This window comes from Leptospira sanjuanensis, from assembly GCF_022267375.1.
Classification (GTDB): domain Bacteria; phylum Spirochaetota; class Leptospiria; order Leptospirales; family Leptospiraceae; genus Leptospira; species Leptospira sanjuanensis.
On record NZ_JAIZBH010000001.1, the window covers coordinates 2,787,501 to 2,832,500 of the forward strand.

General features: G+C 46.0%; 43 protein-coding genes and 1 pseudogene (2 of these 44 running past the window's edge). 19 read left to right on the forward strand and 25 right to left on the reverse strand.

Going from position 1 to position 45,000, the window contains the following annotated elements:
- The 4 genes and pseudogenes from LFX17_RS12475 to LFX17_RS21015 all read left to right on the forward strand — a co-directional run.
- On the forward strand, window positions 1-130 hold the final stretch of the coding sequence (locus LFX17_RS12475) for an APC family permease (protein ID WP_406600678.1). 1,322 nt of this gene lie to the left of the window's left edge; 130 of the gene's 1,452 nt are visible here — the last part of the coding sequence; the start codon falls outside the window, past its left edge; it ends in the stop codon at window positions 128-130.
- A 15-nt stretch (window positions 131-145) separates the two neighbouring features.
- The gene (locus LFX17_RS12480; protein ID WP_238730543.1) at window positions 146-523 is read left to right on the forward strand and encodes a hypothetical protein; all 378 of its coding nucleotides are present in this window, start codon (window positions 146-148) and stop codon (window positions 521-523) included.
- A gap of 54 nt (window positions 524-577) precedes the next feature.
- Window positions 578-958, forward strand: coding sequence for an acyl-CoA dehydrogenase family protein (locus tag LFX17_RS12485; RefSeq protein WP_238746935.1), 381 nt, complete (start codon window positions 578-580; stop codon window positions 956-958).
- 12 nt (window positions 959-970) lie between these two features.
- Window positions 971-1,747, forward strand: a pseudogene (locus LFX17_RS21015) (acyl-CoA dehydrogenase family protein); the annotation flags it as partial.
- Window positions 1,748-1,842: 95 nt separating this feature from the next.
- Here LFX17_RS21015 and LFX17_RS12495 read toward each other — a convergent pair.
- The gene (locus LFX17_RS12495) at window positions 1,843-3,030 is read right to left on the reverse strand and encodes a glycosyl hydrolase family 18 protein (protein ID WP_238731594.1); all 1,188 of its coding nucleotides are present in this window, start codon (window positions 3,028-3,030) and stop codon (window positions 1,843-1,845) included.
- Window positions 3,031-3,428: 398 nt separating this feature from the next.
- On the opposite strand from LFX17_RS12495, the gene LFX17_RS12500 reads away from it, so the two are divergent.
- Window positions 3,429-5,813 (forward strand): sensor histidine kinase, encoded by a 2,385-nt coding sequence (locus LFX17_RS12500; protein ID WP_238746936.1) that lies wholly within the window; start codon window positions 3,429-3,431, stop codon window positions 5,811-5,813.
- Window positions 5,814-5,888: 75 nt separating this feature from the next.
- On the opposite strand, the gene LFX17_RS12505 is transcribed toward LFX17_RS12500, so the two are convergent.
- Window positions 5,889-6,524, reverse strand: a complete 636-nt coding sequence (locus tag LFX17_RS12505; RefSeq protein WP_238730546.1) for a hypothetical protein — start codon at window positions 6,522-6,524, stop codon at window positions 5,889-5,891.
- Between the two features lie 125 nt (window positions 6,525-6,649).
- On the reverse strand, window positions 6,650-7,303 hold the full coding sequence (locus LFX17_RS12510) for a response regulator (protein ID WP_238747777.1): 654 nt from the start codon (window positions 7,301-7,303) through the stop codon (window positions 6,650-6,652).
- 157 nt (window positions 7,304-7,460) lie between these two features.
- On the opposite strand from LFX17_RS12510, the gene LFX17_RS12515 reads away from it, so the two are divergent.
- A complete protein-coding gene (locus tag LFX17_RS12515) occupies window positions 7,461-7,754 on the forward strand; it encodes a hypothetical protein (RefSeq protein ID WP_238746937.1) in 294 nt (97 codons plus the stop codon).
- A gap of 50 nt (window positions 7,755-7,804) precedes the next feature.
- Here the strand turns inward: LFX17_RS12515 and LFX17_RS12520 are convergent, their stop codons facing one another.
- Window positions 7,805-8,233 carry a hypothetical protein gene (locus LFX17_RS12520; protein WP_238746938.1) on the reverse strand — a complete coding sequence of 143 codons (429 nt, stop codon included), beginning with the start codon at window positions 8,231-8,233 and terminating at the stop codon, window positions 7,805-7,807.
- Window positions 8,234-8,506: 273 nt separating this feature from the next.
- Here LFX17_RS12520 and bcp point away from each other — a divergent pair, with 273 nt between their 5' ends.
- Window positions 8,507-8,986: a thioredoxin-dependent thiol peroxidase gene (bcp, locus tag LFX17_RS12525; protein WP_135569600.1), complete on the forward strand. Its 480-nt coding sequence runs from the start codon at window positions 8,507-8,509 to the stop codon at window positions 8,984-8,986.
- Window positions 8,983-10,470 carry a leucyl aminopeptidase family protein gene (locus LFX17_RS12530; protein ID WP_238730549.1) on the forward strand — a complete coding sequence of 496 codons (1,488 nt, stop codon included), beginning with the start codon at window positions 8,983-8,985 and terminating at the stop codon, window positions 10,468-10,470. The genes bcp and LFX17_RS12530 overlap by 4 nt, the downstream gene beginning before the upstream one ends.
- 78 nt (window positions 10,471-10,548) lie before the next feature.
- Here the strand turns inward: LFX17_RS12530 and LFX17_RS12535 are convergent, their stop codons facing one another.
- The 3 genes from LFX17_RS12535 to LFX17_RS12545 all read right to left on the reverse strand — a co-directional run bounded on the left by LFX17_RS12535 (window position 10,549) and on the right by LFX17_RS12545 (window position 13,974).
- Window positions 10,549-11,820, reverse strand: a complete 1,272-nt coding sequence (locus LFX17_RS12535; protein WP_238730550.1) for a response regulator — start codon at window positions 11,818-11,820, stop codon at window positions 10,549-10,551.
- Between the two features lie 362 nt (window positions 11,821-12,182).
- Window positions 12,183-13,034: a metal-dependent hydrolase gene (locus tag LFX17_RS12540; RefSeq protein ID WP_238746940.1), complete on the reverse strand. Its 852-nt coding sequence runs from the start codon at window positions 13,032-13,034 to the stop codon at window positions 12,183-12,185.
- Between the two features lie 265 nt (window positions 13,035-13,299).
- Complete coding sequence (locus tag LFX17_RS12545) at window positions 13,300-13,974, reverse strand: TetR family transcriptional regulator (RefSeq protein ID WP_238746943.1); 675 nt, start codon at window positions 13,972-13,974, stop codon at window positions 13,300-13,302.
- A gap of 177 nt (window positions 13,975-14,151) precedes the next feature.
- Between LFX17_RS12545 and LFX17_RS12550 the strand changes: the two genes are divergently transcribed.
- Window positions 14,152-14,985 (forward strand): SDR family oxidoreductase, encoded by an 834-nt coding sequence (locus LFX17_RS12550; RefSeq protein WP_238746945.1) that lies wholly within the window; start codon window positions 14,152-14,154, stop codon window positions 14,983-14,985.
- 21 nt (window positions 14,986-15,006) lie between these two features.
- Entirely contained in the window at window positions 15,007-16,134 is a 1,128-nt protein-coding gene (locus LFX17_RS12555) for an MBL fold metallo-hydrolase (protein WP_238730555.1), read from the forward strand.
- A gap of 117 nt (window positions 16,135-16,251) precedes the next feature.
- Here LFX17_RS12555 and LFX17_RS12560 read toward each other — a convergent pair whose 3' ends face one another.
- Window positions 16,252-16,923, reverse strand: coding sequence for a cysteine hydrolase family protein (locus LFX17_RS12560; RefSeq protein WP_238730556.1), 672 nt, complete (start codon window positions 16,921-16,923; stop codon window positions 16,252-16,254).
- A 136-nt stretch (window positions 16,924-17,059) separates the two neighbouring features.
- Between LFX17_RS12560 and LFX17_RS12565 the strand changes: the two genes are divergently transcribed.
- Both LFX17_RS12565 and LFX17_RS12570 read left to right on the forward strand, forming a co-directional pair.
- Window positions 17,060-17,917: a LysR family transcriptional regulator gene (locus LFX17_RS12565; protein WP_238746947.1), complete on the forward strand. Its 858-nt coding sequence runs from the start codon at window positions 17,060-17,062 to the stop codon at window positions 17,915-17,917.
- A gap of 176 nt (window positions 17,918-18,093) precedes the next feature.
- Window positions 18,094-18,747 carry a lytic transglycosylase domain-containing protein gene (locus LFX17_RS12570; protein WP_238746948.1) on the forward strand — a complete coding sequence of 218 codons (654 nt, stop codon included), beginning with the start codon at window positions 18,094-18,096 and terminating at the stop codon, window positions 18,745-18,747.
- A gap of 160 nt (window positions 18,748-18,907) precedes the next feature.
- On the opposite strand, the gene LFX17_RS12575 is transcribed toward LFX17_RS12570, so the two are convergent.
- Both LFX17_RS12575 and LFX17_RS12580 read right to left on the reverse strand, forming a co-directional pair.
- Window positions 18,908-19,852: a substrate-binding periplasmic protein gene (locus LFX17_RS12575; protein WP_238746950.1), complete on the reverse strand. Its 945-nt coding sequence runs from the start codon at window positions 19,850-19,852 to the stop codon at window positions 18,908-18,910.
- 116 nt (window positions 19,853-19,968) lie between these two features.
- Window positions 19,969-21,951 (reverse strand): acetoacetate--CoA ligase, encoded by a 1,983-nt coding sequence (locus LFX17_RS12580; RefSeq protein WP_238746952.1) that lies wholly within the window; start codon window positions 21,949-21,951, stop codon window positions 19,969-19,971.
- A 126-nt stretch (window positions 21,952-22,077) separates the two neighbouring features.
- Between LFX17_RS12580 and LFX17_RS12585 the strand changes: the two genes are divergently transcribed.
- A complete protein-coding gene (locus LFX17_RS12585; RefSeq protein ID WP_238730561.1) occupies window positions 22,078-22,482 on the forward strand; it encodes a hypothetical protein in 405 nt (134 codons plus the stop codon).
- 108 nt (window positions 22,483-22,590) lie between these two features.
- On the opposite strand, the gene LFX17_RS12590 is transcribed toward LFX17_RS12585, so the two are convergent.
- The 4 genes from LFX17_RS12590 to LFX17_RS12605 all read right to left on the reverse strand — a co-directional run bounded on the left by LFX17_RS12590 (window position 22,591) and on the right by LFX17_RS12605 (window position 24,373).
- Window positions 22,591-22,854, reverse strand: a complete 264-nt coding sequence (locus LFX17_RS12590) for a DUF2442 domain-containing protein (protein WP_238746954.1) — start codon at window positions 22,852-22,854, stop codon at window positions 22,591-22,593.
- Window positions 22,835-23,080, reverse strand: a complete 246-nt coding sequence (locus LFX17_RS12595; RefSeq protein WP_238746956.1) for a DUF4160 domain-containing protein — start codon at window positions 23,078-23,080, stop codon at window positions 22,835-22,837. Before LFX17_RS12595 ends, LFX17_RS12590 begins: the two co-directional genes overlap by 20 nt.
- A gap of 197 nt (window positions 23,081-23,277) precedes the next feature.
- Entirely contained in the window at window positions 23,278-23,748 is a 471-nt protein-coding gene (locus LFX17_RS12600; protein WP_238746958.1) for a hypothetical protein, read from the reverse strand.
- Window positions 23,749-23,968: 220 nt separating this feature from the next.
- Window positions 23,969-24,373: a 6-carboxytetrahydropterin synthase gene (locus tag LFX17_RS12605; protein ID WP_238746960.1), complete on the reverse strand. Its 405-nt coding sequence runs from the start codon at window positions 24,371-24,373 to the stop codon at window positions 23,969-23,971.
- 165 nt (window positions 24,374-24,538) lie between these two features.
- Between LFX17_RS12605 and LFX17_RS12610 the strand changes: the two genes are divergently transcribed.
- Together LFX17_RS12610 and LFX17_RS12615 are read left to right on the forward strand one after the other, a co-directional pair.
- Entirely contained in the window at window positions 24,539-24,766 is a 228-nt protein-coding gene (locus LFX17_RS12610; RefSeq protein WP_010574154.1) for a DUF1858 domain-containing protein, read from the forward strand.
- A 167-nt stretch (window positions 24,767-24,933) separates the two neighbouring features.
- The gene (locus LFX17_RS12615; protein WP_238746962.1) at window positions 24,934-25,692 is read left to right on the forward strand and encodes a hypothetical protein; all 759 of its coding nucleotides are present in this window, start codon (window positions 24,934-24,936) and stop codon (window positions 25,690-25,692) included.
- Here the strand turns inward: LFX17_RS12615 and LFX17_RS12620 are convergent.
- The 7 genes from LFX17_RS12620 to LFX17_RS12650 all read right to left on the reverse strand — a co-directional run bounded on the left by LFX17_RS12620 (window position 25,689) and on the right by LFX17_RS12650 (window position 33,595).
- Entirely contained in the window at window positions 25,689-26,510 is an 822-nt protein-coding gene (locus tag LFX17_RS12620) for a hypothetical protein (protein ID WP_238746963.1), read from the reverse strand. The genes LFX17_RS12615 and LFX17_RS12620 overlap by 4 nt on opposite strands.
- A gap of 38 nt (window positions 26,511-26,548) precedes the next feature.
- Window positions 26,549-27,355: a hypothetical protein gene (locus tag LFX17_RS12625; RefSeq protein ID WP_238746964.1), complete on the reverse strand. Its 807-nt coding sequence runs from the start codon at window positions 27,353-27,355 to the stop codon at window positions 26,549-26,551.
- 75 nt (window positions 27,356-27,430) lie between these two features.
- On the reverse strand, window positions 27,431-28,936 hold the full coding sequence (gene rodA / locus LFX17_RS12630) for a rod shape-determining protein RodA (protein WP_238730567.1): 1,506 nt from the start codon (window positions 28,934-28,936) through the stop codon (window positions 27,431-27,433).
- Window positions 28,923-30,875 (reverse strand): penicillin-binding protein 2, encoded by a 1,953-nt coding sequence (gene mrdA / locus LFX17_RS12635; RefSeq protein WP_238746965.1) that lies wholly within the window; start codon window positions 30,873-30,875, stop codon window positions 28,923-28,925. Before mrdA ends, rodA begins: the two co-directional genes overlap by 14 nt.
- Before the next feature lies 1 nt (window position 30,876).
- Window positions 30,877-31,389: a rod shape-determining protein MreD gene (gene mreD, locus LFX17_RS12640; RefSeq protein WP_238730569.1), complete on the reverse strand. Its 513-nt coding sequence runs from the start codon at window positions 31,387-31,389 to the stop codon at window positions 30,877-30,879.
- Window positions 31,386-32,492, reverse strand: coding sequence for a rod shape-determining protein MreC (mreC, locus tag LFX17_RS12645; RefSeq protein ID WP_238730570.1), 1,107 nt, complete (start codon window positions 32,490-32,492; stop codon window positions 31,386-31,388). Before mreC ends, mreD begins: the two co-directional genes overlap by 4 nt.
- 80 nt (window positions 32,493-32,572) lie before the next feature.
- A complete protein-coding gene (locus tag LFX17_RS12650; RefSeq protein WP_010574148.1) occupies window positions 32,573-33,595 on the reverse strand; it encodes a rod shape-determining protein in 1,023 nt (340 codons plus the stop codon).
- 192 nt (window positions 33,596-33,787) lie between these two features.
- Between LFX17_RS12650 and LFX17_RS12655 the strand changes: the two genes are divergently transcribed.
- From LFX17_RS12655 to LFX17_RS12665, 4 genes are all read left to right on the forward strand, one after another.
- Window positions 33,788-35,350, forward strand: a complete 1,563-nt coding sequence (locus LFX17_RS12655; protein WP_238746966.1) for a Ppx/GppA phosphatase family protein — start codon at window positions 33,788-33,790, stop codon at window positions 35,348-35,350.
- 69 nt (window positions 35,351-35,419) lie between these two features.
- On the forward strand, window positions 35,420-35,644 hold the full coding sequence (locus tag LFX17_RS21020) for a DUF1361 domain-containing protein (RefSeq protein ID WP_406600704.1): 225 nt from the start codon (window positions 35,420-35,422) through the stop codon (window positions 35,642-35,644).
- A 112-nt stretch (window positions 35,645-35,756) separates the two neighbouring features.
- On the forward strand, window positions 35,757-36,629 hold the full coding sequence (locus LFX17_RS12660) for a DUF4349 domain-containing protein (RefSeq protein ID WP_238746967.1): 873 nt from the start codon (window positions 35,757-35,759) through the stop codon (window positions 36,627-36,629).
- Between the two features lie 445 nt (window positions 36,630-37,074).
- Complete coding sequence (locus tag LFX17_RS12665; protein ID WP_238746969.1) at window positions 37,075-37,782, forward strand: DNA alkylation repair protein; 708 nt, start codon at window positions 37,075-37,077, stop codon at window positions 37,780-37,782.
- 73 nt (window positions 37,783-37,855) lie between these two features.
- Here the strand turns inward: LFX17_RS12665 and LFX17_RS12670 are convergent, their stop codons facing one another.
- The 4 genes from LFX17_RS12670 to LFX17_RS12685 form a co-directional block, all read right to left on the reverse strand.
- Window positions 37,856-38,956, reverse strand: a complete 1,101-nt coding sequence (locus tag LFX17_RS12670; protein WP_238746970.1) for a hypothetical protein — start codon at window positions 38,954-38,956, stop codon at window positions 37,856-37,858.
- Between the two features lie 230 nt (window positions 38,957-39,186).
- Window positions 39,187-40,608, reverse strand: a complete 1,422-nt coding sequence (locus LFX17_RS12675) for an MBOAT family O-acyltransferase (RefSeq protein ID WP_238746971.1) — start codon at window positions 40,606-40,608, stop codon at window positions 39,187-39,189.
- 6 nt (window positions 40,609-40,614) lie between these two features.
- Window positions 40,615-42,867 carry a GAF domain-containing protein gene (locus LFX17_RS12680; RefSeq protein WP_238746972.1) on the reverse strand — a complete coding sequence of 751 codons (2,253 nt, stop codon included), beginning with the start codon at window positions 42,865-42,867 and terminating at the stop codon, window positions 40,615-40,617.
- Between the two features lie 3 nt (window positions 42,868-42,870).
- Window positions 42,871-45,000, reverse strand: the 3' portion of a protein-coding gene (locus tag LFX17_RS12685; RefSeq protein WP_238746973.1) for a midas domain-containing protein. The gene runs 999 nt beyond the window's last position; 2,130 of the gene's 3,129 nt are visible here — the last part of the coding sequence; its start codon lies beyond the right edge, outside the window; it ends in the stop codon at window positions 42,871-42,873.

A 45,000-nucleotide genomic window follows, 5' to 3' on the forward strand; every position in this document is an offset into this window, starting at 1 on the left:
TTATTTTAAAGCGACACAGAATTCTTTACCTAAAGTTTCCATCCCTCTCGACTCCGAAGCTTCGGAACTTTTAGCAACCAGTCTGCTTCCGGAGAACGAACCTGTTCCCGTTGCCAGCGGAGAACCTTAAACCGCCGTTTTTTCTTTGAAAGCGAAGAATCGACTCATACTCCATTCTTATTCCGGAATTCTTTCGATTCTATTTTTAACCTGCCGAATTTTTCTCCCTTTGTTTACGATTCCCTTTCTTCCAGAAGATCTTTATCTTCTTTTGGGAAGAATCGGAATTTTTCTCGGACTTTTCGCGTTTCTCAGCGGATGCGGACTCGGCAAATATTCGTTCGTGCAAAATTCTGAATATACGGAAATTCACATCATTCTTCTTTTAGCGGGTTTGGCTCTTCAAATCCCGGCGATCTCGGAAAATCATACGAACTTCTATGCGAACCTTGCGTCTTGGTTCGGATTTCCGCTCTTGCTCGCGGGATGGATTTACGGCCGAAGAATTCGCCGTAAAAAATAAAACTTTTCTTTCTTCCAAGCGTATGAATAGTCGCCTTCAATTTGCGGAGGTTTTATGGACTTTACTTTATCCGAGGATGAACTTTTGTTCATCAATTCGTTTAACGATTTTTGTAAAAAGGAAATCGAACCCTTTGCGGAAGAAGCGGATCGCAAAAAAGAAATCCCAAGATCGCACTTTCATAAACTCGCACAGATCGGTTATATCGGTTTACCTCACGAGGAAGAATACGGAGGTCAAAACGCAGGAGCGTTCCGTTCCTTAATTGCTATGCAGATTTTGGGAAAGTCCTGCGGCTCGACGTTCTTTTCGGTGGGGGCTTCGGGAGGTCTTTTCGGCTTACCGATTCATCACTATGGAAACGAAGAACAAAAAAGATACTATCTTCCTTCGATCAACAACGGATCCAAAATCGGATCGTTAGGAATCACGTAACCCGATGCAGGTTCGGACGTTTCTTCCCTTCGAACGATTGCAAAAGAAGTTTCCAAAGGACGTTATCAGCTTTCCGGTCAAAAGACCTATATCACGAACGCTCCGATCGCGGATTATTGTTTGGTTCTTGCTAAGGTCCGGGATTTAAACGGAAAAGAAAAAGGGCTGACTCATTTTTTGGTGGATCTGAATTCGAAAGGGGTTCAACGATCAGCGCCTATGGAAAAGCTCGGACTCAAAGCTTCGCCTACCGGCGCGCTCTTTTTCGAAGACGTAGATGTTTCGTCTAACGATATTCTCGGAACTCTCGGCAAAGGATTCCGTCAAACGATGCAAACCTTCAACATGGAGAGAATTTCTCTGGCCGCTTGGTCGATCGGCTTAATGGAAGCGTGCTTGGAAGAATCCAAATCCTTTGCATCCACGAGAAAAAGTTTCGGCAAACCGATCGCGCAACATCAATCCGTCGCCAACCTACTCGCGGAAATTTATACGAAACTCGAAGCCTCCCGATGGTTCACATACAATGTCGCCTGGGAAATGGAACGGGCCGATCGATCGGGAAAAGGAAGCATGCATCTTTCGGGGAAATGCGCCTCTTGCAAATTATTCGCAACCACTTCCGCAAGAGAAGTCGCAAACTTAGCCGTTCAGATTCACGGAGGCGCGGGTTTTATGGACGAATACAAGGTTTCCAGACTTTACAGAGACGTTCGACTCGGCGAAATCGGCGGAGGAACAAGCGAAATCCAAAAACTCATCATCGCGGGAAGTATTCAAAAAAATTGATATTTCTTGCAGTCGAAATCAAGGAGCAGCCCGTCGATAAAGCCTCGGAATTCGATCTTTCCAATTTGAATCGGCGATTCAAGCGATGTCGCTTATCATTTCTTGGGATCGGAATTTTCGATCATCGTTTTCAAATACGAATGGATTTCCGGATCATTGTCCCGTATTAACTGCCAAAAGGAGAATCCGCGTATTTTATATTTTTTTAATAGATTCATCTTCGTTTCAAACGATCGACGATTCATATAAAATGCGACCCGATCGCAGCCTCCTAAACTGTACCAAAGCGAAGGATCGTCGTAGACACGGCCTTCGTGGCGATAAAGATACGGCCGAAGATAAATCCAATCCCCCGATTTTCGAGCATCCTTGAATATCTTGGAAATGTCAGTCGGCTCCTCGGATCTGGGGCTCCAGTTCGCTTTAATATATTGTGCACGCGAATAAAAAACCGCCTTGGAAGGAATATCGCAATTCAAAGGCCAATCGTATCCGTAGGTCGGAATCGCCATGTATAACTTTTCATTCGGAATCTTTTGAGTGGAATATTCTAATATTTTTTCGATCCACCAAGAAGGAGCTTGCGGCCCGGGTCCGGGAAAGGCGTTCTTTCTCGGATGAAGTTCATACGCCATAATCTTAATCTTGTCCGCGACTTTCCCCAAAAACTCGTAGTCGTGCGATAATTGTCCGCGGTAGGCTTCGTAAAAATCTACGGACATCTTCTTTCCGTTTTCTTTGCACAAATATTCGAAAGGCTCCTCCGCGAACGTTTTCGGATGAATCGCGACGGAAAGAAGTTTGTTTCTCTTTTTTAATTCTTGCGATAAAAGAGTTAAAAAGGTTTCGAAACTTTCCTTTTTATCGCAGGTCATGCCCTCGTAGTCGATATCGATTCCGTCGTAGTCGTATGTTTCGATTTCTTTTATAATTTGTCCGATATGATAATCGCGGATCTTCGTGTTTCCGTTCAATCCGATCGCATCCGAAACTTTCTCGAAGTCGTTTTCCCATCGAAATATGGTCGGTATGATTTTGGTTTTCGGAGAGATCGTTTTCAACGCCCAGATATAAACTTCCTGCGCTTTCGGATTCCATACGGATTTGACGTTACCGGTGTTGCTGCGGCCGCCTTCCAACGTATATAAAAAAGGATGTATCTCGTCGTAAAGGTGGACGTTTTGCGTCATCGCAACGATATCGGAGGACCAAGTCGATGCGAGAAAATCCCTTTCGTTTTTCAAGTTCGGATTTTCAGAATTGTTAAACGAAGTCCAATTCAATAAAAAACGGAATTCGCTGTATTTTTCGTTTAAGAATCGAAATCCGCCTTCCTTTGCGAAAAGATTCCCGTATAAGAGAACTCCGAACAAAATAGTCAGAATTGAAACGATAAATAGGAGTAATTTGGATTTCAAGGCGAGTTCTTATCGGACTTTAGATTTTCAACCAGAGTAAATCGGGATGACATTCTGAAAAGAGAATTCCTGGAAAATTGGGATCACCTTTTACGATTCGGAATCCGACGAGACCGGTCGTTTTCGAATTTTATCAAAATCTTTCTTTCAAAAACGAATTCCGCTTTTACGATAGGCCAATCTTTCGATTCAACAATTTTCTTCTTCGAGCTATCACCGTGTCGCCTAGGTTTTTGTTTCGTATTTCGACCGTTATTTGTTTTTTGGTTTCCCTATTCGCGACCTTTAGCTCCTGTTATGCGAACCCTCAAGATCCCTCGCTGCTTCCGAAAGCGAAACAAGGACGTTTAGATCTTACCCGCTGGAATTTCGAATCCGAAAAAACTCTTCCGTTAACCGGGGAATGGAAATTCTATTGGAAACAATTCATCGATCCGAATGCGCTGAAGACCGTTTCCAAGGGAAAGTTTATTTTTCTGGATGCGCCGGTCGTTTGGAACGGCGTCCTTTTTCACGGCGAGACGATTTCCAGCCACGGCTTTGCTTCGTACGAACTCGAAATTCTTCTCCCTAAAAATTTCTCGGAAACCGCCGTCTCGATCCCGGACGAAGGCACCGCTTACAATCTTTATGTGAACGGAAAACTCGTTGCGAACGCGGGAACCGTCGGAGACAAACCGGAATCTTCGCGGCCTCTTTACAAACCTCAAATCGTCGTTCTACCCGATTCGGAAAGTCTTCATATAGTATTACATATTTCTAATTTTCAGAATCGATGGGGAGGTTATTGGTTTCCGATTCGAATCGGAAATTTAAAGGAAATTCTCGGTGAAGCCCAGACCAAAAAAGGAATCAGCCTTGCGGTTTGTATCGCGGCGGTTCTTATGGCGGTTTTCAATCTCGTCCTCTTTATCTTTCGAAGAAAAGATCCAGCCCCTCTTCTTTTCGCGGCGCATTGTACTCTCATCTTAATCCGAGCCTTGACCACGGGAGAACGTCTAGGTCATCTCCTATTTCCGAACGTTCCGTGGGAGATATTAAACCGACTTGAATACTCTTCCATTTATTTGTCGGCTCCGGCTTTGTACACCTTTCTGCATCGTTTTTGTCCCACGAAATTTTGGGAAAGATTCGGTTTTCTTTTGATTCTTCCGTTTTTTTTCGGCACCTTTCTTGTTCTCTTTTTTCCGAATCAAATTTATACACTGACCCTCGATCCGGTTTTACTATATGCTTTTTTTGTAACGATCCCCGGTTGGTGTATCCTGCTTCTCTACGGAATCCGCAAAAAATTCGAAGGCGCGTGGATTCTGTTTCTGGGTTATATCGCGGTCATGTTCTGCACGTTGCACGACATCATCTATAGCATGGGTTTTCTGAACAGTTCCACTTACATGGTTCCTTACGGTCAACTCGCGCTTATCGCTTCGCACGCTGTGTTGATATCGAAACGATTTTCGAATTCCTTAACCCGTTCCGAAAATCTTTCGCATAAGATGAAAAGCCTCGTTTCTTCCACACGGGAAATTATGACGTCCGCCTCGTTCAACTCGGCGGCGCAAACGACTTTGAAAATTCTTTCCAAAAACATCGAGGAAATGAATCGAAGAAGTTCGTTCTTAAATTTGAAAACGAAATCGAAAAACGAAAAATCGGATTCTTCGCTTAACAAAAACGAGGGACTAAACATTTATTTTCCCGAACAGAATTCTTCGTTGTGGAAGCGGTATTCCCTGGATGAAAAAGACGATCTTGTGGTTCAAGACGTTTCCGGATTTATTTCCAAAGAGTCGTTGGAAATCGATCTCAAAACGTTGTATTCTCCCGCCGTCATCGGAGAAAGTTTTCTACTTCCTATCCAAAACAGCAAAGCGAGTTTCGTCGTTTTGGATCTTCCAATCGGAAACTTTTTAGGTTCCGATTCCGAAATGGACTGGGTGCAGGGAATCGCATACGCTTTGGCGCTTTCGATTCAAAACGTGATCCGACAGGATCGAGAAAAGCTCGCGATCATCGGAGAATTATCCGCGGAGATCGCGCACGACATAGGACATCACGTCATTCTCATCCAAAAGGTATTACGGAATTTGAATACAACCGAAGGAACGAAATCCGAATTCGATCTTTCGCGCGCTAAAAAAGAAACGGACGCTCTCGCCAACCTCTCCTTGGATATATTAGAATTTTCTAAAAAAGTAATCATTTTGGATCTGAAAGAAGTAAGCATCCGCGAATTCTTCCAGGGAATCAGGGAAGATTTGGAACTTTTTTTCGAAGGAAGCGGAATCCGTTTTTCGTGCGACATATCCGCGGATGGAACCGTTCGATTGGACCCCCTTCGGATCCAAAGATTGATCCTGAATCTCGCCAAAAATTCGCTCGAAGCCATCGACGATACGGGCAATTTTTCTCTTCGCGTCGAAAAGGAAGGAGCCGTCCTTTACATCGTTTTTAAAGACGACGGTCCCGGTCTCAGCGAAGATTTAAAAACCGGTTTCTACAATTCCATGGTGGAAACGAAAAAACCGTTAGGAAGCGGACTTGGTCTTTCCATCGTTCGAAAGATCGCACTCGCGCACGGCGGAGAGGTTTTGATCGATTCGAGTCCCGGAAAAGGCAGCAGATTCACCGTTCTGCTGCCGTGCTGATCCAAGATTCAATTTCGCTTAACAAAATGAACGAAAAGATTGCCGAAGAGTCGGTCTCTTCTTCTAATTCGATTCTTAATCGCAGATCGCCAAGGAACCCGTGTTTTCCGCAGTGGTCGGTTGACCGAACCCGAAATCGATCTTAGTTGCCCAGCCGTTCGAATCATACGTATATGTCATCGCACCGTCCGAGGAAGTAGCGGGCCTGCTCGCTCCCGCTGCGTATGTGTTGGTGATCGTTTGTCCACCGGAAGTCGTTTTAGGAAATCCGTACGGATCGTAATTGGAATAAGTCACGGTCGGCGAGGCGACGGCAGTCAATTGATTGGAGCTGTTGTAAGTGAAGGTGTTGGTGGTTGCTCCTTCCACTCTACTCGCCAAACCTCTTTGAACGTGTTGATTGGAGAACGACGGCGGATCGACCACGCCCAATTTCGCCGCGACGGCACTGGAATATGTACGAATCACAGTGTTTCCCGTGTTGGGAACGCAGGTATAAACTTTCCCAGCAACGGCGCAAGTATATGTGGTTGTCGCCGCGGAGTTTCCGTCCTTCACGACTACTGTCTGGGGAACGTTAAAACAGTTTCCGTTTGCTAATGCGACAAGAGCGGCGACCAAGGAAGTATTGTCGTCCGATTCATTCTTTTTACAATCCGCCGATAAGCACAAAAAGACAGCGAGATTCAAGGATACGATTAATTTCTTCATGCGAGAAGCTCCAAAATTTTCAAAAAGTTTTTTCCGAATCGAATCTGATTCTTAGGAGAGAGTATCATCGAACGGCGATTTTGTGAATTTCGGAAACTACGGAGAAAAAACCGTACGGTAAGTAGTTAGAAAAGACCGGAGGCTTTGAGCTGAACCAGAACTCTGCCGAGCTCGATGAGATTTTCCGTTTCCAATTTTTTAAAGATGGAGGCTCTATGTGTTTCGACGGTTCGAACGCTTAGGTTCAGTTCTTCCGCGATCTCGCGGTTCATCTTTCCGTCTGCGAGCAGGTTCAGAATTTCTTTTTCGCGTTTAGTCAAACGATTGATCAGATTTCCGATTTCTTGTGTGATTTCCGTTTCAGGTCTGAAATTTTTTACTTCTTCCGGAAATACTTTTCCGCCGTTTAGGATCGTTTTCATCGCGGAGAGGACCGCGGTCATGGATTCATTTTTTAGAATATATCCGTCCGCCCCGAGTGCGAAGGCTTTTTGAAGATAAGACCAGTCTCTGTGCATCGTTAGGAACAATATCTTCAAATCGGGAAATTTATTTTTGATCGTTTCCAGTTCCTGAATTCCATTCTCCTCCTGCAAAGAGATATCGCTGATCAGAAGATCGACCTTTAAAAAACTCATCCGTCGCAAAGCTTCCTTCAAAGAAGACGCGGAGCCGACAAAGTCGAACTCCGTATCGGCTTGAATCTCCGCTTGCAGCCCGGACCGTACGACGGGGTGATCGTCCACAAGAAAGATGGATTTTTTTTGCGCACGAACCATTCTGCCGCAGGTTAATACGACTCGAAACTTTGTAAATAGATTCTTTCGATGTTCGTATTCAAGCGACTTCGAAAAAATCAAGGCTCTCACGCATTGCAGAAAGGAATCGGCTTTTATAACTTGATTTCATTACGGTTAGGTTTTATCCATTGCAGCAATGAAACTTCTTTTCCGTTTTGCGCTGCCCGTCTTTACGCTTCTCGTTATGAACGCTTGCAAGATCTCTTATGGATTTCAGACGATCGGAATGCCGAAACCGGACCGTCATGATCGAACGGGAACTTTTATGGGTTACGATTACTTTGTCTGGGATTGCGTTCAAGGAAAACGAACCGTAGTTTATCGCTGGGAAAAGGAGATGCCTTTTTTGGATTTCGATCCGTATCACAAGGAAGAAGTTCCTTGCGGGAAGAATACCGAGTTCGAAACGAAGAACGGAATCGGAAAGTAAGGAAGGGAAAACGGCCGGAGTTACGGCCAGATTTCCGAGGGGACGGATTTTTAAACCTGGATTCCCCGTTTTTTAAGAATATCCAAAGCGGTTTGTCGTAACATAGGATGAATCTGAAACTGGGAAGCGTCCGGAAAACCGGAGGTGGACGGAACTCCGCCATTCTCCCCCACTCCCGGATCGGACGGTTCGGTCTTGAATTTGTCCGCGCCGATCCATTGGCTCAAGGCCCACATCATTCTTTGGAAAATCTCATCGATTCGTTTTTGATAACCGGCCTTTTTATAATAACCGTAGGCGAGCAAGGGCATCTTCTTCTCATACATGAAGTGATCCCCGAGACGGATGAGACCGTCCTTATAATCCGCCTTGATAAAAAGGTCTCTTGCCTTGCGAATATCGCCTTCGTTAAAAGCGCGGTTGCCTTCTCGGATCGTTTCGGCCCGTTCTCTGGAGTCCATACCAAAACTATCGGACATAGTTTCGGTTTTCGCAAGTGAAAAATCGGGGCGGCTCCTGCGCCCAAGCGCAGGACCGGGCTCGGCCGCGGCTCGCTCGCGCTCGGTCCTAACGGACCGCTTCGCGCCGCTCAGATCCCTGCCGCGACAAAATAGGCCGGAGTTCCGTCCACATTCGGTGCGACAATCGAAACTCGTAAGAGTTCCCACATTTCACCGGATTCTCAAACAAACCCGCGAAAAAGACTGACATCGGAGAAACCGAATAAAACATTATTTTCCAAGAGGTACTCCATGAGCGAACTCAAGGCCGGGTCCAAAGCCCCCGCTTTTACCGCACTCAATGAAAAAGGAGAAAAGGTAAAACTCTCCGAATTAGCCGGTTCGAAAGGAACCGTATTGTATTTTTATCCCAAGGACCAAACCCCGGGATGCACAACCGAAGCCTGCGATTTTAGAGACAATTTTTCCCGAATCAAAAAAACGGGGTTTAACGTCGTCGGCGTTTCGAAGGACAGCGTGAAATCGCATCAGAAATTCATTGAAAAGCAGGAACTAAACTTCACCCTCATCTCCGACGAGGACGGAAAGATTTGCGAGGACTACGGGGTCTGGCAATTGAAGAAGTTCATGGGAAGAGAATTTATGGGAATCGTGCGTACTACGTTCCTCATCGGAGCGGACGGAAAAATTCTCAAAATCTATCCTAAAGTCAGCGTAAAAGGCCACGTCGACGAAATCCTTTCCGACATCAAAACACTGGAGAAAAAATGAAACTGGATAAGAACAAAATCCAAAGCTCGATCGGAAAAAATCCTTCGAAAGCGTTTTATAAACTTCAGATTCTTTTAAAGGATCATTTTCCCGCGAATCTCAAAACGAAATTTTCTTTGCAAACCTCGTCCGGAATTTTCACCGGAGACAACGGACAAGTCTTCACTGACGAATCCGAAAAGATCATTTATCTAGGATTAGGCGATTCTTCCAAAGTAAAAGTGAGAGGAGTCGCCCAGAACTTTTTTCAATTCGGAGAAAAGCTGAAAAAATGGGACGGGGTCGGACTGGAAATTCATCTTCCGAAAGTTCTAACGACCGCGCTCCCCGCGGAACTGCTCGTATATCAGATCATCAATTCCTTGGAACAAGGTGCGTATGCGATCAACGTTCTCGCAAAAGAATATAAGGAGAATTCCAAAAAGATCGGAAACGTTTCCTTTGTTCTTCAGGACGCCGCAAAAATCAAAGAAGCCGAAAAAGGATTAAAACGCGGCAAAGTCGTCAGCCGATACGTCAACGGAGCTCGGTACATCGCCCATCTTCCGGCCAATCACTTTACGCCGGAAGAATTCGTTTCCCGTTCAAAAGAGATCGCAAAGGACAACGGACTCAAAATCACCGTATTCGACGAACCGCAGTTGAAAAAGGAAAAGATGGGAGGAATTCTTTCCGTCTGCGAAGGCTCGGACAAAAAAGCGAAAATGATTCTTTTGGAATATACTCCCGCAAAACCGAGCACGAAGAAAAAACTCGCGATCATCGGAAAAGGCCTCACCTTTGATTCCGGCGGGATCAGCATCAAACCCGCTCAGGATATGCACGAAATGAAATACGATATGTGCGGGGCGGCCGCGGTAATTCACGCCGTCGGAGCGATCGCCGAACTCGGATTAGGCGTTCCCGTCGTAGCGGCCATCGGAGTCGCGGAGAATATGCCGGACGCGGCGGCGATCAAGCCGGGAGACGTTTATACGGCTCACAACGGAATCACCGTGGAAGTGCAGAATACGGACGCGGAAGGGCGTTTGGTTTTAGGCGACGTTCTTTCCTATGTGGGAAAAAAATTCAAACCGGATTATATGCTGGATTTGGCGACCCTGACCGGAGCGATCATCATTTCTCTCGGACACGAGGCCGCAGGCGTGATGAGTAATTCCGAAACGCTGACGAACTTGCTTAAAGAAGCATCCGCTTCTTCGGATGAAAGAATCTGGGAAATGCCTCTTTGGGACGAATATTCCGAAGATCTTAAAAGCGACATCGCCGACATCCGAAACGTCGCCGGAAGAGCGGGCGGTTCTTTATCCGCGGCGAAATTCCTGGAACGATTCGTCGATCCCGGAATCGCTTGGGCTCACATCGACATCGCGGGCGCAGCTTGGAGAAAGAAGGGTTCGGGAACCCAGATCGGAAACGGCCCGACCGGTTACGGAGTTCGTCTGCTCGTAGATCTCGCGGAAAAAATCGGAAAGAAGAAATAAAAAACGCGGGGCTTCCCGCGTTTCAACAGCACGATAGAAATCGATTCTCCGATCGATGAAAAGAAAGAATCGATCGGATCAAAAAGTCGACAAGGTCAAAGCGGCCAGAATGACTTCTTCGGGACGTTCTCCCATCGAATGATCGGTAAGATTTTTGATTCCGAACGTTCCTCCGTGTTTTCTAATAACGATATCGGCTAACGTTAAACCCAAACCGGAAAAGACCTTTTCCGTTTTGACTTTTTCATCAATGAACTTTGCAAGACGATAAAATGGCTGTTTTACGAGATCCTCTTGTTCCTGCGAAATTCCGTCCATGTACGTTTCATCAAACTTATTCTTAACGTAAAGATTGAAAAGTCCGGCCTTTGCGGAGAAATAAACGTTGATCTTGCTCCCGGTTTCCGAATATTTCAGAGCGTTTACCAGAAGTTCGTGAAAAACGACGATAAACGAATCTAAATCGACTTTCACGGACAAATTGCGGGGAAGCAGTTTTCCGTTTCCGATTTTAAAGGTAAGCTTTCTTTCCGCGATATACTCGGATTCGTCCCGTTCGAAATTATAAAAACATTCGGATAATTTTTCGATCAATTCCGGGACCAAAATCGGTTCCGACTTAACTTCGATGTCCCGATTCAATAACGTCAAAGTCTCTTCGAGACGATTCGCGTTTTTTTCGATGTATTGCGCGTTCTCCGAAAGCATGGTCATCAATTCTTCCGAAATAGCGTATTTGGAATCCTTTTTTTCGGCGGAACTGCGGATCATTTTGACCAATGTGATCAAAGCGCCGATTCCCCCGCCGCTGAATAAAGCGTATTTAATATTGTTGAGTGTAGTCTTTGAAAGTTCGAGCAAAGAATCCAACTCCGTCAGTTTGGAACGCTTGTAAGAAGCCCAATCCAATTGTTCACGCAGACGAATGTCCGATTCCTGATCGAAGAGGCGTTCAAGTCTTCGATTATGAAGTTCTTGAGCGATCTCGTTCACCACCGCGCGATAGGAAGTAATATCGACCGGTTTAATGATATAATGGAAGACTCCGAGATTCATCGTATCGATAATCGTATGCGGTTCATCGTGACTCGTCATTACTACGAAAATGGAATCGGGCTGTTCCCGTTTTACCGTTTCCATAAACTTCTTTCCGTCCATCACAGGCATTTCCAAATCGACGAAGTACGCGTCGGGTTTAAATTCTTCTTTTTTTTCAAGAGCCTGCACTCCGTTCTGAACGCCGCAGTATTCAAGACCGATATGTTGAAACAAGTGTCCCAAATTCGCTCTTAAAAGATGATCATCTTCGACGATCATGATTTTAGGAAGAAGCAAAGTATCGTTACCCATTTAATTTATCCTAACCCTTTATAAGATGCGACTATCGTTTCAATGAAAAGGGGTTTAAGAGAACCGCACTCCTCGACCACACCCAAAAGTAAGACGGAAAAAGTTATATAAATCTTTTGGTTTAATCGATTTCGGAAAAAAAGGTGGGATTCGAAAAGCGATTCGGTTTAAAAAAGAAATTCGAAACAAAATGCATCACTCCGGTAATAATAAAAACGAATCGGGATCGAAATATACTCGTGCCTTCAGATTCTTTGAAAAATATATAACTAAGGTAATATCGAATTTGTGAACAAAGACAACTTCTCCGCTCACAAATTCATTTTAGAAATTTTATCTGCAAATTCTCGACATTCTTTTCTTTAGATTGTTGCCAACGCCGCATTTGCGAGATCGTAACCTCCGGTTTGCCTCGGATGAAAGTTCGGTTTCAGATAAAGAAAGAACGCGTGGGCCGTTTCTAAAAAGAGAATTTTCCCGAAAGGACGAGACGCTTTTAGATCTTGAAAATACTTTTTGAATCCCACTTCGGAATCTGTCAGAATAAACCAGTGCTGAAAAAACGCGACGTAACCCCAAAAAATCCAGGACGCTAAAAAGAATCCGAAGATGCGAAGCAGGTAGCTGTTCGATACGGTTTGAAGCACGTCATACGCCACCGACTTATGCTCGATCTCTTCGCAAGCGTGCCATAGAAGAAGTTCGCGCATTTCTCCGTAAGCCTTATCGTGAAATCCGTGTCTGAGCGTGATCTCGCCCATCGTCGCGGTGTAGTGTTCCATTCCCGCGGTCACGGAAAGTTTCAATTTCTTTCCGAAAAAAAATTCGAAAAACGGAAGCATCACTTGGAACGCACTCCATTCGAAAAATTTCACGAAACGACTGACTGGCTTCCCTTGTTTTGCAAGCACTTCCAAGACCTTTTCGTGTTCCTTTCCGTGCTGCACTTCTTGTCCGATAAACGCCTTGATCGCCGTTTGTAATTTCGGGTCGGTAACTTGATCCGCATAAGCCTTCACGCTTTTGATAAAGAATCGTTCTCCTTCCGGAAAAAGTATATGATACGAATTGATGATATGCGTGATGAAAGAATTCCCCGCAAAATAGTGATTGGGAAGATCGCCCATTCCTTCAAAATCCATCTTTCGGACGGTCGGTTGATTTGCGTCGATGGGTTTTAAGTTTCTCGTTTTCGTTTTGATTTCAAGGGTCATGATTTCACTCCTTCAAACTTATCTTTTTATGTTTGTAGCGATCACTATAGAATATTCTAAACCGAAGCTCGCGCCGATCTCTGAAAAACTCTGGCCGATTTCGAAATCAGCAGAAAAAATCACCCGTTTTTCGGGGAAAGTGGACGGAACTCCGGCCGAAATCCCGGATCACCGCGGAGTCCGCGTCTGAAAACGGCCGAAAGGATCACAAAGTGTAGGAACTCCCCGAAAAACTCCCCGTCTCCGGCAAAATTCCCAAGCGGTTTTACGACAAATTCTTCTGTAATCCCGCCAGCATGGAAACGATTCCGACTTCCAAAGTGTGAAAAAAATCGATTCGAAAAACGGTAAAATCGGGAGAAGAATTCAAAACTTTCGTAACGATCGGAGCCGGTTCCGCGTGGTGCCAAAGACCGGTGATCAGCGCGTGTAGGTAGGTGAGAAATAAAATCGCGTCCTCGTTCTTTTTGAATTTTAGAACCCGACAAAGTTCCGGGGCCGATTCGAGAACACTTTTGCGAACGGAATCTTTTAGACGAAAGGCGCTTTCATACACGATATTCTTTTCCAAAAGCGCCGACGCGATCGCCATCAATCGAACGGTTCTCTGATTTTCTTTTAACGAGTTGGTGATCCATTGCGCCAATTCCGACGCGGAAAGACCCGGATTTTTAGAACGAAGAAACGCCTGAAATGCCGCGAACCAAGCTTCGTAATCCATCCGATGAATTTCGAGAAAAAGTTCTTCCTTGGTTTTGAAATAAAGATACAACGTGCCCTTGGCCACGCCGGCCTTCTTCGCGATTTGATCCATGGAAATCTTTTCGAAGGAAGATTTGTTAAACAAGGAAATCGCGGCCTTGACCAAAAGATCCTTTTTGACCTTCTTATCGTCGTCTTTTACTGCGCGGCTTTTCATCGGATCGGGTTCTTGTTTCAAGGAAGAATTCGTGATCGATTCCCCTCTTTTCCAACAATCGGAGTTCCGTTTACAAACACAATCCTCTTTTCCCGAAAACCCCGTTCCGTTTTCCATTGACAATGACTTAAGGTCATTATAAATTGACCAAAAGTCATTTTTAAATGACCCACAGTCATCAAAAGGAGAAAAATAAGAATGAAACGCAAAACTGTTTTAATCACGGGAACTTCTTCCGGAATCGGAAAAGCGGCGGCAAAACATTTCCAAGCAAAAGGTTGGAACGTGATCGCGACGATGAGAAATCCGGAAAAAGAAACGGAACTGAGAAATCTTCCCAATCTTCTTTGCACAAAACTCGACGTCACCGACGGACAGAGCATCGACAAAGCGATCGCGGAAGGCATCAAAGCGTTCGGAGAAATCGACGTTCTAGTCAACAACGCGGGTTACGGGCTCGTCGGTCCGTTCGAAGGCGCAAGCAAAGAACAGATCCAAAGACAATTCGATACGAACGTGTTCGGCGCGATGGATGTGATTCGGAAAATTCTTCCCCACTTCCGCAAAAAAAGAAAAGGACTCATCATCAACGTCGCGTCGATGGGCGGAAGAATCACCTTCCCTCTTTATAGCCTTTATCATTCCACGAAATGGGCGCTCGAAGGTTTTACGGAATCACTTCAATACGAACTTCATCCGTTCGGAATCCGAGTTAAACTCATCGAACCGGGCGCGATCGCGACCGACTTTATCGGACGTTCCTCCGATTCCACTTCCGAACAAGCTCCGGAAGAATATAAACGATTCTCCGAAACGGTTTTCAAGAATATGGAAGACGCGATGATGACAAGCCGAAGCGAAGCGGTCGCAAAAACGATCTTTAAAGCCGCAAAAAGCTCTTCCAAACGTCTGCGTTACGTGGTCGGAATGGACGCGAAAACTCTTTTGGGATTGCGTAAATTTCTTTCCGACCGAGTCTTATTCGGGATGATGAAGTTCGCTTTACTTAGATCCGCAAAAGTCGCGGCTTAAGTTCGTCTTCAAGGAGAAAGTATGTACGGAAATCGGATTCAAAAAGTTTCATTCTTATCTTTGATCTTTCTGATCGCGATCGTCGTTTCGGTTCTTATGCAGACGGCTTGTCTGAGTTCCTTCGGCGGAACTCCCGAAGGCAAACGTCTGGAAAGAATGAAAACGTCGAAGATGTATCGGGACGGATTATTCGAAAACGATCCGTATGTGCCAATGCTCGTCGCCGGTTCTTACACCGAAATGCTCTGGAGACAATTGTTCGGAAGCGAACAAAGAATTCCTCCTGCGCCGATTCCCGTCGTTTATCCCGATCCGAAACAGTTTCCGGAGAATGCTTCGCCCGGTTTGAGAGCCATTTGGCTCGGACATGCGTCCGTTTTGGTTGAAATCGACGGAGTGAGAATTCTCACCGATCCCGTGTTTGCGGATAAGGTTTCCCCGTTCACAAGCTTCGGTCCGGAACGATTTTTTCCACCTCCGATCGCACTGGAGAATTTACCGAAGATCGACGCGGTCGTGATTTCCCACGATCACTACGATCATCTCGATATGAACACCGCCAAACGCCTAACGTCGAAAGGAACGAAGTATTTTATTCCGCTCGGAGTCGGCGCGCATCTCGAGCGCTGGGGAATTCCGGAAAGTCAAATCGTAGAACTGGATTGGTGGGAAAAAGGCAATGTCGGAAAAGTAGAGATCGTCTGTACGCCTGCGGTTCATTATTCGGGCAGAGGACTTTTTAACCGTAAGTCTACTCTTTGGTCTTCTTGGAGCGTGATCGGTCCCGAAAATAAATTCTTTCATAGCGGAGACACGGGTTATTCTCCTCATTTTGCGGAAATCGGAAAACGTCTCGGGCCGTTCGATCTGACTTCGATCAAGGTCGGAGCCTACGATTACACTTGGGAAGGAATTCACATGAATCCGGAAAAAGCCGTCCAAGCGCATCTGGATCTTAAATCGAAACGAATGCTTCCGGTTCATTGGGGAACGTTCAATCTTGCGATTCATTCCTGGGAAGAACCGATCCGCAGAACCGTCGACGCGGCAAAACCGCATTCCGTCGATCTGGTCACACCGAAACCCGGGGAAACCGTGGACGGAAGAACGGCCTTTTCTTCCGAAACCTGGTGGGATAAGGTTCGTTAAAGGAGAAATCGGCGAAAAACGGGATCATTGCAAATAATTATGATATTCTAATATTTCTTGATCTCGCTGCGAATTCCTATCCTTACGGCGTCCAAATCCGGTCTCGTTTTTTATCTTTCAGCGAATTTCGTTTTCCTCTTGAACCCATTCGGATGCGGTTTTGACCTTTGCAAAAATGTAACCGAGCGCGGATAAAAAAGAAGCGTGTACATCCGCGGCGGGAATTTTCCTTTTTTCAAAAGAGAGTTCGCGGGTTGCACAAGCGTCTCCGATCACGACAATCTCCCTAAATCCAAGATCGAAAGCCGCGCGCACCGTGGAATCGACAACCATGTGGGTCATCATTCCGTAGATCACAAGACGTTCGATTTTTCTCGATTTTAATTCTTTCTCTAAATTCGTATTCAAAAACGCGTTCACCGTATGTTTTACGAGCGTAACTTCTCCGTCGACGGGCGCGTTCGATTCCTCGAAGTTCACGCCGTCCGTTCCCGGAAAGAAAAACGTCGCACCCTTCCGAGTCGATACATGCTGCACGTGAAAAACGGGCCAATTCTTTTTCCGAAAAAAATCCAAAACGATTCTCCCTTGCAAAGCCGCCGCCTTCGCTCCCGACAGCTCGAATTTTCCTCCGGGAAAAAAATCGTTTTGTACATCCAAGATCAAAAGGGCCGTACGATCCCGATTCGTTTCGGAAGAATCCGATTTTTCTTTTCCTGCGATGCTCGCACAGGAAAAGATCCAGAAAAAAAGAATCGGAATCATTCCCGCTTTTTTGATGAAATCCATAACACCTCTCTTTCGAAACGTTTTCGAAAATTCGACGTTCCGTATAGAATGTATTATAAAGGATTCATGGTATTCTTAAAAATGATTTGTTTTAATATTTAAAATCACAAATACTGATGGAATGGAAATTTCGACTTTGAGAATCTTTCAGGAAATCGTTCGGCAGGGAAGCTTTACCCGAGCCGCCGAAAAACTTCACTACGTTCAGTCGAACGTGACGATGCGGATTCAGATTTTGGAACGGGAACTCGGAGACAAACTTTTTCAGAGAACCAAAACGGGCGTCACGCTTACTCCTAAGGGAAAGATACTTTCTGAATATGCAGAAAAAATAATATTTCTTTCCGACGAAGCACAAAAGGCGCTCTCCGGTTCCGGAGTACCCGAGGGTATGCTTCGGATCGGTTCCGGAGAGACCACCTCGTCCGTGCGTCTTCCTTCTTACATTACGAAATTTCATGCGAAATTTCCCAAGGTTCAACTTTCGATCGTTCCGGGGAATACGGGAGATCTGCTTCAAAGTATTCTCCGCAGAGAATTGGACGGTGCGTTTTTGTATGACGACTTTTCCCATCCCGAAACCGCCGCGTATCCAGTCTTTACGGAAACCCTCAAGGTCGTAGCTCCTAAAGGATTCAAAATGAAAAAGCCATTCGACTCGTTTCAGGAAAATCGATCGATCCTCGTTTTTAAACCGGGCTGCATTTTTCGAAATCGTCTGGAACGATGGCTCTTTGCCCAAAAGGCCGGACCGGTTCATGCGGTGGAATTGAATTCCATGGATGCAATTCTGTCCTGTGTCATGGCGGGAATGGGAATTTCCCTTTTGCCGGAATCGATCTTAAAATCGAGGAAATCGGAACGTTTCGTTCAGAGCGTCTCGATCCCAAAGGAATTCTCGCAAGTGAAAACCTACTTTGTGCTCCGTAAGGACGTTACACCGACCAGCGCTCTGAAAGAATTTCGGGATGGGCTGCTTTCTTCGACGGCCTGACCTCCCTTTACTCCGCCGTACTGGAGATTTTCCCGGAATAACGGCCGGAGTTCCGTCCACTTCTCCCTGTTCCAGGGTTCCCCGAACCCGGAAGAAATACCTTGACTCATAGTGCGCCGCCAAAAAACTGGTCATAGATTGTGCGTTGCACAAATTTGAATCTACGGAGGCATCCAGTGAATTTTCGCAAGATGACCCGATTTCGTTTCCGGTATTTACTTTGGTTGCTCTTACCTTTGAGCTTCCAACTGCTTCTCGCACCTCTTGCAGGTGCTCTCCATCAGAAAAAGATCGTCGTGGACGAAGAATCCATAGAATTAGAGGCCATTCAGGCTTATATTGCGGAGGTCCGACCTTCTCTCTCCGCTGAATCGCTCCAAAAACTCTCCCAAGTCATTCTTCAGGAATCCAGAAGGCTGGATTTAGAGTCCTGCACTTTTCGTTGTTCCGACACGGACAAGGTCAGCCTGCTCATCGGGTTGATCCACCTGGAATCCGAATTCAAGGCTACGGCCCGTTCTCCGAAAGACGCACGCGGCTTCATGCAAATCATGCCCGCGACTGCGAGCTGGCTTTCCAGAAAAGAAGGCTGGCGAATCGACCTAAACGATCTCCACAAACCCGAAGTCAACATTCATCTCGGAGTTTCCTATCTGAACTACCTTTTGGAATTGAGAAAAGGTGACACACCGAAAGCGCTTCTTTCTTATAACGCAGGCCCAGGCGCCGTGGATCGTTGGGGAGGAGTTCCCAAATACAACGAGATCATTCTTTCTAACCAGACGCGTTATCTCGAATTGAGAGAACAAATCTCGAACTCAGTTCCCTAAGTAATCGAGAACTCTTGCAAGCCTCGATTGGCTTGCAGGTGCTTCCGCGAACGGCAACGATCGCTTTGTCGGAAAAACTACGCGGCCGCCCCATCATAAAAGGACGTTTTTTTCAATATCTAAAAAATCCGAAAAGTGGAGGAACTCCGGCCGCTTTCCTTTACGGAACCCAATCCGATTTGTTAAAATACTTATCCTCCATTTCGCGCAAAACACCCGAACGATTCAGCTCCGAAAGAAAGAATTCAAAATTGCGAATCAATACGAGATCTCCGGAGGGAAACGCCGCACTGATATCCTCTCTTTGCACGGGTTCCAAAAGAGGTCGGAAGTTGGACGCGATCGATTTGTCCTTCAACAACAACCCCTTGATGTAAAAAGAATCCGCAACAAGGCAATTCGCGGTTCCGTTTTTAACGGCTTCCCAAGCGGAAGGTGTATCCCCGTACGTAAAGATCCGATTGTTCTTAAACTTCTTGAGAAGATATTCGTGCCGATTCGAAAAGGATCGCACCGCAAACGTAACGCCGCTTACATCCGCGAGATCCAAAATATTTCGAAAACTTTGTGTCGTGATGATATTTCCTTCCGGAGGAGGAGGAAGAGAAGTTTTTCGAATCAATGCCGCCGGAGTCGAAATCAAATACGCGGCGCTGAACTTCACGCGTTTGGATCGTTCGATGTTGCTTGAAATTCCGGACAAGGCCATGTCCGCTTCCTTCTTTTTGATCGCATCCGCAAACTCGTTGAATTCAGGATATGGAACGAAAGTGAATTTCACTCCTAAAAAATCCGCGTATGCCTTTCCGAGTTCGTAATCAAAACCGGGATATCCTTCCTTTGCATTCGGAACATAAAAGGGTTCGTCCGCCGGATTTCCGGCAACCTTCAATTCCCCCTTTTCCAAAATTTCCTTGAGTCGCGAAGAATTATAAAACTTGAATGTAGCTTCCTGCGCCTTAACGGGAGAATGCTCCGCTCCGCCGATCGACAAAACGGCCGCCGCGGAACTCAAAAAGAGAAGTTTGACGATCCGGTTCGTCCCGACCCTGTCCAACGATTTACGGAACTTGGACGGAACTCCGGCCACCTTTCCCCGTATCATTTTCGAAAAAAAAATCTCCGAACTCCCTTGTCCGTTTTCGACGGATTTGTTGATCCTTTTTTTTGCAAAGGTTCCGACAAAGAATCCGAAAAAAGATCGACTCATGGAACTCATCCTCAGTCCGTCTGCAGTTCTAAAAGATTTTTATAATATTCTAAACTTTCCGGGTTGCTCAACGCCTCTTTGTTGGTGACGGGTTCGCCTTGAACGGTGCGTTTGACCGCGATCTCGACCTTCTTCATGTTGATCGTATACGGAATATCGGGAACCGCGATGATTTTGGAAGGAACGTGCCGCGGTGAAACCTTGTCCTTGATTTCCTTTTTTAATTTTTGAACGAGAGAATCGTCCAAATTCTGCCCCGGAACCATCTTCAAAAAAAGAACGATTCTCACGTCCTCTTTCCAATCCTGACCGATAATGACCGAATCGGCGATTGACGGAAAGGTTTCGATCAAGCTGTAAAGATCCGCGGTTCCGATTCTTACCCCGCCCGGATTGAGAGTCGCATCCGATCTGCCGTAAACGACGAGGCCTCCGTTCTTTTTCAACTCCGCAAAATCTCCGTGACACCAAACGCCGGGGAACGTTTCGAAATAAGCGGACTTATACTTTTTCCCTTCCGGATCCTTCCAAAAATACAAAGGCATCGAAGGAAACGGTTGTTTGCAAACAAGTTCTCCTTTTTCTTCCGTGACCGATTTTCCAGCCTCGTTCCAAATCTCCACGTCCATTCCGAGGCCGCGGCATTGAATCTCGCCTTCGTGAACGGGAATATTCGGATTTCCTAATGCAAAACAACCGTTGAGATCGGTTCCTCCCGAAATCGACGAAAGCTGCAGATCCTTTTTCCAAGCTCGATACACGTATCGGAACCCGGCCCCGGTCAGCGGAGAACCCGTCGATAATACGGCGCGCATCGGAGTCAGATCCAAACCCTTCGGTTGAAAATCCGACTTTTCCAAAGTGAGAATGTATTTAGCACCCACTCCGAAAACGTTGATTTTTTCCTCAGCGGCGATCTGAAATAGAATCTCAGGTCCGGGATGAAACGGATTTCCGTCGAACAAAACGACCGTCGCGCCGACAGACAAAGAACTTACGAGCCAGTTCCACATCATCCAACCGCATGTCGTATAATAAAAAATCCTTTCTCCCGGTTTGAGATCGCAGTGAAGAACCAATTCCTTCCAGTGATTGATAAAAACTCCCGCGCCTTGCACCATACATTTCGGAAGCCCAGTCGTCCCGGAAGAATACATGATGTAAACCGGATGATCGAAACCGGTCTGATAGAATTCAGGCTCGGCTCCGAAATTCTCCGTAAGAATACTTTCGAAAAGATGAATATTCTTTTTCGGATAATCGGAAGGCAACGCGGTATTCGTACGATCTTTGAAATGCAGAATTCCCTTTTTGTAATCCGATACGATCACCGCTTCCAGAGAAGGAATCGACTCCAGGATCTGTGTTAGATTTTCCGCAAGAGAAAGATCCTTTCCTTTAAACGCATAACGGTCCGTAGTAAACAGAACCTTCGGTTCGATTTGTCCGAATCGATCCAAAACTCCTTTCGCTCCGAAATCGGGAGAACAAGAACTCCAAATCGCTCCGATCGAAGTCACCGCGAGCATCGCGATCACGGTCTCGGGAACGTTCGGCATCAGGCCCGCAACGCGATCGCCCGGTTTGACTCCTCTTTGTTTCAGATCCTTCGCAATCGCTCCCACGTAGCTATGCAATTCCGCATAACTGATCTCGCGTTTGGAACCGTCCTCTCCTCGATAAATCAGAGCGGGAAAGGAATCTTTTCTCCGCAGAAGGTTTTCCGCAAAATTCAGTTTTGCTCCGGGAAAAAATCGGGAATCGGTGAAATTCTCCGCTTTGCGATAGGGAGTTTCGTATTTCCCGGAATGAACGACTTCGGAGAATTCCCAAATACTTTCCCAGAACGCCCCTATGTCCTTTACGGACCAGGCTCTCAGTTCTTCAAACGAGGACAGAGAAAGATTCTTTTTGTCTTTTAGAAATTTTTGATAACGGACTAGATTGGATGATTCGATTCGATCCGAGGAAGGCGCCCATAGCTCTTGATGCATAAAAACTCGATTCTATTTTTTTTCGGTCTCTATTACATTTTTTTCGAAGGGTCGGGTCAACATGAATTTTGATTGAGAAACAGAACACGTCCAATATGTTTAGAAAAAATAAATCCGAGAAAGCCATTGAACTCATTCGAACACATTCACTTTGCCGAAATCATTCTGATCGTATCCGGAATTCTCTACACACTGCACGGATTGATTCACCAATTGATCGTCGGAGCGGCGGTCGGTTTCTTTCAGTTTCCGGACGAAAGACAATCCCGTTTGATCCTAATGATGTGGATTACCACGGGTGCGTTTATGAGCTTCTTAGGATTTCTTCCCCCGGCATTGATTTTATTTTTCGGTCCGCAGCCTCCGGTTCTCGCGGCTTTGATTACCGAAGCGATCGCTGTGGGATTTTTAACGCTTCACATTTATCTTTCGGGTTATCGCACACACCCGCAACCGGTTAAGATCGGATTCTTTTTCAGCCTTGCATTTACGATCGTTTTGGCGGGTTATTTGGTGAGTTTACGGGTTTGAAAGAATTTCAAACACCCGCCACCGGCTTGAAATTCTATTTGTGCGAAACTTTTAAGACACTATCCATTGACAACAAAAATCCGATTCCAAGTTTAACGATGTATTCCTTCATTTTTTATTCTGCGTTGTAAGATCTCCGTTTCCGAGTAAAAGTCCAGGAACGCTAATGTCCTCATCCAGTCCATCCCAATGAAGACCGATTCCTCCTCCGCTGATTTCATATCGTTCTAATTGTTCTTTGTTCGCCTTGCGTAATCTGGGAAAGTAAGCAAGCGGGACTGCTAAAGTTCTACCGTCATACAGAGATAACCAAAGGTTATCGTCATCAAACCAAATTTTTTGAGCTTTTGCCTCAGTTACCGAAGAAATCATTCCATTTACCCTGAATCAGATCCAAATTTTTTTCAATCTCTTCTTCCATCCAATTTAACTCTTTAGAATGAAATCCGTAATTGTCTTCCAATCTTACGTTTGGCCTAAGCCAAAATTTTGCTAATTTTTCCCCTTTTCTCACATGAATGTGGACCGGTTCTCGAGGATTTCCTTCGTTTGCAAAGAAAAAGAATTTATAACCGTTTTTTTCAAAGACCTTCGGCATTCAACTACTATAGCCGAGAGTTTATTTCAAGCAATCAATAAACTATTTATATGTTTAGTATCATTGATTCGATCGCGACCGGGCAAAATCTCATTCAACATTTATAATAATAAGGATTGCAGAAGACAGTCGTTGCTACTTGAACATGAATCTACTCGTTCAGCATTCTTTTCAACATTCCGCTAAATATTCGAAAGCTATAATTTTCTAAATCCGAATTCCAAGATAGATGCACTGAATCGATCGTTTTCCTTCGCACTCAATTTGCGTTCTTTGCGACTCGGAACGAAGAGAAAACAATCGACGTATCGATCTTTATAAGCGTCGCCGTCTTTGATGGAAAAATGAATTTCTAAAAATATTCTTCCATTTTTAACGACGCTTTTATACTGAATTTCTTTATGATATTCTCCGTTTAGCTTAACGGAAATGATCGAAGCATATCTGGAGGGAAGAGAATCATTCCCGCCAAGAACGATTTGATAATCGCCTTTTTCTTTCGTTTCCAATCGGGTCGTGATTCGTAAATTATCGGCGACGCTAAAATTCATATAAAACGGATAATCGGAAGCGACTTCGTATTTTTGTCGCTCCTCTTCGCTCGATATTTGTTTTACGGAAAACAAATAAACGAAAAGAAGATTCAGGAAAAGGTAAATTCCGTTCATAAGTTCTCCACAAAAAAGCGATGGCCCGTAACGTCACAAAATTCAGCGGAACGCTCTCTTGGGATCGGGTTCCAAATCCTCCGGCAATAGCGCCGCAACCATTCGCTTGTTACGGAAACGATGATTTTCCAACTTCCTTGGAAGCCAACGCGACGCTCCGCTGCCTTTTGGCAATCTCGTTCACTATAACGTGACCCGTAGGAAGCGTTATTGAGTTTTCTCACTCGATCGGCTCGAAATAGGCTAGGTTCTCGGGACCTTCGTGGATGACAATCCGGTCGACTTTGCCGCCTGCCGAATGTACGTTTTCTTTGAGATAATGATAAAACCATCGGGCGATATTTTCGGATGTCGGATTGATCGTTTTAAATTCTTCCAAATCGTTGATGAGAATGTGGTCTAACTTTCCGACCAGCTCTTTGAGCTTTTGTTTGGAAGTAAGGAAGTCGAAGCTGATCCCGTCCTCTCCGATATTCTTTTTCCCCGAAAGGTATAACTCGACTTTCCAGGAATGTCCGTGGATCGGCTCGTCCGAACCATCGGGGAAATATTTATAGAGAAAATGAGAGGATTCGAAACGTTCCTCGATTCGAATGTAAAATCTTCCTGATTCTTCAAAAAACATAGCTCTTGACTTTCTTTCCCAGGTCTATATATTGGAAGCAGCTGCAACTTCGAGGCGGTTTCGGTTCGACGAGACGGCACTCGATTTATTTTTCGCGGTTTGCAGAAGCAAAATATCCGTATCGTTTGAATTCGAGTGCGGTATTTTAGTGATAGGAGATATTCAATGACAGAAGTGGTCAAGCCAAGATTTTATAAGGAAATGACTGTAGGTGAGGCTATGGCTGTTCACCCGGAAGCGGGGCTCGTTTTTTCAAGCTACCATTTAGGCGGTTGCTCGCACTGCTCCATCAACGAACTGGAAACGATCGAGCAAGTTTGTATGGGGTACGGTGTGGAAGTCGACGTATTGATTGAAAGCCTGAACAATCTTCTCGAAGATTCGGAAGACTAAAAACAATCCCGGGGAAAATTCGTTTCTCCGGGGATTTTCCTTTCCTAAATCCTCCTTTTTAAAATCCTTTTTCCAATCATTCATCGTCGTAAAAAACGTTTATCGATAGCGATCTTCGTTCTATCGGTTTTCAATCAAGCTTCTCTTCTTCAGTTGTTATAGAAACGATGCGCGTGCGACTTTCCTTCTTTCTACATTCGCTACAATGGATCGGAATTTTTTGGTTCTTCGTTTTCGTTTCGTTCCTCTCCGTCGAAGCGATTCAGATAGAAGTGTTCGTTCCTTTGTGCGACGGAACTCAACTCGCGTGCGGAAAAGGAAAGGCGGGAGATGTCCGTTCACTCGAAGGAAATCTTTACTGGGGTGCGGCCTACGGCGTGGAATCTTTTTTTAAGAAGGCATCCGGCTACAAAATCGTCGAACGCAACGATGAAAGACAAGGTTCTCCCGTTTTAAGACGACTTCGAGTGGAACGAATTCCGCACAAGGGAGAACAAAAAGTTTCGATTCTATTTCATGCTTATGCGGGAGACAAGATCGACGACGCGTTAAACGATTTTTTAAATGCGAGCGCGGGAAACAGCGGATCTGATCTGATCGTATGGGCGGGTCACGATCGATTGATGGATCGTTTCCCGCCGAATTCGAAACGGTCGTCGAATTCTCCGAAACCGACCGCGGTCTTAGCTTGTGAAAGCGAAAAATACTTCGGCCCCGTTCTGCGATCGATCGGTTCAACTCCCGTCGTTTTAACGAGAACGTTCATGGCTCCCGAAGCGTATCTGATTCAAGCGTTAGCCGACACCGCCGCCATATCCGGAGTCAAAGACAAACGAGCGATTCGATCGGCGTTAGTCGATTCCTATGCAAAATACCAACGCATTTCCAAACGCGCCGCCGGAACCGTGTTTTCGAAATTGGACTAAAGTTTAAGAACTCCGCGAGCATGTTCTTCAGAATCGAATACAAACAAAAATCTATTTATTATAGACAATATTGTAGGAAGAGTCCCATCTATTTGACGGCGTATAAGCATCCCAATCCATCGCTCATCACATTCCTTCTTATCCGGATCTATAGATAATTTGAATTCATATTTTGAACAGACCAATTCTTCGGCAATTTTTCGCGAAGTTTCCGCTCCATTGAAATCAGCCCGATTAAAGGCGGCATTCCGATATTCAACAGCTATTTTACGAAAACGTTCTTTGTTTTGCATTATTTCGCGTATGATCGAAATCTTATTTCGAAACCACTGTTTCACTTCGGCATCGTATATTTTTTGCATATTCGGATTTCGGAGATAAGAATCACGATCATCCAATATTTTTTTGAATAATAGAACTATCCCGGAAGGATTATAAAAAACGAAAAAACTGCCGTTCGGTAATTTTTCGATCTTTGTAATAAGAGAGACGCCGATCAGAGTTTGCGTTGCGGAACCGAGAATCTTAGCGTCTTCGAAATTCCAGTGCAACAAAGCGTCTTGAAAACAGATCGGATTGTTGCAACGGCTTGCATTAAGACTGAAACCAGACTCTTCCAGTAGAGCGAATACCAACGCACTTTTTGCAAACATCCAAGAAGGATCGTTGCCTAAAAATTCCCACAAAGGATCTTGCTTCGATCTTCCGATAAAATCCTGTAGTGAAGCAGAAAATTTAGATTCTTTAGCAAAGCCGGCAAATCCAAAGACGACAATAAAGATTACTGCGAATATTTTCGTAATATTCTTTTGAATCATAATAAGGTCCTATCCGTTCAAACATAAACCCCGGACGTTTACGAAGCGGCGGGAATGTAGTAATACCGAACTCCGGCCTTTCTGAAATAATGGCGGATGCGATTGTCTTCGCTTCGAATCTCCGCGTTTTCCAGAGGTTTGAGACCTTTGCGGAACGTTCCTTCGTTGATCTGAAGTATTTCGCCTAACGTATCAAAGCGGTAGAATTCCAAACCGGTTTCTCGCTTTAAAACGAGCAAGTTCATCGTAAGAAAACTTTCGTTTCGATATTCCTCTTCGGAAAGTCCGTATACGAACGCGCTCGGAAAAATTCTGTAAACGGAGCCCTTGTATTCCACCGTGTTTTTTCTACGATCCAAATCCTTGAGAATGGTATAAGAAGAACGATCCGTGATAAAGTAAATCGTTCCGCAGCGAAACGTAATGTACTGATTTCCTTTTTTACCCGTAGCGGAAGGAAGCACGACTCCGGACGAAATCATATCGCCGGGAGAATAATGATGTTCGGCAATTTTTCCGAGACGGTTGCGTAAGGATTCGTCGAGGAATTCCACCGAATCGGTTCGTTTCATTTTTCCGAGCTGATGAAAGATTCGATCGAACTCGTTTTTTTCGTAACCTTTGTTGCGTACGAAGGTATCGAGCTGCTTCTTGAGGGTTTTCAGTCGAATCTGAAAATAAGGAGAATCGTTTTTCCCGGCGAGATCGAACATCTCGTCCCACAGAGTTTCGAGTTCCCGGATCTCGTCCTTTTGATCGAAGGTCTTTTTTTCGACCTCTTCCAAAATGCTTTCGAATTTATGTTTTAAATCGAAAAAGAATCGGGAATCTCTAACCGGGTCCATACGCGTATTTTTATTATCGGACGTTATATCGTTTTTTTCAACGGGAGAATTTTTAGAAAACGACGCGCCCTAAACTTAGTTCGCGTGTTTTCTACTCTTGATGGAAAGAATGATTCCGACCGCGGTCATGGACATGATCAAGTGCGACCCTCCGTAACTCATAAACGACAGCGGAATTCCCGTGACAGGCATAAGACCGATCACGATTCCGATATTGATCGCCATGTGATAGAAAAGAAGCGCGACGATCCCCGATGCGAGAAGAGATCCGAATCGATCCTTACTTTCATAACTGATCTGAAGTCCGCGCAACGGAATCGAAAATAAAAAGAACAACAAAAACACCGAACCTAAAAATCCGGTTTGTTCCGCCCAAGAGGCGAAGATAAAGTCCGTGCTGGATTCGGGAACGTGAGGAATTCTTCCCTCCGTCATCTCTGCGTTCATCAAACCTTTACCGAAAAATCTTCCGGATCCGACCGCGGGTTTGGACGCGCGCAATTGATAACCGGCGCCTTGTTTGAATTCTTCCGGATTTAAAAAGGCCGTCAAACGAACGACCTGATTTTCGCGGAACGGAACCGTCTTCATCACGACGACCGCCGAGATCAGACTGATCCCCAGAATCCCGAGGGGAATATAATATTGTCGTAATGTTCTGCTTCCTCTCGCGATTCTGATTCCCACCATCACGAGACTCGCGATCAAAAAGATCGCTCCGAACGTCAAAAGAAGTTTTTGATTGGATAGAATCTTAAAGAAAAATCCGCCCTCCACTTCGACGACTTGATCGACCACTTCCTTCAACGCGTTGAGCGTCTTCGGAGTGAGGTTCGCCGCTTTTAGATCCTTTCCGTCGAGAGCGAGCCAAATCTTTCCTCCGAGTCTGTTGACCACGGATAAAAGATCCGTCTTTCCGGTTCTTTGCAGAAAGTCGGAGATGTCGTTTATCAAAGTTAGTCTGGAATACTCGACGAACATAGGAACCATCAACGTGATTCCTCCGAACGCAAGCAAGGATCCTATATGGAGAATGTCCGCTCCGCCGAGAAAGAGCATCGTAAAAAGAATCGGCAGAAACGAAACCGCGGTCCCAAAGTCCGGCTGCAATAGAATGAAGATCATCGGTACGATCACGATCACGAATGGAATCGAAAGAACCACGAGATTTTTCATGTCCTTCTCTTTTAAGACCATAAACTGACCGAGAAGAATCACAGTGGACAACTTCGCAAACTCGGAGGCCTGAATCCCGATCGGTCCTATCTTAAGCCAAGAACGCGCCCCTCTTCCCGATGGAAGATGCCCGATCCCCGGTATCAAAGTGATCATCAGTAAAAAGACGGTAAAGACGTAAATCACTACGGCGTAAGCGCCTAACAACTGATAGTTGACTCGGGATACGAAATACATGATCACAAGACCGATGATGAAGTAAAAAAGCTGACGATACCACTTCCCGGGTCCGTCCTCGAAATTGACTTCCTGACTGTACAGAGTCAAAACGCTGCAAAGGACGACGATTACGACGGAGATCACCAAAAAGTAATCGATCTTTTCAATGGACTTATCTGGCTTCAAGCGTTCCCTCCTGTCCCGTCGACGGCAATGAAGGCGGAGCCGCTATATCCTGCGATTTTTTGAATGTTCCCGGCGGAAACGCCGCGTGAAACATTTCTCTCGCAACCGGTGCGGCTCCCGCGGCCCCACCGACTCCGTATTCCACGAACACAACGATTAACACCTGTTCGCTGGCGGGCGCGTTTGCGGGCGCGTAACCCACGAACCAAGCGTGGTTGGAACCGGACGCCCCTCTTCTTCTTGTCTGAGCCGTTCCCGTTTTTCCCGCGATATCGGGTAAGAACGGTTTGTTTAAAACGTAGGCGGCGGTTCCGCTTTTGACCACGAGTTTCAATCCTTCTTTGATCGCTTCTACCGAGGATTGATTGATCGGAATGTCTCTTAATATTTGCGGGGTCGTTCTGTTGATGATGGAGTTGTCGACCGGATCTCGGATCTCGCTCACAACGTACGGTTGATAGATCTGTCCTCGATTGAGGAGTCCCATATAAAACAGCGCCATCCCCATCGGGGTAGAAGAGATAAATCCCTGACCGATCGACAAGTTGATCGTGTCCCCGTCGAACCACTTCGTTCCGTATGTTCTCTTCTTCCAAGCGGAGGAAGGAACGAAGCCGGTGATCTCGCCCGGAAGATCGACCTTGGATTTGTTTTCCAATCCGAAAAGACGGGAATAATTTAAGATGGCATCGGAACCGAGTTTATATCCGAGATTGTAAAAATAAACCGAACAGGATTTCTGAAGCGCGTGTGCGAGATCGTTGGTTCCGTGACCGCCTTTTTCCCAACATAGAAAGACCTGATCGGGAACTCCCGCAAACGTGGACTTTAGAACAAAACTTCCGTTGCAGGAATAAGAAGTTTCCGGAGTATAACCGATCTTGTGCTGGCTTTCGAGCGCGGCAAGAGCGACTAACGTCTTGTAGGTCGACGCGGGAGGAAACTTGGATTGAATCGCGAGATTCAAAAAACCTCCGTTGTCCTTTACGCGTTTGAAATGTCCGGTTCGATCCGCTTTGTTCTTACCCGAAAGGATATTCGGATCGTAACTCGGATTGGAAGCCATCGCGAGAATTTCGCCTGTGGCGACCTTGATCGCGATCGCGGTTCCTCTGCTTCCTTTGAGCGCTTTGTGCGCTGCGATCTGAATGTCCTTATCGATGGTAAGAATTAAATTATTGCCGGGAGAGGAATGTTCGACTACGCGTTCTTCTTCGATGTTTCCTTCGGAGCTTCGTTTTTGAATTCGAAATCCGTCCACGCCCCTGAGTTCGGAATCGTATTCCAATTCGAGTCCGTTCTTTCCGAGATATTGATACGACTTGATTTCTCCGGCCACGAGATCGTCCCTTGTCGGCTTTCCGATATAACCGGTGACGTGCGCAAGAGCCGGTCCCATTTTGTAGATCCTTCTCGGAGAAGGAAGCAGAATGATATATTTTGATATATTATCGAATACTGATATTCTTTCCTGTTGAGCGGTGGTGATTCCTTCGAGCAAAACGATCGGTTTTTTGGATTTGAGATTTCTCGAAAAACGAGGTTCGATCAGTTCGTCTTCGTAATACGAAATCGGAATCGAAAGAGTTCTCGCAAACTCGTGAATAAACGCTTTCGTCGCGGCGGGATCGTATTTGAATAAGGAAGTGTTTAATACCGCATCCAAGGAAGAATAGTTCGAAACCAATGCCATCGAAGTTTCCGGCGTAAGAAAGTTCCGATCGAACATCTGACCGCGGGCTGCGGGCATAATCTCGCTCTTACGAACGAACTTTTCGGCTTTGAGCGCGTTGTCCGTTCCGTTGAAGATCTGCAGATTGAAAAGCTGAAAGATAAACGACGCGAGCGTAAATACTACGAGACCCGAAAAGATATAAAGGCGAAGACGGAAACTTCTTTCAAGACGGTATTCCGACGCAGACTGAGCTCCGCCTAACAACTTACGCGTCCCCCATGTGATCCAATTGATAGATCCAGGTTAGCGCGTAAAAGAACGCGGGAGCGATGAGAGCGTTAAAAAGAGAAGTGAAGAATAAGGAATAACTCATGTTCTCGTGAAAGAACAACGAGAAAAGATAATACGTCGCGACTCTCGTAACGAACGTGATCAAAAGAGAATAGATCGTGATCGAAAGATAATTCTCGTGATACGCGGAACGGGCAAATTTCCCGACCAAATATCCGATCAGACAAAACGTCAAAGAATGCAAACCGATTTTATACGTAACCACGTTCCCGGCGGCGATTTCTCCTCCTAACCCTGAGTCCGTCAAAAGACCTCCGAAAAATCCGATCCATAGACCGTAGAGCGGACCTCTTCGGAGCGCGAAAAAAAGCACGAGAAGAATCATAAAGTCCGGTTTGATCGCGGAGCCGATCTCGAACAGATTCGAGCCGTTCAAAAAGTGCGCGATTAGAATTCCGACGGCGATAACGAGTTTTTCTAAGATCATTGTAAGTCGTCCTCGCTCGGTGCGGCGGAAGGATTTTTAGGCGCGTTGGTCTGCGGCTTATTGCCGTTAGGCGAAAGAGGATTTTTGGATTGATTCTCTTTTTGACGATCCTCTCCCGGATAATTGAGTTCTCCGAAATACGGATTTTCGATCGTGATGTTTTGTCCTTCCGGCCAAGTCTCGAGCCATTTTTCCGGCAGCTTGAGAATGATCGTTACGCTTTCGAGCATCTCGAAACGAACAAACGGTTTTAAGAATGCGCTCTTGAAACTTCCGTTTCTGGGTCCCTCTTCCGTGATAAGTCCGACGGGAATTCCCGCGGGAAAAACGCCTCCTCCTCCGGAAGTATAAACCGGTTTCCCGATTTTACTCAAGGACTCCGTGTATTGGATCATCTCGCTCGGTCCCATCGGATATTCTCCGAAGACTCTCGGATCGATGATGATTCCGCTGTCGATATAGTTCAAGAGAGCTTCCGTTCCCCTTCCCGAGTTTCCGGAAAGATTGGCCCAAAGATTCGTTTCGGGCATCGAAACTCCCATGTTGAAGTTGGAGTTGATGATCGGTTGTACGACAGCCGATCCACCAGTGACGGCGATCACTTTCCCGACAAGCGCCTCGATAATCGCGCCCTTTTGATCCACGGCCCTTGCGGTCACGGGCATGTAGGGCTTGAGTCCCGCGTCCGCGCCCTTATCGATGATGATGGTTCTATAAATCGAGTTCAAACGAACCGACAAAACTTCGGCTTTGATGCTCGCGTATTTTTGTCTGCTTTGAAAGCGGAGTTCTTTGCGGAGAGAATCGTTTTCGCGGTTCGCTTTTTCCAAATCCTGAGGAAGAAGTTTGTAATCTTCCATGACCGCAACGCATGAATCCCTTTCCTTGCGGACGGTTTCAAATGATTCTAACTTGTTATAAGCGCCTTTGAAAAATCCACCGAAGGAATCGATGGAACCCGAAACGATGTCGCCCACTCTTTGAAAGCTGGCGATTCCACGGACGATCACATTGCTTCGGAACGTTAAGGAAAGAATGGAGAATAAAACGCAAAATAGGAGTGAGACCGTCTCTTTACTTCGGCTGAGCTGAAACCATAACATCGAATCTTCTTTTGCTCCCGGCCGTGGTCCGAACGATTTGACGTTCGTCCGGAGTTACGGCCCGTTTCGTACGAAACTTCTTAACGGATTCCCGGTTTGATGTATTTCAACTCGTCGAGATACTTTCCGGTTCCGAGCACCACACAAGTCAACGGGTTCTCCGCACGGAAAACGGGAACTCCGGTTTCCTTGGAAAGATACGTTTCGAGTCCTCGGAGGAGACAACCGCCTCCTGTAAGAACGATTCCTCTTTCCACGATATCGGATGCAAGTTCGGGCGGAGTTCTTTCCAGAACTCGTTTGATTCCGTCTAAGATTTCGTCTGTCGGTTCTTTGAGGGCTTTGCGGATCTCGTTGGATTCCAACTCGAGCGTTCTTGGTAAACCGGAGATCGCGTCACGACCGCGCACTTCCATCGTCTCCGCTTTCTTTTCCGGATACGCGTTTCCTATGGTGAGTTTGATATCTTCCGCAGTTCTTTCCCCGACAACCAAGTTGTATTGGTTTCTGAGATATTTGATGATTGCCTCGTCGAACTCGTCCCCGCCGGTACGAATGGATTCTGCGATTACCATTCCCCCGAGAGAGATCACCGCAATTTCGGTGGTTCCACCGCCGATATCCACGATCATGTTTCCGGCAGGTTCGTTGATCGGGATGTTCGCTCCGATCGCAGCGGCAAGCGCTTCTTCGATGAGGAAGATTTCTCTCGCTCCCGCTTGTTCCGCAGATTCACGAACAGCGCGTCGCTCTACCTCGGTAATTCCGGACGGAACTCCGATCACAATTCTCGGTTTTACGAAAGTGGTGCGGTTGTGCACTTTCGCGATAAAATAACGGATCATTTTTTCGACGGTTTCAAAGTCTGCGATTACCCCGTCCTTCATCGGACGGATTGCCACGATTTCGCCGGGCGTTCTACCCAACATACGCTTTGCTTCCTGCCCTACTGCGAGAACCTTACCGGTCGCTGCGTGAACCGCAACTACGGAAGGTTCGGAAAGAACAATCCCCTGTCCTTTTACATGCACCAGAGTATTTGCCGTCCCCAGGTCAATTCCCATATCGTTGGAAAACAGGGCATAGAGATTATCAAATATCATTTCGTGTTACCTTTCAACCGCGGAGGTTTTTTATCTTTATTATCTGTTGAAAACGGAAATTCCTGCAGAACTTTCCGCATTGGACCGGTTTCAATAATTTCAGCGGTGAGGTTCCCGGCAACCTCAAAACAAAAAAATCAGAAAACAAATTAAGCTGGATTCGATTTTAGCGAAAAAGCAATCTGTTCAACCATGGTTCAGGAAAAACCTCTCGCGGCCATCGACCTAGGCACCAATTCATTCCACATGATCATCGTTCGGGTTCGCGCAAACGGAACCTTCGAAGCCATCGCAAGAGAAAAAGAATCCGTTCGCTTGGGCAATCGACTGCAAGAAGGAGGTCCGATCGACCCGGATTCGTTTCGAAGAGGAATCGATTGTCTGAAACGATTCAAGATTCTCGCCGAAAACGCGGGAGCCGAAATCAGAGCGGTCGCTACGAGCGCGTTACGAGAGGCTTCCAATCAGGAAGAATTCTTAGAAGCCGCATACCAAGAAGCCGGTATATCCATCGATGTAGTGAGCGGCTACGAAGAAGCCCGTCTGATCTACTTCGGAATTCTTCAGGGCATCCCCGTATTCGACCGCAAGATTATGATGATCGACATCGGCGGAGGAAGCACCGAAATTCTCGTGGGCCACAGAGGAAACATACTCTTCTCCAAAAGTTTCAAGTTAGGAGCCATCCGACTTACCGAAAAATTCTTTAAGGAAGAAACACTTTCCAACTCCGACATCCGGAAGTGCAGATTGTATATTGAAGAGATGCTTCTTCCCTTCCGCAAAATCCTGCGCGATTTGAAACCCGATTTGGTCGTGGGCTCGTCGGGAACGATCCAAGCGATCGCGGGAATGATTCTCGCGTCCCGGGGAGAAACCGAGGAAGTCCCGCTGAACAACTTCTCCTTCGCAACTTCCGAATTCAAAAAGATCCGCAACCTGATTTTGGAAGCGGACACATCCAAAAAGCGCGCCAAGATCCCGGGACTCGACAGCAAACGCGCGGACATCATCGTGGGCGGAACTCTCATTTTGGAAGAAGTCTTCGATCTCGCGAACGCTCCCGCTTTGACCGTTTCGGATTTTGCGCTTCGGGAAGGAATTATCTACGACGCGATCCGAAAATGGGAACACTTCGAGAACACGGAACATTCCAAACATTTGGATGACATTCGTCAAACCGCGGTTCACAACTTTATGCGCGCCTTTTCCCGGGACGAAGAATATTCCGAGCATGTCGCCGATCTGAGTCTGCAGATTTTCGATCAACTCAAACCGCTGCATAAGCTCGGACAGGAACAACGGGAACTTTTGGAAGCGGCCTCGCTTTTGCACGAGATCGGACAATCGATCTCTCATTCCGCCTATCACAAACACAGTTATTATATGATCCGAAACTCGGAGATGCTCCTCGGCTTTACTTTTTCGGAAATCGAAATCATCGCTTTGACGGCGCGGTATCACAGAAAGAATACTCCGAAACCGAAACACAGGGAGTTCAACAAACTCGCGGAAAAGAATCAAACCTTGGTGAGTCAGCTTTCCGCAATCTTGAGAATCAGCTCCGCGTTAAACCGAAATCGGGGCGGTCTTGTTCCGACCGTAACTTGCAAGATCGAGAAGAATAAGATCCGTTTTCTGCTCAAGACGAGCAAGGGATACGATCCTACTTTGGAGATTTGGGCCGCGGAAGAACAAAAGTCCGCGTTCGAAGAAACTTTCGGCTACTCGGTGGAATTTGCGTCGGCTCCGTAACGTTGTCGCGGCCCGGGTTTTTATAATCAGGAATCGAAAAAGAATCCTTTCTGAAACGAACGAGATTTTATTCAGAAAAATAAGAGGAGAAGATTTTACAGATGGAATTCCTGGGACATCGTAACGAATCCGCTCTCGCTTTACGAAGATATGATCGAAATCCTAATCCGCATCCGAGGAAACGAAAAACTATTGGGAATTCTGATTTTAATGTCCGCGTCGATATTTTTCGGTTATCTGCTTGTCTACGCTCTAACTCGTTTTTCGTCGCATTTGAAAAAAAACGAAGCATAACGTTAAACGAAGTATCGCCGAAAAAAAAGCGAGAACGAAACTCGGACAACGGGAAAAGGGTCAAATACATTCAATATTCGGAATATTCTTTGATTAAAAAGGAGAAGGTTGTATGAATCCGAAATTCAAATTAGGAGCTTGGGTTTCCGCGGGCGTTTTTATTTTCTTATTTCTGTTTCGTCTCGCGTACGGATATGCATACGGCTCGAGGAGCGTCGGAGCGGAATTCCAGTACAATGCACAATCGGCTCCGAACGGCGAAGGCTCGTTCTACAAACAAAACATCGCATCCAAAAAAATCCGCTACGAAAACGCGGGATCTCCTCCGAAAAGCGTAGATCAGAAATACGAAAAGGTCGCGACGATCGAATCTCAATCCCCCGATCTCGAGGAAGACGAAAAGAAAGTTCGGGAGTTGATCAACAAAAGCGGATCGATCATTCAGAACGAAAACAGCTCCGGCCTGAAACAAAGAAAAAACCGAGTCGTCAAACTCGCCGTTGGCGTTCCTCCGGAGAAGTTCGACGAACTGGTCGAACAATTCAAACAGATCGGAAAAACACTGTTGTTGACGATCGACAAAAAAGACAAGACGAACGAATATAAGGATTTGCAGGCAAAAAAAGAATCCCTGTTAAAAACGCGGAACTCCTTAAACTCTCTTAAGAGCAAAGGAGGAAGAATCGACGAATTCGTGACCCTCGAAAATCGAATCCTGGAAATCGAAGACGAAATCCAAAAACTCGGAATCAGCTTGGGAGAATTCGATTCCGAAAACGAATTTTGCACCGTCTTACTCACGTTATACGAAAACAAATCCTCGGACGAGATCGGAATTCTCCATCGAATCAAGGTCGCGCTCGAATGGACGATTAAATACTATCTTCTATTGACGTTCTCCTTGTTGTTTGCGGTTTTATTGATCCACTATTCGTTTCCGCTATTGGAAAAAATCAAAAACTTGGTTACGAAAAGAATTCCCTAAGAACAACCTCGTTCCGCTGCGATCCCGGACTTTATCATCTGATCCCATCGAAAACGGCCTGTTCATTCGATCAAAGACGGCAACTTCCTCCGAGATCGCACAACGGAGGAAGTTCTACGAGGAACTTCTGAATTTCAGGATGTCCCGGAAGCGGATTTTCTCGAAGTAGCAAACCGTAGGATCTCCTACGTTCAACGGAGTGACCCGTTGCAAATCTTGAAGCGTAGCAGTTCCTACGATTTCAAGGGATGATCCGTGAGTCGCACGGTGTATGAGTTCCTACACACAAAAATTCTCTCTCGTTGATTTATAAAATGTGGTAGTTCCCACAAATCCCGCCCAAAACCAAACCCAACGTTTGGCCCGACAAACAATCAAACCCAAAAACGACTTTCAAAACGAAAACGGAAATCGTAAACTGACCATCCACTGAGGATCTTTGAAAATGACTGTCGATCAAGTGATGCAAGAATTAAAAAGTATGGGATCGGAATCCGTCAAAAAAATCTTTATCAATCACGGAGCCAAGGGAGAAGTCTTCGGCGTAAAAGTGGGAGATCTCAAAAAGATCCAAAAGAAAGTCAAAAAGGACAACGAACTTTCCTTGCAGTTATACAAAACGGGAAATGTCGATGCGATGTATCTCGCCGGTCTGATCGCGGATGAAAAACGGATTCAAAAAAAGGATCTTCAAAGTTGGGTAAAGAACGCAGGTTCGCCGATGATCAGCGAATGCACGGTCGCATGGATCGCCGCCGAAAGCAAGTACGGATGGGAACTCGCCAAGGAATGGATCGAGTCCGACAAAGAAAGCGTCGCCTCTTCCGGTTGGAGCACTCTTTCGAGTTTATTATCCATCGTTCCCGACGATCAAATCGATCCGAAAGAAATTTCAAAACTTCTCAAACGAGCGGAAACCAAAATCCATAAGGCTCAGAATCGGGTCCGCTATTGTATGAACGGATTCGTCATCGCAGTGGGCGGCTTTTATAAGGCGCTTTCCGAAGAAGCTCTTGAAACGGCAAAAAGAATCGGCAAAGTCGAAGTGCTGATGGGTAATACGGCGTGTAACGTCCCGGACGCTCCCGGATATATTCTGAAAATGAAGAAGATGGGAAAGATCGGAAACAAGAAAAAGATGGCACGTTGTTAAGCGACATTCTGATTTTTGCATGCTTAAATCAATCCCGACAACCGACTCAATGGAGTGTTTCCGTCGTTCTTTCTCAACGAAGAATTTCTTGCGCCAAAATCGGAATCAGTTTTTTCATCCCGCAAACGTTTAAGTGCGTATAATCTCCGAAGTCTTTTGAATCAAAATTAAGACTACCTACTTTTAAAATCGGAATTTCCTTTTCTATAAGAATCGATTCCCAGATCGTTCCTTGCGGGAGAGACGAAATTCTTTCGTCAAAATCGGGGCGAAACGGTAAGGAGAGGGCTAACACGGGAACGTCCTTCGATTTTAGATACGCGAACAAACTCTCCCAAGCTTCCAAAGCGGACTTTCTCGTTTTCCGAAGGGCAAATTCGGGATTCGGCGGTAAATCGATCGGATGCTCGTTCGGAACACAAATACCGTCAAAAGTGGTTCGGCTCCCCCAATTCAAGTAGCCTTTATTTTTTGAATATTCAATTTCCAGAAATCGATTTTGCTCCTTATTTCGCTTCCATTTTTCGAACGGGTTCCCGTGTAGAAGCCGATCCAAATTCTTTTCCGAGTAGCTAAACTCGTCCCCTTCTCCCGCGATTTTCAACGAGGTGGAAACTCCCGCGTTCAGACGCAGAAACGGAAAAACTCTTCCTAAAAGGTAAAAAATTCCGTTGGAAAGAGTTTTGAGATAGAAATCGCTCCATTGTCGCGTTGTAAAAATTTCAGAATGAAAAGAATCGTAATTCAACACAAGACTTCGATGAGCGCTCGCAACATCCATATCCGAAAGAGAAAATACGGAACCGTTAACGATCACAAGATGCGGTTTGATTCCGATTTCGGCTTCGTAGTCCTTGTAACGCAAAAGCATCCCTTCGGGTTGTTCCGAAGGCCGAGGTAAAAACCAGATCGGACGGCCGATTTTCTTTTCCAATTCCTGCGGATGAATGCCGGAAAGAATCTGACTGTCTCCCAAAAATACGACGGGAGCCAAATCCTTCGATCTCTCGAAACTCGATTCCGTAAACAAGGAAGAATCGATTCTCGAAAGGCGATCGTATAGAAAGGAATTTTTTTCCTGGAACTGAACTAAAAACGGAAATGTGAAAAACTGAATTACGACGAGGAAAATCAAAACTGCGGTGGAATAAAAGATTAAGTTTTTATAATTCATTGCATTCTGCTTTGCAAACAAGCCTTCAGTAGGTTTTCATACACGCAAACGATCCTATAAACTTTTCTCGAGGGACCTTTCCCATAAAATTTGAAACGTATCCGAGTTCGAAAAAGAGTCACGCGGATTATTTCGCATGGATCACAAGCATTTTAATTTCGACGGTTTGTCGGAACAACTTTTAATTTATCCTTGCCAAACATACGAATTGGCTCCGCACATACTTCTTTCTAAAATTGAAAGTAAAAGAATTCCTTTTTCTCAAATACTCCGAAGAGAAAAAACAACACGGTTATCCCGAAGGACAAAGGAATCCATCGACTCGGTTTATTCACGATCCGATCCAAAAAGGAATCCGTTCCGCCAGAAAAGATCATCCAAGGCTCCACGACAATCAACGGAAGCAAAAGAAAAAGCAGCTTCCCCGCAAAAATCCCATTCCAATAAAATCCCGCCGAAGCATTCAAAACAAAAATCCAAAGTTCTCCCGGAGATCGAACCTGAAACAAAAGCAGACCCAAAGCGAACATCCAGAAGGTGAGCAAAGCCCCTCCGACCTTCAAAACCAATTCCAAAATTCGAATATTCGAGGAAACGAATTTAAGAACGTATTTCTGAAAGAGATTATAACCGACCACCTGCAATCCGCAATAACAACCCCAGACGAAATATCCGTATGTCGCCCCGTGCCAAAGACCGCCCAAAACCCACACGATCATCAGATTGACGTTCTGTCTCGAAAGGGAAACGCGGTTTCCCCCGAGCGGAATGTAAAGATAATCGCGGAGCCATGTGGACAAGGAAATATGCCAGCGTTTCCAAAACTCGGACGGACTCGAAGAGATAAACGGAAAATTAAAATTGAGGGAAAGATGAAAACCTAGAGCCTTGGCAAGCCCTCTCGCCGCGTCCGTATAACCGCTAAAGTCCGCATAAACCTGAAAGGCAAAACAGAACGCGATCCAGAAAATCATACCCGGCTCCAGATTCATTCCCGGTTCCATCGCTCTTCCCGTAAAAAGAAGAAGATGATCTCCGATAAAAACCTTCTTAAAGATTCCCCATAAGAAAAGAATCGCTCCGGACAAAAATCCTTCGCTCGTAACCGTTCGTTCCTTTTCGATCTGAGGCAAGAGAGAGTCCGGTCGTTCGATCGGACCTGCAAGAAGCAAAGGAAAAAAGAGATCATACACTCCGAAACGGATAAAATTCGCGCAAGGCAGAATTTTTCCGGTGTTTATATCCGAAAGATAACTGATATTGTGGAACGTATAAAACGAAATTCCGACCGGCAGAAGAATTTCCGGAATCTTCACCGCGGCATTCGGAGACAGAACACCCAAAGTATCGTTCCAGATATTTAATAAAAATAGAATATACTTAAAGAAGATCAGAATCCCCAAATTGAGAACGATCAAAAACACGAACCATCTTCGTTTGTCTACTCCCTCCGCTTTGCCCAAACGGATTCCGCCCGCAAAGTTAAACGCGATGCAGAACAAAAGAAGAAAGACCATTTCCGGTTTCCAGAAACCGTAAAAGAACAATCCTCCGAAAAACAAAAGACGGTTTTGTCCGAGCGTTCCCAAGCGCAGATAAAGAACGTAGAATACTATAAAAAATACGAGAAAATTTAGAGAATTGAAGAGCATTCTCTATCAGGATTCTTCGAGGAGTTCGAGAATTCGCTCCTTTTCTTTCGTGTCGGCGGGATAACAAAGAGTGTGTTGAATCACGGAAGTTTGAAAATCTTTAGACTTGCGGTCCGTATCGTTGAGTTTGTTTTTGATCTTTCGGATCAGAATCTGCGTTTCTTCGCGGTCCTTGCCGTCTAGAATCACCGCGAATTTTCCCTGACCGATTCTATAGTTATAATCGGCTTCGGAAAGATTCTCCTGGATCGCCTTGCGCAATTCTTCGCTGTAAGAAGCGAAAAAACCGGAGCCTTTGAGTTTTACCATGCGCGATACATTCTGAACTTTGAATACGGTCAAACTAAAGGAGCTGGCCAGTCTTGCCGCCTTGAGAATCATTTCCTGGATTCGTTCCTCTACCGGACTAAACGGATCTTTGAATACGGAATCTCTTTCCTCGATGAGGAGAAGATTGGAAAAAACCGGAGCGAGCACTTCCGAAATTCCTACTGCGGTCTCCCGATCCGTATCGGTCCAAGGAACGTCCGTTTCATGAACGATCAGCATTCCGACTAACCAGTGTAAGTTGATAAATGGAATCACGATAAAATCGGACATGAGACCGAGTTCGTCGTTGGATAACTTCTGCATCAACTCGGGATGTTTTCGGAAGTTTTCGATCCGAAAGACGCCGGGAATATTGGAAACGATTCCTACGATGGAACTTTCCAGAGGAAGCGTAAAATTGCCGACGTGTTCGGGTGTCAACAGGTTGGAAGCGAACACTCGAAACTCGTTCTTCGTATGTCCGTCCAAAATCATAAAGGTCGCGCGTCTTACCTTCAATTCTTCCTTAAAGGTTGCGATCAGTTTATCATACGCCTCGTCCATGCTTCGAACGGAAGCGTAATCGCGCGCAAGCGAAATGATCAGTTCGTTGGTGCGAATTACTTCCTTCAGGCTTTGGTTTTCCTGATGGAGTTGTTCCGTATCGTAGATTCTTCTATAAACGGAACCTGCGATTTCTCCGATGATCTTCAGGAACTCGAGATCCTCGATCGTATAATCCTCTCCGCTGATCGTTTTGCTCAGAATCATAATCCCGAAAAAATCGTCGAGATAACGGATCGGAACCAAAAGTTCCGCTTCGGATTGCTGGATGATTTCTCTTTCTTTTGCGGGAAGCGCGGGTTTTAAAAGTTCCTTCGCGTACAAAACGGAACCGGCGTTTTTTACCGCATGATAGATTTCCTCTTCGGAAGAGATCGTCCATTCCTGATTGAAGTTCTCGCCTTGATAATCTTCCAAACGGAAGAATTCCTGATTCCCGTTTTTCGAGGAGAAAATTCCGATCGACTCGCTTCCGATTTGTCCCATGACCGAAAAGAGAAGATTCTCGAAGAAGTTCGCAAAGTCGGTGGAAGCGCCGATCTCTTTACTGATTTCGAAGACGGAAATATAGTTATCCAATTTTTTTCTGGAAGCGATCTGCAGATCGATCGGAGAAGTGGAGAAGTTGGAATCGTCGTCGAATAAAAATTCGCCCTCCTCTCCCGAAGCTGCCTTTGTGTCCTTTTTAGCGGGAGTCCGATTCGCTTCCTGCTCGGCTTCCTTAACCCAATCTCCGAAAGGATCTTTTTCCTCGAGATCAAAATTGGATTCGTCCTCTTCGTTTTCGAAAGACGGAAGTTCGTCCTCTTTTTTGTTAAGCGAAGTCGTTTCCGGGGCAGTTTCCTCTCCGAAAAGTTCGTCCAAACTGAAATCGTCCGAGTCGGACGTCTCCGCCTGCGGCGCGTTAAACGGATCTTCCGTCAGCTCTTCGGTATGAGTTCCTTCCGGTTCGGAAAGTTCCGGCGGAAGTTCCAAGAAATCGGTTTCATTCTCCTCCGAAACGGCCGAAGGCAAATCGTTATCAAAGGAAGAATCGGGAAAGTCCGCTTGAAAATCATCTCCGTCCGGTTCGGAAAGATCGGATTCGGACGGGGCCCCAAAGTCGGATTCAAAATCCGAACCAGCGGTTTCGATCGGCGGATGTGAGAAATCCTCGGACGGAGGAGGCAAGGTCGCGGTGGAAGCTTGCGGCTCGGAGATGTCGGACGTTTCGTCTAACGTCTCACTCCGCATTCCCAAAGCTCTTTGAAGAAAACTTTTTTTGGTGCGAAAGGATTCCGATTTTTTTAAAAGGGATTTTTTTTCGCCTAATTCTTGGCTTTTAGACGAGGACGCGCCGGAGGAATCGGATTTGACTAACTTACTGACCCTCTCGAGCAAACCCATCGATCATACACCAATCTGCTTCATCAGTTTTTTATAAAGTTCGAAATAATCGGACTGGGAGAACTCGCGGATCAAATCGTCCGGAAGATTTCCGAGAAGTTCGTCCAGATACGTCATGATCCGTTTCATCTCGTCTTTGGAAGGAACGGCTTCTCCTCCGGCGGAAGGAGCGGCCGGTGCGGCGGGTTCTTCCGGAGTTTTACGCAGCTCTTCGAGAGGGGAAAGTTCTTCCTCGTCCGCGTATTCATCGAGAACGATGACCATCTCTTCGTCTTGAACGGTTTCTGCTGTGGGTACGATTCCTGATTCACCGTTTAACGGCTGTAATGCGGATACGTCTTCGTCCATAGACTCGAACGCATCCAAATCGGAAGCGACAGGAAGTTCTCCGAGAATTTCGTTTAAGTCCTCGCCATCCTCTTCCGGAGTTTGAACGTCCGAAAGAAGATTTCCGAGTTCGTCTTCGGACAACGCGATCGGCCCCTCGTCCTCTTCCGTCGGTTCTTCGGAAGTAAGAATATGATCGAGTTCATCGGTGGAAAGTGCGATCGGTTCCTCGTCTTCCAACGGAACTTCTTCTTGTTCCGACAAAGGAGCATCCCAATCGATTTCGCTATCCGCTCCGGGGAATTCTTCCGTTGCAGTAGCTTCGGCATTGTCGGTGAGAATGTGATCGAGTTCGTCGGTGGAAAGAGCAATCGGCTCTTCCGCTTCCAGATCCGAGTCGGTAGTTTCGGCAAGAGGAGCGTCCCAGTCGATTTCGCTATCCGCTCCGGGGAATTCTTCCGTTGTAGTAGCTTCGGCATTGTCGGTGAGAATGTGATCGAGTTCGTCGGTGGAAAGTGCGATCGGTTCTTCCGCTTCGGCTTCGCCTCCGTCGAGAAGAGAACCCGATTCCGGCTCAAAATCAAAGGAAGAAGTTTCGGTCGGAACCTCGTCGGAAATATCCAGATCACCGAAAGAATCCATCGTGGATGAAGGAGTTCCCACACCCTCTTCTTCCACGTTGTCCGCAAGTAAATTGCCCAGTTCCTCGTCGGAGAGGGCAATCGGTTCGTTATCTTCCGCGTCCTCGATAAAGGAATCCGCAGGGGTTTCCGTTTCCAATGAATCGAGATCGTTTGTAGGAAGTTCAAAGTCGTCGAAAGAAAGTGCATCGTCGTCCAACGACGCGCTCGTTTCCATTGACGCCTGACCGATTCCGTCCAATTCGGAAACGGGCAATGAAATGAGATCGTCTTCTTCTCCGGAGGAATCGGGTGTTTCAAAATCGAAACCGGATTCTTCCAAAGTGGACGGAACTCCGGCCTCCTCTTCCACGTCGGAAGAAAGAAGGTTTCCGAGTTCTTCTTCCGAAAGTGCGATCGGTTCGCCTTCGTCGTCTTCTTCCAGCGCAAGGACCGAATCGGTCGGTTCAAAGGAGAAGTCGGAATGATCGGGGATCGTTTCTCCTTCTTGCGTTAATCCGAATTCGTCCGGTCCGCCTAAATCCTGTTCTACGGGAAGAGAGAACGTATCGTCTTCCGAAAATAGGGAGCCCGTATCTTCGGGAAGAGATCCGTCATCGTGCAGAAGATCGCCGAAACCGTCGGTGGAAGGTTCTTCGTTTGCCAAAGAAGTTTCATCCGACAAAAGATTTCCGAGTTCTTCTTCGGAAAGCGCGATCGGTTCGTTGTCCTCTTCGTCCAAAGAAGAAGCAAGAGAATCGTCCGAAGCAAAATCGAATCCGGATTCTTCCATCATGGATGAAGAGATTTCGTCTAATGTTTCCGGTTTCGCATCGTCGGTTAGAATGTGATCGAGTTCGTCGGTGGAAAGTGCGATCGGTTCTTCCGCTTCGGCTTCGCCTCCGTCGAGAAGAGAACCCGATTCCGGCTCAAAATCAAAGGAAGAAGTTTCGGTCGGAACCTCGTCGGAAATATCCAGATCACCGAAAGAATCCATCGTGGATGAAGGAGTTCCCACACCCTCTTCTTCCACGTTGTCCGCGAGCAAATTGCCCAATTCGTCTTCCGACAATGCGATCGGACCTTCGTCTTCTTCCGATCCGAGAGAATCCGCCGACGCAAAGTCGAATCCGGTTTCGTCCGATAAGGACGGAACTCCGATCTCTTCCTCATGGATATCGTCGGT

What these genes read in the sequence shown, in the direction of transcription:
- LFX17_RS12485 (WP_238746935.1), top strand. Translation starts at nt 578, where the DNA reads ATGGACTTTACTTTATCCGAGGATGAACTTTTGTTCATCAATTCGTTT.
- LFX17_RS12505 (WP_238730546.1), bottom strand. Translation starts at nt 6,524, where the DNA reads ATGAAGAAATTAATCGTATCCTTGAATCTCGCTGTCTTTTTGTGCTTA.
- LFX17_RS12510 (WP_238747777.1), bottom strand. Translation starts at nt 7,303, where the DNA reads ATGGTTCGTGCGCAAAAAAAATCCATCTTTCTTGTGGACGATCACCCC.
- LFX17_RS12515 (WP_238746937.1), top strand. Translation starts at nt 7,461, where the DNA reads ATGAAACTTCTTTTCCGTTTTGCGCTGCCCGTCTTTACGCTTCTCGTT.
- LFX17_RS12520 (WP_238746938.1), bottom strand. Translation starts at nt 8,233, where the DNA reads ATGTCCGATAGTTTTGGTATGGACTCCAGAGAACGGGCCGAAACGATC.
- bcp (WP_135569600.1), top strand. Translation starts at nt 8,507, where the DNA reads ATGAGCGAACTCAAGGCCGGGTCCAAAGCCCCCGCTTTTACCGCACTC.
- LFX17_RS12530 (WP_238730549.1), top strand. Translation starts at nt 8,983, where the DNA reads ATGAAACTGGATAAGAACAAAATCCAAAGCTCGATCGGAAAAAATCCT.
- LFX17_RS12535 (WP_238730550.1), bottom strand. Translation starts at nt 11,820, where the DNA reads ATGGGTAACGATACTTTGCTTCTTCCTAAAATCATGATCGTCGAAGAT.
- LFX17_RS12540 (WP_238746940.1), bottom strand. Translation starts at nt 13,034, where the DNA reads ATGACCCTTGAAATCAAAACGAAAACGAGAAACTTAAAACCCATCGAC.
- LFX17_RS12550 (WP_238746945.1), top strand. Translation starts at nt 14,152, where the DNA reads ATGAAACGCAAAACTGTTTTAATCACGGGAACTTCTTCCGGAATCGGA.
- LFX17_RS12555 (WP_238730555.1), top strand. Translation starts at nt 15,007, where the DNA reads ATGTACGGAAATCGGATTCAAAAAGTTTCATTCTTATCTTTGATCTTT.
- LFX17_RS12560 (WP_238730556.1), bottom strand. Translation starts at nt 16,923, where the DNA reads ATGGATTTCATCAAAAAAGCGGGAATGATTCCGATTCTTTTTTTCTGG.
- LFX17_RS12575 (WP_238746950.1), bottom strand. Translation starts at nt 19,852, where the DNA reads ATGATACGGGGAAAGGTGGCCGGAGTTCCGTCCAAGTTCCGTAAATCG.
- LFX17_RS12580 (WP_238746952.1), bottom strand. Translation starts at nt 21,951, where the DNA reads ATGCATCAAGAGCTATGGGCGCCTTCCTCGGATCGAATCGAATCATCC.
- LFX17_RS12590 (WP_238746954.1), bottom strand. Translation starts at nt 22,854, where the DNA reads ATGATTTCTTCGGTAACTGAGGCAAAAGCTCAAAAAATTTGGTTTGAT.
- LFX17_RS12595 (WP_238746956.1), bottom strand. Translation starts at nt 23,080, where the DNA reads ATGCCGAAGGTCTTTGAAAAAAACGGTTATAAATTCTTTTTCTTTGCA.
- LFX17_RS12600 (WP_238746958.1), bottom strand. Translation starts at nt 23,748, where the DNA reads ATGAACGGAATTTACCTTTTCCTGAATCTTCTTTTCGTTTATTTGTTT.
- LFX17_RS12605 (WP_238746960.1), bottom strand. Translation starts at nt 24,373, where the DNA reads ATGTTTTTTGAAGAATCAGGAAGATTTTACATTCGAATCGAGGAACGT.
- LFX17_RS12610 (WP_010574154.1), top strand. Translation starts at nt 24,539, where the DNA reads ATGACAGAAGTGGTCAAGCCAAGATTTTATAAGGAAATGACTGTAGGT.
- LFX17_RS12615 (WP_238746962.1), top strand. Translation starts at nt 24,934, where the DNA reads ATGCGCGTGCGACTTTCCTTCTTTCTACATTCGCTACAATGGATCGGA.
- LFX17_RS12620 (WP_238746963.1), bottom strand. Translation starts at nt 26,510, where the DNA reads ATGATTCAAAAGAATATTACGAAAATATTCGCAGTAATCTTTATTGTC.
- LFX17_RS12625 (WP_238746964.1), bottom strand. Translation starts at nt 27,355, where the DNA reads ATGGACCCGGTTAGAGATTCCCGATTCTTTTTCGATTTAAAACATAAA.
- mreD (WP_238730569.1), bottom strand. Translation starts at nt 31,389, where the DNA reads ATGATCTTAGAAAAACTCGTTATCGCCGTCGGAATTCTAATCGCGCAC.
- mreC (WP_238730570.1), bottom strand. Translation starts at nt 32,492, where the DNA reads ATGTTATGGTTTCAGCTCAGCCGAAGTAAAGAGACGGTCTCACTCCTA.
- LFX17_RS12650 (WP_010574148.1), bottom strand. Translation starts at nt 33,595, where the DNA reads ATGATATTTGATAATCTCTATGCCCTGTTTTCCAACGATATGGGAATT.
- LFX17_RS12655 (WP_238746966.1), top strand. Translation starts at nt 33,788, where the DNA reads ATGGTTCAGGAAAAACCTCTCGCGGCCATCGACCTAGGCACCAATTCA.
- LFX17_RS12660 (WP_238746967.1), top strand. Translation starts at nt 35,757, where the DNA reads ATGAATCCGAAATTCAAATTAGGAGCTTGGGTTTCCGCGGGCGTTTTT.
- LFX17_RS12665 (WP_238746969.1), top strand. Translation starts at nt 37,075, where the DNA reads ATGACTGTCGATCAAGTGATGCAAGAATTAAAAAGTATGGGATCGGAA.
- LFX17_RS12670 (WP_238746970.1), bottom strand. Translation starts at nt 38,956, where the DNA reads ATGAATTATAAAAACTTAATCTTTTATTCCACCGCAGTTTTGATTTTC.
- LFX17_RS12675 (WP_238746971.1), bottom strand. Translation starts at nt 40,608, where the DNA reads ATGCTCTTCAATTCTCTAAATTTTCTCGTATTTTTTATAGTATTCTAC.
- LFX17_RS12680 (WP_238746972.1), bottom strand. Translation starts at nt 42,867, where the DNA reads ATGGGTTTGCTCGAGAGGGTCAGTAAGTTAGTCAAATCCGATTCCTCC.